Raw genomic sequence first — 57,671 nt, 5'->3', positions numbered from 1 at the left:
ATGGCGACGTCCGCGTCGTGCGAGGCAACCGTTCATGATCGCACCCATGATTGCAGACGTGCGTGCATCTCTCTTGTATCAGGAGTTTTCCATGCTGTCGTTCCGCTCGTCGTTCCGTTCGTCGTTCCGCTCGGCGCTGTGTTCTACGGCCGCCGCGATGCTACTCACCGCGACGCTCGCCGCACCCGCCATGTCGCAGGATCGCGACCGGGACCGCGACTCGCAGCGCGACGATGCGTTCACCTGGTCGGGCACGATCCCGTCGGGGAGGCGCGTGATGATCAAGAACATCAACGGCGGCATCCAAGTGGAGCGCAGCACCAACGGCCGCGTCGAAGTGAGCGCCGAGAAGCGCTGGCGTCGCGGCAATCCCGAGGATGTGCGTATCGAGCAGAAGAAGATCGGCGACGACGTACTCGTCTGCGCGCTGTTCAGTGAAGGCTCGCGCTGCGATGAGAGCGGCATTCATACCGATCGCCGTACCAAGTGGAACGACCGCAATGACGTCTCGGTGCGCTTCACCGTGCGTGTACCCGACGGCGTGCGGGTCGATCTGTCGACGGTGAACGGCGGTGTCGAAGTGACCGGCGTGAACAACGAAGTGGACGCGCATACGGTCAACGGCAGCATCACCGCGCGCAGCGCCGGCGGCCCGGTGCGCGCCAAGACGGTGAACGGCAGTATCAACGTGTCGATGGGTTCACTCGGCCGAGCCGACGATCTCGACTACGAAACGGTGAACGGCGCGATCACGATCGAGTTGCCATCCAACTTCGGCGCGCAGCTCGAGCTGTCTACGGTGAACGGTCGCGTGTCGACGGATTTTCCGATCACGATTTCCGGTACGCTCTCACCGCGACGCTTGCGCGGTACGGTGGGCAACGGGTCTACGCGGCTGCGAGCCAGCACGGTGAACGGCAGCGTGACGCTGCGGAAGATCAATTAGGGCGGCAGATCAACGAGAGGCGACGGCCTTACGCCGCCGCCAGCTCCTCGATCGCGCGGGCGAGATCGAAATCCTTCGGGGTGATCCCGCCCGCGTCGTGCGTGCTGAGCGAGAAGTGCACCTTGGTGTAGCGGATATCGATGTCGGGGTGATGCTGCATCGCTTCGGCGATGTCGGCCACCTGCGCAATGAAGGCCACGCCTGCGGGAAACGTCGCGAAGTGATAGCTCTTCACGAGCGTGTCGCCTTTGCGCGACCAGCCGGGCAGCGCGCCGAGGCTGCGCTGAATTTCGATGTCGGACAGAGCGGGCATGTGTCTCTAGAGTAGGGTGCGCCGGGACGGCGGACAATGCCTGAGCGTGGAATCCCGTGGTCACAGGTCACACATTCTGCCCCGTCTTGCGCTTTCGGTTTTTCTTCGGTAGGGTCCAGTATGCGCCCCGCCGACCCTCCCGTTGCACCGGCGTTTGCGCCCGACCCGCTGCGGCCCGATCCACTCCGGCTGCTCTCGGCCCAGGCCGACCTGCAATATCACGCGGCTCCGTCGCGCGGGATCTTCAATCCGCCGGCCGCCACCGGCATGGGCTTCTGGTCGATCAATCCGTACGTGGGGTGCGCCTTCGGCTGCGCCTACTGCTACGCCCGTGACACCCATCGCTGGACGCTCGAGCGAGCCGGCGAGGTGGGCCGGGAGGTCGCCAACGCCATGCCGCCCTGGCTGGCTTTCGAGCGACGGGTGCTGGTGAAGGAGCACGCTGGCGCACGTATCCGCGAGGCGTTGCGGTCGTCGCGTTCGCCCCGTCCGGGCGATTCGGTGGTGATCGGCTCGGCCACCGATCCGTACCAACCGGCCGAGCGGCGCTTCCGCGTCACGCGGGAGATTCTGGAGTCGTTGCTGAGCGCGCGAGACTTCACCATCGTGATCATCACCAAGAGTCCGCTGGTCACCCGCGACGTCGATGTGCTGCAGCGGCTGGCCGAACGACACACGGTGCAGGTGCACGTCTCGCTCATTACCGTCGATCGCGAACTGGCGCGCCGCTTGGAGCCCCGGGCGCCCACGCCCGACGCACGGCTGCGGGGAGTACGACGGCTGGCCGACGCCGGGCTGGCGGTGAGTGTGAACTGCATGCCGGTGCTGCCGGGGATCACCGATGCGCCAGCCATGCTGGAGGCGCTGGTGCAGCAGGTGGCAGCGGCTGGTGCTAGGAGCCTGGGGGCCTGTGCCCTGCGGCTTCGGTCGGCCTCGCGAAAACGGTATCTGCCCGTGATCCGCGAGAACTTTCCGGAACTCTCGGCCAAGTACGAGGCCACATACCGCCACAGCGTGTACGCCGCCGAGAACTACCGGGCTGGGCTGCAGCAGGTCATTGAACGGCTGTGCCGGAAGTACGGCCTGACCACACGGGAGTATCGACGGGACGACGAGGGCAGCGCCGACGAGGAAGTTGCCCTGCCCGCCCCGCTGGCCCCCGAGCTCCAGCTGGTGCTGCTGTAGCGTTTTCGGACTCCCGTTTCTGAGCCTTTTCTCATCGTGTTTTCCAGAATCCGCTCTTTCCGTCGCCTTTTGCTTTCGGTATTTATTCGGTATGACTGCCTTGCCTGCACCCGCCCTCGACACCACGCTCGCCGAACCGGAAATCACCCCGGCCGGGCCCGACCTCACCCTCCTGCGCGATCAGCTGCGGGCGGTGGTTGCGACTGGCCGGCAGGCCAGCGGTCCGTGGAGCACCGGGTTGGCGCGGTTGGACCGGGCGCTGGGTGGCGGCATCCCGCGGGGGCGTGTCACCGAAATCAGCGGCCCGTTGGCGATCGGCAAAACGGCGCTGCTACGACGGCTCGTGACTCAGGTGCTGCACACCGGCGCGTGGGTGGCCTGGATCGACGCCACCCGCACGCTTGCCCCGGCCCCGTGGACCGCGATGGGGGCGCGCTTCGTGGTGATCCGTCCGCCCGACCGCAAACGCTGTGCATGGACGGCCGATCTGCTGTTGCGCAGCGGCGTGTTCGCGCTGGTGGTCATCGACGGCGCCCCGCCGTTGTCGCGCGTGCATGGCGTGCGCCTGGCGCAGCTGGCGCGGGAACGCGATGCCGCGTGCGTGGTGCTCGAGCATCACGACGGTGGGCGTGACGTGCGCCCCAGTCGACTGGCCGGCACCGTGCGCCTGCGGATCGCCGCGATGCCGGTGTGCGCGCCGAGTATGCCACCGTCCATGCGCGTGACCTCGATGCGCCCCCTGTCGAGCCGACGACGACCAACGCCATCACCAGAACCGGTTGCCGCACCGCCGGTCAGCGTCGCCGATGCCTCGCGACGGTTTGTGGTGACGGTGGAGAAAGGGGGGAATAGTCAGGGTCGCAGTCCGTCCATCGAGGTGAGCAGTGCAGTCGTCGTGGCGCGTCGCGTGTGTACGGATTCCGAGATTCCCGATCGGCGCGGGGTGGCGCGAAGCACGCGTCGTCCCTGGACCGCCCGCGGCAACAGCAGCGACGCCGAGCAGCAGCATGCCGAACACCCCGTCACCTGGGGCGGGCTCGGCGTGTCCGCCAGCGACCTGTACGGAGTTGACCTTCCCGGACACCCAGCTCGCCTTGCCGCTGGGTTTACCGACGGTGCCATCACCATCAGCAGCGACCGCCCGTTCCCGCCGCGGGAGCGCAGCGACCGCGAAACCGACCAGCATACCCGCGACTGGACGCGCTATCGCGGCCGCCGCCGCGCCGCCGACCCCGGCTACGGCCGCCGCCCCCGGCGCGACCTCTCCCGTCACTAGCCCACCGCCCACGGCCCACGGCCCACGGCCCCCAGCCCCAAGCCCACAGCACTGGGACAACGCCCCCCGCGCCCTCGTCATCGACACCAAGCTCCGCGCCGTCTCCCTCGCCGCCGGCCGCGCCGGCGTCCGCGCCGGCATGCTCCTCCCCGAAGCGCGCGCCTGCTGTGCCGATCTCGATGTGCGCGCCTGGGACGATCACGCCATTCGCGACGCCGTGTTGGCGGCGAGCACCGCCCTGCTGGCCGCCAGTCCGCAGGTCACGCCGGTCGCCGGTGCCCCCGGCATGTGGTGGGTCGGTGCCAACGGCTTCGATGCCGTTGGTGGCGAAGCGCAGCTCGCGCGCACGCTGCTCACCATCGCGCAGCAGTGGCACCCCGATGCCCGCGTGGCCATCGCCGATTCCTGCGTCGCCGCACGCGCGGCCACGTGGGCTCCGCGGGCGCGCAGTCGTGCCGTACGCGAACGGGACCCGCAAGGTGTGCGTGAACGCGATCCGCTCACGCTGCCCGACGGCATCACGATCATTCCCGCGGGACAATGCGCCGAGTATCTCGCGCCGGCGCCGTTGGGGCTGGTGCCGATGGAGGATGATCTGCGCGACGCGTTGCAGTCACTCGGCCTGCGGACAGTCGGTGCGCTGGCGTCACTCGACGCCGGCGATATTGAAAAGCGATGGGGCCCCGCCGGTCTCGGCGCGTGGCGACTCGCCCACGGCGACGACCCCCGTCGACCGGGACTCGTGCGCGTGGAAGCGGCGCGCAGTGCGAGTGTGGAGTTGCCCGCTGCCGTGGAAAGCACCGAGCCCGTGTTGTTCGTGTTGCGCGCGCAGTTGCAACGCCTATTGCGCGAGTGTGTGGAAGACGGCCGCGCCGCCGCCTCCGTCGCGATCACGCTCGTGCTCGACGCCGGCCGTCAGTATCCCATCGACGACATCGGCAGCGAGATGCGCGGGCATATCCACGTGCCGGAGACGTCGGACGATACGCCCGCGGAGAAATCAGGACGAAGGGCATCAGCACAGCGCGCGCCGTTCCCCCCTGCCCCCTCCCCCCTGACACCCTCCTCCCTGCCTCCTAAGCCGTTGGCAGTTTCAGAGCATTCGGCCGCCTCCCTCCTTGGCATCCCCCAACGCTCCATCACGCGCGAAGTGCGTCCGGCGCGTCCGCTCGCCCGACTCGAGCCGCTGTTCGATCAATGCCGCAGCTTGCTGGAGCGGTGGAGCATCCCCGCGCCGATCATCGGCGTCACCGTCAGCATTCCCGCCACCGCGCCTCTCGCCGCCGACCAAGGCGACTTGTTGATCCCGTCGTGGCGCGACGCCGCGATGAATGCCGAAGCGGTGTTCGCGCGACTGCGCGCCGTGCTCGATCCCGACAACACCGGCACCGTGGTCGTGCACCCCGAAGCCGGCGACAGTCATCGCCCCGAAGACACCGGTCGCTGGATCAGCGCCGACGCCATGGCCCTCGGCGCGGCACCGATCCCCACACCAACATCACCAGCTGCGTCGCCGACCTCGAATACCGACGCCGTGCTCCGGTTACTCGACGCACCGGAACCGGTGGACGTAGAAGCACCACACGGCCTACCCGACGCCGTGTGGTGGCGCGGACGACGTCTGTCGATCGCGAGCGCCGACGGCCCCGAGCGCTTGAGTGGCGATTGGTGGCGTGCCGATACGTACGCCCGCGATTACTGGCGGTGCGTGGTCGATGATGAAGGCGAATTACTGCTGTACCACGACGGCGGCGTGCACTGGTACCTGCAGGGGTGGTACGACTAACGGCAAACGACGAACGGCCAAAAGCTTAGGAGGCAGGGAGGAGAATGTCAGGGTGGAGGAAGCAGCAACGGCGCTGGCCCCTGCTTCCTCCACCCTGACACCCTCCTCCCTGCTGCCTAAGCAGTTGGCAGTTGAGCGCTGGCGACGCCACTCCGTCGACCGTACCTTCGCCCATTCGCCCTTCCCACAGGAAAGCCCATGATTGCCTCTCGTGTGTTCGTGATGGCCGCACTCCTCGCGAGCGCGACCACCATGATGACCTCCCGCGCCGTGGCGCAGGATGCACGTGCCGCGCCGAACCCCGCCGCGGTTGCCCGCGTGCGGGAGCAGTACGTGAAACGCGAAGTCGTGATCCCGATGCGCGATGGCGCCAAGCTGCACACGGCGATCTACACGCCGCGCGACACGACCACGCGTGTCCCCATACTGCTCATGCGCACCCCCTACGGCGTCGCGCCGTATGGCGAGACCGCCTACCCCGCGCAGCTGGGGCCATTCCCCGGTCTCGATGCCGAAGGCTGGATCTTCGTGAATCAGGATGTGCGCGGCCGCTACATGAGCGAAGGCTATCACGCGTTCATGACGCCGAACAAAGGCCCGAATCGCAAGCCCGGTGATGTCGACGAATCCACCGACACGTACGACACCATCGAGTGGATCCTGAAGAACGTGGCGCACCACAACGGACGCGTCGGCACGTGGGGCAACTCCGCCCCCGGCTTCTTTGTGGCCGCGGGTATGATCGACGCGCACCCCGCGCACAAACTCGCCTATCCGTCGGCGCCGATGATCGACTGGTGGCTCGGCGACGATCGCCACATGAACGGCCTCTTCAAGTTGTCGCAGACGTACAACTTCATGAAGAACTTCGATCAACCGCGCACGGGGCTCATCACCAGCTATCCGGCCGGCCCCAACGCCGGCACCACCGACGGTTACGGGTGGCATCTCAACGTGGGCGCGTTTTCCAACTACGGCCCCGGCCCGATGCAGAATCGCATCGCCTTCTGGGATTCCATCACCGTGCACCCCGACTACGACGCCTTCTGGCAGGCGCGCGCGATCTGGAAGCACGCCAAGAACATCACGCCGGCGGTGCTGCTCGTGGGCGGATGGTACGACGTCGAAGATCCGTACGGCATGCTGCGGCTCAATCGCAGTCTGCAGGAGAACAGCAAGAGTACGAAGCAGATGTTCGTGGTGGGACCGTGGTCGCACGGCGGCTGGAATCGCGCCGACTTCCCGACCTTCGGCGCTTTCACCAACGGCAGCCCAACCGGCAAGTTCTTTCGCGACTCCGTCGGCGCGCCAGCATTTCGCTGCCTGCTCAAGGATGACTGCAAAGGCCAGTCGTTCGGCGGCGCGCTCGTGTTCGAAGCCGGCACCAATCAGTGGCGACGCTTCGACGCGTGGCCGCCCAAAGCCGCCACCTCGCGGGCGCTCTATCTGCGCGAGAACGGACGCGTGGCCTTCGAGGCCCCGGGAAATACTCAAGCGCGCAGTGCAACGCCCGCCACGTTCGCCGATCGCTACGTCAGCGATCCCGCGAAGCCGGTGCCGTACACGATGGGCGTCACCTTCGGCTTCAACGCGCAGTATCCCACCGAAGATCAGCGCTTCGCGTCGCGTCGCCCCGATGTGCTCACCTATCGCTCCGACGTGCTCACGAGTGATGTCACCGTCGCGGGCCCGGTGTCGGCGCTGCTGCATGTGGCCAGCACCGGCACCGACGCCGACTTCATCGTGAAGCTCATCGACCAATACCCGAACGATGCGGCCCCCGAATACGAGGGCGGCCCGCGCCTCGATGCGTACGAACGCTTGGTGCGCCCCGGCGTGGCGCGCGCGCGTTGGCGCAAAGGCTTCGACAAAAACGTACCGCTTGCGATGAACGTGGCGGACAGCGTGCGCGTCCCCCTCGACGACGTGTTCCACACGTTCAAGAAGGGCCATCGCATCGTCGTGCACGTGCAGAGCACGTGGTATCCCGCCGTCGATCGCAATCCGCAGCGCTTCGTGCCCAACATCTACAAGGCGAAAGACAGTGACTTCCAGTCCGCCACGATGACCGTCTTCCGTTCGGCCGCCCGTCCGTCACAACTCACGCTCAACATCCTGCCGCAATGATCGTCACCCCCCGATGGAGGAAGTCCTGATGACCGGAGTATTCGCGCGCGGAGGCCTGCTCGCCGCAGCCCTCGCGCTCTTCGCCGCCCCGCTCGCTGCGCAGACGCGCACGATCAGCGGCAAGGTGCTCGAAGAAGGATCGCGAGCGCCGATCACCGCGGCGCAGCTGCAGGTCACCGGCACCGCGATCGGTGCGCTCTCGCGTGACGACGGATCGTTCACCCTCGTGAACGTCCCCGCCCGCGAGGTCATTCTCATGGTGCGGCGCCTCGGCTACCCGATGACCCGCATCACCGTCGGCGCATCGCAGAGCACCCTCGAGATCGTACTCAAGAAGGACGTGCTCAATCTCGATCAGGTCGTCGTGACGGGTCAGGCCACCGGTATCTCGCGCCGCAACCTCGCCAACGACGTGGCCACTGTGAGTGGTGCCGACGTGAACAAGGTGTCGTCACAGTCCATCGAGAATGCGTTCCAAGGCAAGATCGCCGGTGCGCAGATTTCGCAGTCCACCGGTGCGCCCGGCGGCGGTAATCGCATTCGCATCCGCGGTATCTCCTCCATTCTCGGTTCCGCCCAGCCGCTGTACGTCATCGACGGTGTCATCGTCTCCGACGTGTCCATCGGCTCAGGCACCAACAAGGTCACGCGCGCCGCGGGCACCGGCATCTCCGTGGGCAACCAGGAGAATCCGGTCAACCGCATCGCCGACCTCAATCCGAATGACATCGAGAACGTCGACATCCTCAAGGGGTCGGCGGCCGCCGCCATCTACGGATCGAAGGCGTCGGGCGGTGTCATCATCATCACCACCAAGCGTGGGCGGGCCGGCAAGCCGAAGTTCTCGCTGCGTTTGGGCGGCGGCACGTCGGATCTCGCGTATCGCAACGGCTCGCGCAAGTTCAACACGCTGGCCGACGCCGTGACCGTGTTCGGCGCCGGCATCACGCCGTTCTACGACGCCAACCGCGTGCTCGACTACGAGTCGCTGGCGTACGGCAACCGCCCCATGAACTCGGACGTGTCGCTCAACGTCAGTGGCGGTAGCGAGGACACCAAGTACTTCCTGTCGATCAGCCGTCGCAACGAAGACGGCATCGTCGAGAACACCTTCGCCCGCAAGACGAGCGCGCGCATCAATCTGGATCAGCGTATCTCCAAGCGGCTCAATCTGCAGGTCGGCAACGAGATCCTGAACAACGCGAACGACCGCGGCCTGTTCGGCAACGACAACGCCGGTAACTCGATCGCCTACTCGCTCACCAAGATCCCGAGCTTCCTCGACCTGCGGCGCAACGCCGACGGCACCTGGCCGGTGAACCAGTTCTACCCGTCCAATCCGCTGCAGACGATCGACCAGTTCAAGAACGGTGAGAACGTGTGGCGCAACATCACGACGTCGCGCCTCACCGCCGACCTGCTCGCCAGCGACAAGAATACCCTGCAGTTCATCGCGTACGGTGGTGTCGACCTGCTGAATCAGTCGAATCTGATCTTCTCGCCGCCCACGCTGCAGTACGAGCCGGTCGACGGATTGCCCGGCACCTCGGCCAACTCGAAAACCACGAACATCCAGCGCAACATCAACCTGAATCTCGTGCACGGATGGACGCCGCAGTCGTCGCTCAAGATCACGTCGCAGCTGGGCACGCAGTTCGAAGAGCGTGACTTGAACCAGACGCGTGCGTCGGCACAGAACCTGTTGGGCGGTCTCGAAGTCGTCACGTCGGGTACGGTGCGCGACGTCGACGAATCGCGCCTGCGCGTGGAAGACTTCGGTGTCTTCGCGCAGACGGAAATGCTGTGGCGTGAGAAGCTGCTCTTCACGGCCGGTGCCCGCGCCGACCGCAGCAGCAACAACGGCGATGTGAAGAAGTTCTTCCTCTTCCCGAAGGCCGCCACGTCGTACCGCTTCACCGACCTCGCTCCGGGATTGGTCGACGAGGCCAAGATCCGCCTGGCGTACGGCGAAACGGGTAACCAGCCGCTGTATGGCCAGAAGTTCACGAACCTCGACCTGTCGAGCGTGGGCGGACTCGGTGCCTTCCGCGTCGGCAGTGTGCGCGCGTCTTCGGACCTGCGCCCCGAGCGTCAGCGTGAAATCGAAGCAGGTCTCGACCTGAACGTGTTCCGTAACCGCGGCACGTTCGCCGTGACCGGATTCCGTCGCAACATCTCCGATCTGCTCATCACGCGCACGTTGGCCCCCACCACGGGCTTCAGCAGCGAAACGTCGAACGGCGCCGAGATGCAGGTGACGGGTGCAGAAGTCTCGATCAATGCATTCCCGGTGCAGACGCCCACGTGGGGCTGGAATGCGCGCCTGAACTGGGGCACGAGCCGCTCCAAGGTCACGAGCCTTCCCGTGCCGGCGTTCCTGCTTGGCACGCTGCAGACCGGTGCCGTGCGCATCGAGCAGGGCAAGTCGGCCACGCAGCTGTTCGGCAACGACACGCTGCCGCAGGCCGGCGGACGTGTGGTGGTGCCGGTGCTGATGGGCGATGGCAATCCGCTGTGGAGCGCGGGCCTCAGCAACGAAGTACGCTTCAAGAGTCTGTCGCTGTACGCGCTGCTCGATCAGCAGAAGGGCGGCATGCTCGCCAACGGCACGTGGCGTCACTACGACCTCGGACAGAACTCGCGCGACTACGAAGAGCTCGACGCCGCCGGCCGCAAGATCGGTGAAGTGCGCCGCACCACGTACCTGCAGGTCACGCGCATTTTCTATCAGGACGCGTCGTACGTGAAGCTGCGCGAAGTCACGCTTACCTGGGACATCCCGCAGAAGTGGGTCGCCAAGACGTGGGCCGGTGCCAGCGGGGCGAAACTCTCGCTGAGCGGACGCAATCTGTACTGGTGGACGAAGTTCCGCGGTGGCGATCCGGAAGCGCAGAACTTCGGCGCCGGCGGTGTGCCCGATGCCATTCAGCGGAACCGCGAACTCGCGGCGTATCCTGCCAGCCGTAGCTACTGGCTCAACTTCAGCCTGGACTTCTGACCATGACCACATTCCGTCATCGCCAGGCGCGCACCCTGTTGTTCGCTGCCGCCTGTGCCAGTGTCGTCGCGTGCAATTCGGCTGACATCGCGAATTACAACAGCCCGAACACGTCGCAGCTGGAAGGTTCGCCGAACGCCGCAACGGTGAACACCACCGTGGCCGGTGTGCTGTCCGGCTCGCGTGCCGGCGCCGGCACCTGGGCCAGCACGCTCGGCATCTTCGGCCGCGAGATCATGAATCTCGATGGCGCCGAGCCACGCAACGTGCTCGCCCTGCTGATCGGACCGCTGGAGCCGGGTGGTTTCGGCACCGACGCCGGTTGGTCGAACTCGTATCGCAATCTCCGCACCGCCTACACGATTCTCGATGTCGTCGATGCGGTGCCCGACTACACCGCCGCGCAGAAGAGCGGGGTGAAGGGATTCGTGAAGACGTTCATGGCGCTCGAGTACATGAACCAGCTGCGCGTGCGCGACACCTTCGGCCTCGTGTTCGATGTGCCCAAGGATCCTACCGTGCAGGGTGTCTTCATCACCCGTGACGAAGCGTATACGAAGACTGCCGCGCTGTTCGACGACGCGAAAACCGATCTCGCCGCAGCGGGCACCGCGTTTCCGTTCACACTGACCACCGGCTTCACCGGCTTCAGCACGCCAGCGAATTTCCTGCGCGTGAACCGTGGCCTCAAAGCGCGCCTCGAGGTGTATCGTGGTCGTTGGGCAGACGCGCTCACGGCGCTGAATGAATCGTTCATCAGCACCGCAGCCGGCACGACTGCTGGTTTCGCGACCGGCGTATACCACGTGTACAGCACGGCGTCGGGCGACGCGACGAACCCGCTGTTCGATCCGGCGCCGAGGGCCATCGTGGCGGTTCCGGAGTTCCTCACCGACGCGCGCTTGCGCACGGATGGTTCGCGAGATCTGCGGGCCACATCCAAGGCCGTGGTCGGCACGGTCAATCTGGCCACGCAGGGCATCAGCTCGAACGTACGCCCGATCGTGTATCCCACCAACGTCACGTCGATCCCGATCATCCGGAACGAAGAGCTCATCCTGCTTCGCGCCGAGGCCAACATCGGACTCGGCAACCGCGCCGCCGCGATCGCCGACCTGAATTTCGTGCGCACCAATGCCGGTGGATTGCCGGCGCTGGCGTCCGACTTCGCCGGCGATCTGGTCACCGAGCTGCTGTACGATCGCCGCTACTCGTTGTTCTTCGAGTACGGTCATCGTTGGGTCGACGCACGCCGCTACGGCCGCCTCGGCGAGCTCAAGAAGCAGCTGACCACGCACCGCGTATTCCCGCTGGTCCCGATCCCGGTAGACGAATGCAACCAGCGCTTGGCCGCTCCGCCCAAGGGGTGCGTGAACGTGCTCGGGGGATAAGCGCGGGGTGATGGGTTGAAACGGCCAACGGCTTAGGAGGCAGGGAGGAGGGTATCGGGGGGGAGGAAGCAGCACGGCGTAGTTCACTGCTTCCTCCTTCCTGACACCCTCCCTCCTGCCTCCTAAGCATTTGGCCGTTCACATGGCACGGAACGCGCACTACGCGACAGCGAAAGTCGCCCGCTATCCCGTGCCCCCTTCGCATTGACCCGCTCCACCGATTCCTCAATTACCGATTCGCCCGCGGCGACCACGCTGTGGCATGCTTCGTCGGCCGAGCAGACACTGGCCACGCTGGAGAGCTCGGCTGAGCGAGGGTTGAGCGCCGAGGTCGTGCAGGCGCGCACGATCGAGTACGGCGAGAACGTGCTGCAGCATGCACGCAGTCGTGGCCTGCTGCGCATGCTCCTGGCCCAGTTCGCCGACACCATGGTGGTGGTGTTGCTGGTGGCCGCGCTCATTGCCGGCATTGTCGGCGAGCCGGAGGACATGATTGCCATCATCGCGATCGTGATCCTGAACGCGGTGCTCGGATTCGCGCAGGAGTATCGCGCCGACCGCGCCATGGCCGCACTCGGCGCGCTCGCCCAGCCGCTCACGCAGGTGCGGCGCGACGGCACGGAAGTGTCGGTGCCATCGACCGCGCTCGTGCCGGGCGACATCGTACTGCTTGCAGCGGGCAACATCGTGCCGGCCGATATGCGTCTGCTCGACGCAGTGCATCTCAGCATCGAGGAGGCAGCGCTCACCGGCGAGTCCGTGCCCAGCCGCAAGGATCCCGCCGCGTGTCCGGCAAACGCCAGTGCCGTGGGCGATCAGACGTGCATGAGCTTCAAGGGCACGACGGTCGTCGCCGGACGCGGCAGCGGCATCGTGGTCGCCACCGGCATGTGCACCGAGCTCGGGCGCATTGCCGCCCTGCTGCGCGACGAGCCCGAATCGCCGTCGCCCCTGCAGCAGCGCCTGTCCGTGCTCGGGCGCAAGCTCGCCATCGCCGTGGTGGCGCTCTGCACCATCATCTTCGCGGCCGGTCTCCTGCGCGGCGAGCCGGTGCTGCTGATGTTCATGACGGCGCTCAGCCTTGCCGTGGCGGCTATTCCCGAAGCGCTTCCCGCCGTCGTCGCGATCTCGCTCGCCCTCGGCGCACGGCGCATGGTGAAGCAGCAGGCCTTGATTCGTCGCCTGCCCGCCGTGGAGACGCTTGGCTCGGTGACGTACATCTGCACCGACAAGACCGGCACGCTCACCGAGAACCGCATGCACGTGGATAGCGTCGTGCTCGGCGACGGCACGGCGTGGACGTTGTCACAGCCGCCGGCGCACGATCTCACTCCGCTGTCCGAAGTCATGACGTTGTGCACCGACGTCACCGTCGGTGCAGAGGGCGCGCTGGTGGGCGATCCCACCGAAACGGCCCTCGTGCGCGCCGGCGCCGACGTTGGCGTGAACAAGAGCGCGCTCGACGCGCACTGGCCGCGCGTGGGCGAAGTGCCGTTCTCGTCGGAACGGGCGCGCATGACGACGATACATCGACATGAGAGCCGCGTCATCGTGTGCACGAAAGGCGCGCCCGAACGCGTGATCGCCGGCTGTACCTCCATGCGGAGCGCCGATGCGATCGTGCCGATCGACGCGGCGCGTGTGCTGGAGCAGGCCGAATCGATGGCGGTGTCCGGGCTGCGCGTGCTGGCGATCGCCACGCGCACGCTATCCGAGCAGCCGGATTCGGCCGAACACGCCGAGCAGGAGCTCACGCTGCTGGCGCTGATCGGGCTCATCGACCCGCCGCGTGCCGAAGCGAAAGCGGCCGTGGAAACCTGTCAGGCGGCCGGCATTCACGTGGTCATGATTACCGGTGATCACCCCGCTACTGCCCTCGCGATCGCCACGCGATTGGGCATCGCTCGTGCTGACGATGTGGTCCTCACGGGGCAAGACATCCCCGGGCTCTCCGACGAAGACCTCGCGCAACGCGTGACCGACGTGCGCGTGTTCGCCCGCGTGGCGCCCGAAGACAAACTGCGCATCGTGAAAGCGCTGCAGTCGCGTGGTCAGTATGTCGCGATGACCGGCGACGGGGTGAACGACGCACCGGCGCTCAAGCGCGCCAACATCGGTATCGCGATGGGGCGCGGCGGCACCGACGTGGCGCGCGAGGCCGCGCACATGGTGCTGCTCGACGACAACTTCGCCACCATCGTGAAGGCGGTGCACGAAGGGCGTCGCATCTACGACAACATCCGGCGCTTCGTGCGCTTTGTGTTGTCCACGAACGCGGGCGAGATATGGACGCTCTTTCTCGCGCCGTTCCTGGGCCTGCCGCTGCCGTTGCTGCCGATTCACATCCTCTGGATGAATCTCGTCACCGATGGCCTACCCGGCATCACGCTGGCCGCCGAGCCCGCGGAGCCGGACAGCATGCAACGTCCACCGCGCTCCCCTCAGGAGAGCTTACTGGCGGGTGGCCTGTGGCAACATGCGCTGCGCGTGGGGCTGCTCATGGCCGCGCTGGCGTTGGGCACGCAGGCGCTCACCATTCGCGACGGCAACAGTCATTGGCAGACGATGACGTTCACCGTGCTCACGCTCTCGCAGCTGTTCCACCTGATGGCGATTCGCTCCGAGCGGATCTCGATCTGGACGCTGGGCGTACGCGGCAATCCGGCGCTGTTCTATGCCGTCGTGGCGGCATTCGGGCTGCAGATGGCCACGCTCTACGTGCCGGCCATGAATCGCATCTTCCACACGGTGCCGCTGTCGTGGCGGGAGCTCGCGGTGTGTGTGGCGGTGTCGTCGGTCGTGCTGTTCGCCGTGGAGGGCGAGAAGTGGTGGCTGCGCCGCCATCACCCCTCCAGCGGCTTCCCCTCATGATCCGAGATCAGCACCCACACCGTGCGCGTCCGTCGCGAGTACAGCAACCGCACGGTCACGTCACGTGGGTTCTGCTTGAACGCAAAGTGAAAACGGAAGCTCGTATCGAGTGATTCACGGATCACGCCTTCCTTGAAGCGCCCGTAGAACTCCTGCACCTTCGTGCACGGCGCGATCTCGGTGAAAAACTGCTTGCCGATCGCGTCTTCCTTGCGCAGCGACGCCAGTTTCGACTCCACGGCGTTGTAGTTCAGGATCCGCCCGGTCGCGTCCAGCTGAATCATGCCGTACGGCAGCTTGTCCAACTCCTCGTTGGACATCGTATCGGCATTCTCGAGCACGTTGTTCACCGTATGCTCGGGACGCTGGGAGGGGCGATTGGACTGAGGCATGTCGTGATCTAACGGCAGGACGGCGGCGGAAGTGCCCGCTTTCCGGTCCTCGCCGGAATCCCCTGTTTCGGTGTATATTCGGTATCCCATGCCGAACCAGTACGTCGAACTCCATTGCCACTCGGCACTTTCCCTGCTCGACGGGGCCTCGCTCCCCGAGTCACTGGCCGAGCGTGCCGCCGAACTGGGGTACCCCGCCCTCGCCATCACCGACCACGATGAGATGGGGGGGGTAGTCCGCTTCGGCACCGCCTGCGAAACGCTCGGCATCGGCGGCATCCTGGGCGTCGAGCTCACCGTGCGCATGCCCGACATCGGCAACCCGGGCGCCGAACGACGCACCCACATGGTGCTGCTCGCCGAAACGCGCGACGGCTACCGCAACATCGCGTCGCTGGTCACGCGGGCCCGCATGGACAGCGATCGCGGCACCCCCAGTGTGCCGTGGGCGCTCGTGACGCGCCATGTAGAGGGCGTCATGGCCCTCACCGGCTGCCCGCGCGGCTGGGTACCGCAATTGCTGGCCGAGGGCCGTACCGACGACGCCTATACCGCGGCCGGTGAGTTGCGCGACGTGTTCGGCGAGCATCTCGCGGTGGAATGTTGGGATCATCGTCTGCCGGAAGAGCGCGCGCTTGTGCAGCAGTTGCGTCCACTCGCCGCCAAGCTCGGTGTGCCGTGGGTGGTCACCAACGATGTGCACTACGCCACCCCGGAACAGCGCATCGTGCACGATGTGCTGAACACGCTGCGACACGAACGCACGCTCGACACCATGGGCACGCGCCTGCGTCCCAACGCCGAGTGGGCGCTCAAGAAGCCGTCACTCATTTATCAGCGATGGCGTGGCGCGGAGGAAGGCGTCAAGGCCACGCTGGCCATCGCCGAACGGTGCGCGTTCCGGCTGGAACAGCTCAAGCCATCCATGCCGGCGTTTCCCCTGCCACCCGGTATCAGCGCGCAGGAGTATCTCACGCGCTTGGTGGAACAGGGCGCTTACGAACGCTGGAACACGTCGCGCACGCCTAAGCACGACACCCAACTCGCGCACGAACTGGCGATGATCGGCAAGCTCGATCTCGCCGGATTCTTTCTCACCGTGTGGGACATCGTCCGCTTCGCGCGACGTGAAGGGATTCTCTGCCAGGGCCGTGGCTCCGCCGCCAATTCGGCCGTGTGCTACTGCCTAGGCATCACGGCGGTCGATCCCATTCGCATGGAGCTGTTGTTCGAGCGGTTCTTGAGCGAAGGACGCAAGGAGCCGCCCGATATCGACATCGACTTCGCGCACCGCGATCGCGAGCGCGTGCTGCAGTATGTGTACAATCGCTACGGCCGCGAACACGCGGCTATGGTGTGCGAGCAGATCACCTGGCGGGGACGCAGCGCCGTGCGCGACGCGGCGCGCGTGCTGGGCTTCTCGGTGCAGCAGGGCGACATGCTGGCGTCGCTCAGTGATCGGTTCAGTGCGCGGAGCACGGCTGATGCATTGCGGGTCGATACACCGTCACCCGAAGGCGAGGCTGCCGTACCACCTGCCGCACCAGGCACCACCGACGCCGACCGCCTGGGTCAACAGATGATCGGCGGCACCGAAGCCACCACCAAGGCCCGCGTGGTGCGTGAGGCGTCACGCAAAGTGGCGTCGACGCAAACGAAGTCACAAACGAAAAGTTCCGCCCAGCGCGCCCCCAAGGGCCCCACCGACCGCGACGGCACGTGGGCACAGGTCATCGATATGCAGGCCGAGCGGAAGATCGCGGCCGACGCCCGCGCGCAACTCGGTCCGCTGGCCAAGGGCAGTGACAACAGCCGCCCGAGTGAAACGGAGAGTCACGAAGAACGCCGTAACCGTACCACCGCCACGCGCGACACCGCCAGTGGCCGCGAGGTACTCGAGCGCGCCGGTCTCGACCCCAACGACGAACGGGTGCGTCGCTTGGCTGACGTCGTGGCCGGCCTGCACCAGCTGCCACGTCACCGCTCCATTCACGTGGGCGGGTTCATTCTCACCGAAGAGCCACTGGGCTCCATCGTGCCCATCGAGCCCGCCTCCATGCCAGGGCGTACGGTGATTCAGTGGGAGAAGGACGATCTCGATCCCGTCGGCTTGGTCAAGATCGACTTGCTGGGGCTCGGCATGCTCACCGTGGTGCAGGATTGTCTGTTGTACATCCGGCACACGCGCGGCACCACGATCGATCTCGGGCAGCTCGACATGAGCGATCAGGCGGTGTACGACGTGATGTGTCGCGCCGATACCGTGGGGCTCTTCCAGATCGAGAGTCGCGCGCAGATGAACACGCTGCCGCGGTTGAAACCGCGCTGCTTCTACGATCTCGTGGTCGAGGTCGCGCTCATCCGGCCGGGGCCCATTCAGGGCGAGATGGTACATCCGTATCTGCGACGGCGCGCCGGACTCGAGCCGGTCACCTATCCGCATCCCATGCTCGAGAAGGTGCTCAAGCGCACGCTGGGCGTGCCACTGTTTCAGGAGCAGGGCATGCAGGTGGCGATCGTTGCCGCAGGATTCACGCCCACGCAAGCCGATCAACTGCGGCGCGCCATGGGGCACAAGCGCTCGCGTGAACGCATGGCGCAGATCTGCGAAGAACTGATCGCCGGCATGGCGAAGAACGGCATCCCGGAAGAAACCGGCCGTCGCATTTACAACCAGATCAACGCCTTCGCCGACTACGGTTTCCCCGAAAGTCATGCGGCCAGTTTTGCGCTCATCGTGTACGCCACCGCCTGGCTCCGGCACTACTACGCGCCGGAGTACACCGCGGCCATTCTGAACGCGCAACCGATGGGTTTCTACGCGCCGGGCACCCTCATCGAAGACGCCAAGCGACACGGTGTGGAAGTGCGACCGGTCGATCTCACGCGCAGTACGTGGGATCACGCCCTCGAAATGGCCGACGGACGCGTGCTCGTGCCCAACGATGGCGTGGTGCGCTGGGGTCGTCAGATCGACCCGCAACCCATGCGCGATGTGGTAGCCGTGCGCCTGGGGGTGCGACTCGTACGTGGACTCGGCGCCAAGGCCCGTCGCGCGCTCGAAGCGGCGTTGGTGCACGGTCCGTTCACCAGTGTCGAAGACGCTGTGCGTCGGGTGTCGCTCGACAAGACCTCGTGGCGACGACTGGCCGAAGCCGGTGCCTTCGACAGCATGTTCGCGCACGAACCGGCCGAACGGCGACGGCGCGTAGCGCTCTGGGAAGTGATGGCCTCCACCCGTGGTCCCGAGTTGCCGCTGGCGCCTTTTGAGGCGCAGCCCGTGCCCACGCAATTGCCGGCCTATACACCCATCGAACTCACAGAAGCCGACTACCGCATGACCGGGCTGTCGTTGGCCGGGCATCCCATGAAGCATGTGCGCCCCATTCTGGCACCCAACGGCGTGCTGTCGGCCCGTGAAGCGCACGAACAGGGCAAGGATGGACAGCGCGTGGCCGTGGCCGGCCTGGTGATCTGTCGTCAGCGCCCGGGCACCGCCAAGGGATTCGTCTTTCTCACGCTCGAAGACGAAACGGGGATGATCAATATCGTGATCACCCCCGATCGCTTCGAAGAACATGCGCTGCTCATTTCCCGCTCACCGATGCTGCTCATTCGCGGCACGCTGCAGGTAGAACAGCATGTGGTGAATGTGCGCGCCAAACAGTTCAAGGCGCTGGAGCTCGGTGGCGGCGAGCAGCATGTAAAGGGGCACAACTACCGGTAGGCGTCCCACGCGGCCACCGCGTGCCCGCCGAAGAGCATGCGGTTGATGGCCCGCGACGCTACCGTCGCGGGATGCAACCTGCACCCGATCGAGGTAGTGCAATACTCACCGAATGGAGGATGCGCCGGCGTCGCGGCACTCACAGCTTTCACGAAATAGTCAGCAGGCGTCGCCAAAAGTGTCGTCGTACGTCCGTCCCCTCACTACATCAGGTGAATCCATGTCTCAGAAAACCGTGTCAGCGGCTGGCGTTCGTGGTGTCGTTGAGACCTCGATGGTATCGAGCGACGGTCAGTCGGAGCGTGACCTACTCCCGTTCAGCACGAAGCTCGACATCCCAGCGTCTACGCGATCCGAGGTGGTAAGCCTTCTTGGTCAGCGCCTAGCCGCATGCATCGATCTTCAAAGTCATTGCAAGCACGCACACTGGAACGTGAAGGGGCACAAGTTTCTCAGCTTGCACGAACTGTTCGACCGCATTCACGCGTCGGTCCTCGATTATGGCGACCTGATCGCAGAACGCATTGTCCAGTTGGGCGGGGTCGCCGATGGCACGGTCAAACAGGTCGCTCAACGCTCCGAGCTCATCGACTATCCTGGCGCGTTGTCCGCCGGCCATCAACACGTGGCAGCGCTCTCGGATTCACTGTCGCAGTTCGGCCGGACTGCTCGCATCGGCATCGAAGAAATGAACGCGCTGGAAGACGCCGTAAGCGCGGACGTGCTTACGGAAGTGGCCCGCGGGGTGGACCGCTGGCTGTGGTTCGTGGAGGCACACGAGCAGCACGAAGGGGGACACGCGGCGCGCTGATGTCGTCGAAGCTCGCCGCTCAATTATCATGACTGGCGCGGCGAGAACCTGGACAATTGCTTGACGTCGGCAGTAGCTGCGCCGCGAATCGTCGTTTGAGCGATCAATGCTTGATGTGTCGCCGGAGCTCTCTTGCATGCTCGAGCACTCGCCGCGTGTATGCTTCCGCAGACTCGTGTACCTCTCGCGCCGGCAACACGAACGCTGGATTGTCCGGGGCAATGGGAGGGCGACCGTCGATGGACTCGTCAACCATAAGGTCGCCGCCCCTCGCCTCAACGACTGTCTCGAACTGCTCTACGGCTTCGAGCAGGTCGGCGAGGGCCGCGGCTGACTCGCCGCCGACCAGACGCACACCTCTGCTACGCAATCGATCTGCGATCTCGACTTCGACTCGATGACGAAGAGACGCTTCTTCGTCGTCGCCGGCTGTGTCGCTGAAACGATGGGTCGACATACCGCACTCCCAGTTGAAGTTGATCTACGCGAAGCGCTTGCTCATCGTACGTGAACGTGCGGGTCATCGATCGCGAACGGCAAGGACCTCCCTATGCCATCGCCACTATCGTGCCGTAGAGCTACTCACTCGACTGGCGCCAGCCTTCCCTTTGAGATACTTCGGCAGGAATGCGCGGATGCGCGCCGCAATTTCGTCGCCCTTCTCCTCAAGTGCGAAGTGTCCCGTGTTGAGAAGATGGAGCTCAAGGTTCTCTACATCCCTTTGATACGGCATCGCACCCTGCCACGGGAAGATCGGATCGTCTTTTCCCCACACGATCAACATTGGCGGCTGATAGTGTCGAAAGTACGACTGGAACTGCGGATACAGCGGAACGTTCGAGCCGTAGTCGTAGAAGAGGTCGAGCTGGATCTCGTCATTGCCCGGCCGATCCAAGAGGCGTTGATCGATGGTCCAGTTGTCAGGACTGATCCGAGCTGTATCGCGGACACCAGTGAGATACTGCCATTTCGTAGCGTCACTGGCCAGGAGACTCCGGAGAGCACTGCGGTGCTCGGCTGTTGAGTCTCTCCAGTATGCTTTGAAAGGAATCCAAAAGTCACGAAGCCCCTCCTCGTAGGCATTCCCGTTCTGAACGACAAACGCGTCGACGCGATCGGGATGAGCCAACGCCAGGCGAAAGCCTACAGGACCACCGTAGTCCATGACGTACAGCACGTAGTGCGATAGGCCGAGCCGCTGCGTAAACTTGTCCGTGATGTCGGTGAGGTTAGCGAACGTGTACCGAAATTTCTCATGGCTGGGCATACTTGACTGCCCGTAGCCCGGGTAGTCGGGCGCGATCACGCGATACTTGTCGGCCAGGGCCGGTATGAGATTGCGAAACATCTGAGACGACGTCGGAAAACCGTGGAGAAGCAGAATCACCGGGGCCGTCGGCGGGCCAGCCTCACGGTAGAAGATTTCGAGCCCGTCGATGCTGACCGTCTTATACCTGACGACTGCGGCCGCAGACGTTCGGCTATTCGCAACGGAAGCGGCCTGCGCCCGAAGCGACTGCACGAGGGGGAACGAGGGCTCGGTGGCGATAAGCATGAGAACTGACTGCACAGCCAATCGGAGCGACCGTGGGGACGCGTGAATGAGTGGCACTGTGAGATCCTCTTGTATGGGTTGCTGCGAGCGCACGCGGATGGTGCGATCGTACTACACGCCCTTGTATACGAGACGCGTGAAGAAGTTCGGCCCTATGATCTCTTTGCCGTACGCCCCGTCGAACATCATCGTCGGCTTTGCCGCGATAGTCTCGCGTAAGGGCCTGCACTTGGATTGGATCAGTCGCCGCGGCATTGCGGATGATTTGACCAGGTCCGTCTGACAGCGCCAACGCCTCGCCGAGCATTCGCTCCGCCGCGAGCAGGCTCCGCAGGGCCAGCCATGCGGCGCCACCAACCGCGCCCACCCTCACGAGAAAGTCTCGTCGAGAAACCGCGCATGATGCCATATCATTCACTGGGCGTTCCTCCGTGTGCTGAACGTGGTGCACGAGTGTGATGCGCCCTGCACGTCGGCGCCGGCTGAACGGTCCCTCGTGCGATCGCTCTGTCGGCAAGCGGGATTCGCCACGCCGACGCTCCGACAGCGCGTCCACAGTTGCGGTCACGACTATTCTGTGCCGGCATAGGTTCCTCCTGGGTGAATGACGCATACTTCCGCGCGACGCTGCTGCGAGGCTATGCGGCCGTGCATGTACGATCGGCAGTCGCACTTTGCCGCGCGTCCATCATTCAGGTACTTCTTCGCTCACCCGTGTGGGGTAGTAGGATTGTCGGCCAGTGAGGTATCGCGGCGGGAGATAATCGCGCGAACTGAAGTGCCAGTTCGCATTGAGCGTCGCTGCGGCGGCAGAAGGCGTGGTTTGCACGACGTCGTATAGCTCCATCTGCTGACGACGCGCCCGTCTGACCGAGCCATGGTCACGCCACTCCCGCACTCCCCGAGGAATGGTGCGCGGCTATGCGCGATTTCCACTGATCAATTCCGCTGGCGACCTCCAGCATCAAATCGACGCAGACGGTATCACCCAGCATATTCAGGGTCACGATACTCCTCCGCGTCGACCGATCGAACTCCCAGAGCACGTCAGACATCAGTCTCGAGAACGCCGAGGCGCCCCGATCGGCGGCAGACGAGCGAAAGGGAGTGATGCGCGCCTCGACACCACAGATCGTGCCGTCAACAACACCCCCGAGCTCCTCGACTCGTTCTGCGATCAAGTCCGCATAGGCGAGCACGGCGCCGTGCACCTCCTCCGACAATTCGCGCAAACCATTGGAAGCCTGGGATATGATGACAGAGCGCGCCTGACTGCAGTTCCACTGCAATGCGATACAGTCGCGTAGGCGTTCGCTGAGCAGGCCGATGACCTGAGGGCTCCCTACAGAGCCACCCACCGGCGGAACTCCGCTCTGTCGGAATCCACCAAAATCATCCCGCATTTGGCCAACTGGCGCCGACTCCCAAGTGCTCAGGATACCAAGGCTCGCCATACGTTCCTCTGTGTGGTCGGAATGCGCGGACCGCTCGAAGAGTGCCTCGTATGTTGGCGATTCCGCTCGGCGTGCGCGTCCGTCTTTCTACGAGTCCTCGAATACCACGAATGGGGGAGCGTCAAGCACTTTCGTTAGCGTCTGCCGCGCCACAGCGGCCGCCGATAGAGTTCTCTGCCGCCTTTACGGGGGTTACACCCCACTGGGCGTCACTTGGCCCACAAGCCACTCGCCCGCGGCCTTTATCTCCGTCTGCGTAATCGCATGACCACCACTCCCCCAGTGCAACATGACTTCCGCGCCGTAGTCCCTGAGCATGCTCGCCAGTGCGGTCGTTTGGTCCGGTGGCACGATATGATCGGCCCGGCTGGCACCGATGAACACTGGCGTTCGACTGAGGTCCACGTCCTTGTCCGGCCGAAATGGAATCATTGGACTCAACAACACCGCCGCGCGGAGTAGTCCTGGATGCTTTAGCAGCAGACTTGCCGCGATGTTTGCTCCGTTGGAAAATCCAACCGCGATCACGCCATCTTTCTCGAGTCGGTAGTTCACAATCGCTTGACGGATGAACACCGCGAGATCGTCGGTCCTTTTAGCAAGATCTTCCTGATCGAAAACGCCCTCCGCGAGTCGTCGGAAAAAGCGTGGAGCACCGTTCTCGAGCACTTGACCTCTGGGGCTGAGCAGCCCGGCGCCCGGCAGAAGTTCGCGCCCGAGAGGGATGAGGTCCTCCTCATCCCCTCCCGTACCGTGCAGCAGCAACAGCGTAGTTGCTCCAACCGACTCGGCGCCGGCGGTGGGCGGCAGATATCGGTGTGCGAAGCCGAGCGCATCGGCACTGACGTCCTCGGGTCCGCCGGCAGCGGCGGCATCGAGTGCCGCAGTCCCTTGAGGGGGGGCGAGATGGAGCGGCGGCAATACCGACTCGATCGCCTCGCGTGCGCTTTCATACCGCGGCGGAAGCATCAACTGCTCTCCCAACGTGTCCATCGGTTCGTCCACGAGAAATCCTGGCTGGTTGGTCGCCAGCTCGAAGAGGATGCCCGACTGCTCGCGAAAGTACACCGAGCGAAAGTAGGTGCGATCGATGACCGAAGTGGGCGATAGTCCGGCCCGTTCCACTCGCTCCCTCACTTCCAGCTCCACGGAGTCACTCTCTACCGCCCACGCGACGTGGTGAACGGTGCCGGCGCCTGACATTCCGGCTCGACCTCCGCTTCGCGCGTGCACGGTTACAAATTGCCCCGCTTCGCCGGCGGTGAGGTAACGCCGCGTCTCGCCATCGTCGCGGATCATCGTGAGCCCGAGCGTTTCAACGAGCGTCGCACCAGTCCCTTCGTGCGCGCTCACCCACAACGTCACGCCATGGAAACCCCGAAGTGCTTCCTCGGGAGGAATCCCCGGGGCCCCGAGGCGTCCCCGTCGATTGGCGGCGCCAAAGTGCCCGACAATCTCGAGCATCGTTCCATCATGATCTTCGAAGGAGATCACGAGTTCCGCCTCACCGCCGTCGAACCGTGCCCACGCCCCCGAGTGTTCGATACCATGACGGGTGAGTCGATCCAACCAAAAGTCGATCGCCGATGGCAGCACCGAGAACGCAACCATGGCAACCTGCCCGGAACCCACCCGACCCCGCCGCGCGCCGGGCCACGGAAAGAAGGTCATGATGCTACCTGGCGAGCCGACGTCGTCTCCGTAGTACAGATGATACGTTTCCGGATCGTCGAAGTTGACGGTGCGCTTCACCAGCCTAAGACCCAGGAGGCCTGCGTAAAAATCCACGTTACGCTGCGGATCGCTTGCGATGGCAGTCACGTGATGGATTCCCAGAACTTTGTTCATCGTATTCCCCGTCCGTGCAGTCGTTGACTAACGCGCTTCCCCCCGTGCACTTCTTTCTGCGGTGAAAGGGTGTTTGGACGGCGTCGGGGGCGCATCCCTCGGACGGGTGATCTTTTGCCATCCATTTTGGTGGAGCCTTCGCGATTTTCAGCGGACAGAGCGACGCGGCGCCCGCCGCGACCTCGCCAGCCCCACGGTGGCGACACACACGGTGACGACACACACGGCGTTCCTTATCCCGGCGCCCGAATTGAAACGACGACATCGGTGCCGCGCCCTACATGGCTGTCGATCGTGAGGGTTGCACCGACCGCCGCCGCCCGCTCGCGCATTCCTTGCAGCCCCCAATGCCCGTTGAGCGAAGCGTCTCGCTGGTCGAACCCAGAGCCGTCATCCGTCACGCTGACACGCAGGCCGCGACGGTCATCCACCCACCGCACCTTCACGCTGCGGCACGCCGAGTGCTTGCGCGCGTTGACCAGCGCCTCGGTCGCGATTCGTACGACCTCCGCCTCGACGTCGCGCGGATAGGCGCGCGTCGTGCCTTCGCGCTCAAGGCGCACGTCGACCTCGGTGTCGGCAAACGTGCGCCGCGCGGCGTCGGCGAGTTGGTCCCAGAGTGGCACCAGATCGTCTGCAGAGTTCCGCATCGCCGTCACGGCATCGCGGGCTTCGACCAGCGTGTTCCGCGCCAAAGTCCGCATCTCCCCGAGCACGGAGGCGTCCAGGCCGAGCGGACCGCTGGCTCGGATGGCCGCGGCGTCGAGACGCATCGAGATGCCCGTCATGCCACTGAGCAGCGTATCGTGCAGCTCGCGCGCCAGGCGAACGCGCTCGGCGAGCCTGCCGCGCAACTCCGCCTCCGCGCGGCGCCGCCGCGTTCGGGCTACAGCACCCATGCCCGCCGCGCCGACAGCACCCGCGGCGAGTACGGCGAGTGCAAGCGCCCAGCGCGTCTGGTACCAGGCGGGCAGCACGGTGAAAGCGAGCACAGCCTCTCCTGTGCTCGGCACGCCATCCTCATTCCACGCACGCACGCGGAAACGGTACGCGCCGGGCCGAAGCTGTGTATACGTCGCCGTGCGTGGCACGCTACCATCTACCCAGTCTCGGTCCACGCCGTCTAGGCGGTACTGCACGCGCACTCGTTCGGGCATGCGCGGGCTTGCTGCCGTGTAGTGGATCTCGATGCGGTCGGGGTTGGGTGCGATGCGCCACAACTCGCTCGCCGCCAGTTCATGTGCGCCGACGACGACCTCCTCCACATGCACGGGCGGTGGCGTGTCGTTGACCGGCACGGCCGCTGGGTCGACCACGGAAAGCCCGCCAGGTGTGGCAAGCCAGAGCCGCCCGTCCGTCGCGCGGAACATACGCGCGACACCGTACAGCGTGAGATGTGGTGACACGAGGCCATCCGGCGGCCCGAACGTCTGCGGTGCTGGCGCGACGAGCCCGCGGTTGGCTGCCGCGTGCAGCGCCGGGAGCGGAAAGCGCCCGACGCCGCCACCACTGGCAAACCACAGTGCGTCGTGCGCTACCGAGAGTATCACGTTGAAGCCGGTGAGACCGGGCACCGGACCAGGGAGCGGGACCTCCACCGCCCTGCCGCCTGCCAGCCGGACCAGCGTCGGTGGCGCATCCGGTCCGCCTCCCTTCGGCAACACGACGCCCCAGAGCGTGTCACTTGCCTCGATAGCCACCGCTTCGAGTGGCTTTCTGAGCGGCGTAAGCGAATCGAGACGCATCGGTGCGCGCGACGACGAGACAGCATAGGCGACGGGCATCTGCTCATCGGCGGCAATCACGCGGCGTTGGGAATCTGCCGCGACGAAGATCGCCTTCGCATTGTCGCCGAGACCGGGCAGCAGAACGGGAGCGTACCGTCCGTTGCGCAGCACGCCCAAGCCGCGCGGGGCGGTACTCAACCAGAGCGCTCCGTCGGCATCCTCGACGCCGGCCCAGATGCGCTTTGGGGGAAGATCGGTACCACGAAAAACACGGGTGGTTCCGCTCCCGTCCACCCTCGCGAGGCCTCCTCCCGTCAGCCCAAGCCAGACGCTACCTCGCGACGCTGCGAGTAGCTGGAATCGCAAAGCAGGCGGCAACGGCATCCGCTGACCCGTCAGTGAATCCGGCGCCGCGCGCGCTCCAGACTCATGGAGACGGTAGACGTTGTCGGAACGATCGCGGACCCAGATGCTGCCAGTCGCGTCGCCGGCCATTTCGTACGGCGCATCGAAAGGCACACCGTCGCGCCGACCGAGCGTCATGAACGCGGCACGACGGAATCGTTCGAGCCCGAGGTCCGTTGTGGCCCAGATCGTTCCATCGGCGTCGGCGACGATATCCTGCACTACCATGCCGGCTGCACCATCCCCCGGCGGCCGGCGCTCGAGGTGGCCATCACGCCAGACGAGGACGCCGGCCGAGCGACTCGCGATGTACACGGTGCCGTCGGGGGACTGCGTCACCATGCCGATGGACAGCGCGCGCGGATCGTCGTCGAGATGCACTGGCGTCCACACGCCCGCCCGCAGGTGCTGCAGCCCACCACGGCCTGCGGCCGCGGAAACCCACAGCGTGCCATCGGCGGCCTGAAGCTCCGGGTAGACCGAGCGTTCTGGTTTTGCAAGTCCCGACGATGCCGGCGGCGGGTCGAAGTGCCGGATCCCGCGCGGCGTGATGTGCCAGATCCCCTGTGTGCGTGTGCCGACCCACAGGCCGTCAGCGGTATCCGGCCGCGTGACGGTCACGCCGGAGTCGGGCACGCCTGCGGGCCAACTTCCAGGCACAAGGTGCTCACCTTGCAGGCGCCGGATCCACTGACGGCCGGCCGAATCCGCTTCGACCCAAATTCCACCGGCGCCGTCCTCGTAGACGTCGGTGTAACGGGCGTGGCCGACAACCGGATCGAAAGCAACACGAAACACACCGTTGCGATAGGTGACGAGTCCGCCGTCGGGCCGCACGATCCACAGGCGATGTTCGCGATCGACGTGCCGGGGCGTGAATGAGCGACCAGCGCGCCCCGTGAGGCGTAGCGCCGGCTCGCGCGTCCCGTCGATCACCATGAAACGCACACCATCGAATCGCACCAGCCCATTGTGTGCGCTCCCCCAGAGGTAGCCATCGGGCGAACGCCTGATCGACGGTGTCGCGCTGAGCGGCGCTTCACCAAAAGGCCAGACCGTATGATGGTAGCGGCGTAGCGGAGGCGCCTGCGCATCTGCGGTCCGTGGTAGCGAGAGCGCGCCGGCGGCGCACGTTGCCACCACCAACACCCGCCGGAGCGCACGAGCGCACAGACAACCGACACGATTGCGCATCGCTAAAGAGTGCGACGTTTGGGTGATATCGTGCAAGACTCCGCTTCCCGACCGCGCCGCCAGTAGCGGAGTGAACCATTCGCCGCGTTGATGCACTTCGTACCGTCAACACAACGAGAGCCGAACATTCGTTACAGGGCTACCGCGGCAACCGGAGACTGCTTGCCTTGGCCATCTGCCGCATGCGAATGTCGTCTGGCATCGAGATCGGCTTCGCCTGCGCAATCATCCGAACGACATACGCAATGACTGCCCCTTCAGCGGACGCGATATCGATGCGCCCGAACGCATGATTCCGTCCCAGGGCACGGGGCACGACGGCGCTATCGCGATCGCATAACGGTCTACGCAATGCAGCGGGGAGGCACATGCAGGAGACGGCGGCGGCCGCAAGCGGAACCAGTACACCCGCATTCAGCATCGCTGCACACGATGCTGTTGTTGCAATCTACGGAACGCAAGGCAGCGCTGAGCGTGCGGTGCGGACGCTTGCACGAGACGGGTTTGACATGCGACGTCTCTCGATGGTCGGCCGTGGCGACCACACCGACGAGCAGGTGCTCGGCTACTACAACACCGGAGATCACGTCACGTTTGGAGGAAAGCAGGGGGCGTCTTGGGGGACGCTCAACGGCATCCTCTTCGACTCCGCACTGCTGTTCGTGCCTCTCCTATGCCACATCATCGTCCTCGGGCCGCTCGTCGGCGCGCTCGCGAACGGCGCGGCGGGACCGGCGTTCACTGGCGGTCTCACTGCACTTGGCGTTGCGCTCCATGGAATCGGCATCCCGAAGCATTCGGCGATGCGGTATGAGACGGCGGTACACGCCGATCGACACCTGCTCGTCGCCCACGGACCCGGTGCGGATGTGCGTCGCGCGCGCACAAGCCTGGCGGAAACCGGCGCTGAACGGCTGGATATGCACGCCGCCGCGCGGCTGAATGATCCGGGAAGCTGAGTCATGCCGCGGTGCATCGCGCCGTTTAGGCCGCATCTTCCAACTCCTTCCTGACAATTCGAGGACTTCAGTGATCGTGACATTGCCGAGCCCGTACGCGGTTCCCGATTTGCTGGACCGGCTTTCCGCACTCGTGGTGGCCCGCGAGCTGGTTGTGTTCGCGCGCATCGAGTTCTCGCACGACGCTACCGCAGCCGGCCTCACGCTCTCCCCTATGGCGCAACTGGTATTCGGTCACCCGCGCGGTGGCACGCCGGTACTCGCGGCGGCCCCGCTGGCCGGACTCGAGCTGCCCTTGCGTGCGCTCGCGTGGACCGATGCTGACGCCAACGTGTGGCTGAGCTACGTCGATCCAGCCGAGCTTCAGGACCGATACGCGCTACCCGATTCGCAAGCTGCGGGCTTGCAGATCATTCACGAGCTGTGCCTTCACGCGGTGGCATAGCGCAACGCGAGCAACGCACCGCTTTCGTTTCCTCGCCCCTGCCGTCTTGAGCTTTGCACACGCGGCACCGTTGCCGCACGAATGGTGTGCTACCGTCGTTCAGCGCCCACGAGGCACGCGTGAAGTCAACGCGGTAGGTCCATTGGGTGCGACCCCTTCGACGAGCACCAGTCGTCGCCCCGACGTCTCGGAGATTTCCGGCAGCGGCGCCGCGGTGACCGCCTCCACGAGCGCAGCGCCACCGTTGGCATCGGTCACGACGGTCGCGAGTGGAAGGCTCGAAGAGACGTAGGCACTGTCCTCATCCATGAGATACAACGTGTAGGTCGTTGCCGGAGACAATCCGCGAACGCTCACGTCGATGCCATCGATCGGACCCAGCGAGCGCATATAGACACGGCCCCATGACGATGCACGTCCGTCGGGCGCCGAGAGTGAAATCTCGACCGGCCGTCGTGCGACTGCTGGTTGAGTGAGGTTTTGCGTACCGTCCCCAGTCGGCACGGCGTCAGGGACGTACACGAGCGCCTGAGGCGACTGCCCCATCGGTATCTGCGCAACGACCGAATTCGTCCGCGTATCGATCACGACGACACCGTCACCCTGCTGAAGCCCGACATAAACGCGCGACCCGTCGCCGGAGGCCCAGATGCCGTGCGGACACGCGCCGACCGGAATCGACGTGACCAGCGTACGGTCGCGACGGTACACCTTGACCACGTTCTCCGTACACACGGTGACGTAGGCATAGTCACCAGCGCTCGCGCCACCGACGCGCGTACCACCGCCTGGCCCCGCCATCGTGACATGATTCGTGATCGGACCCGTCTCGATCACGCCCTCGACGACGTACGTGCGCGCATTCACCACGGTCACCTTGCCGACGTCCTTGTGCGTCATCCAGACTTGCGCACCATCCTGCGTAATCACAAGGTCCGGGGAAAACGGACTGACCACGGGCACTCGCGCGAGCACGCGCCCGGACGGGACGTCTATAACGTCCAGCTCCGGCGTGAAAGAGTGGTTCACGAACGCAACTCGGCCGTCGGGTCGGAATACGATCATGCTCGGCCCCTTCGCCGTTACGACGCGGCGTACCTCACGCATCCGGACCGGGTCGATGACCGACACGTAGTTCGCTCCTCGTACGCTCACCCACAATTCGCGCCCGTCGGGGCTGAAGAATCCCTCGTGCGGATTCCGACCGACATAGACGGTGCCCTTCACGCGGTTCGTCGTTGTCTCGACAATGGTCACGGCATTGGTAGCCGTCGACACCACCGAGAGCCATCGGTGATCCGGCGAGAATCCAAGGCCGTGCACATTGATTTCACCGCCGTACAGCGCACTCAGCATGAAGCCGGCGGCGGGCAGTGGCGATAGGCGTTCGCTTCCCAAGCGCAGCTGCCCGAGCAGTCGGTTCGTCGACGGGTCGATCACTGATACGGTGTTCGAGACCTGATCAGCGGTGTACACACGGTCGCGTTGATAATCTGCGCGATGCGCGGCGCTGGACGATGCGCGAATCGGCAGCTCGGTGGTGACTCGCCTGTCGAGCGCTGCCGAAGAGCGCGCCGCCCGAGCACCCGCCGCCGACCAGTGTTCGAGCTGCGTGACCTCGACCTGCTGCTCGGCCACGATGCCCAGCGCGAACACGCGGAGGGCGGAATCCCGACTGTACACGAGGAGCTGCCGCGCCATGTCGATCGCGCCCCGATGGTGTGCGATCATCGCTTCGACGAACGTACTGTCCTCGCTATTCGAGACGCGCATCAGTGCGGTGTGCATTCCGCTGTGCATGCTGGCCATGCACGGCTGCAGCGACGTTACAAACGCTTTCCGAGTGATCGCTCTAGCCGCATGCGAGTCAGACACGCGCGGCCCGGCCGCTATGCAGCGGCGTTCTTTGGTCGGGGAGTCTATTGGTACGGTGCGTAGCCCAGCGTCGAGGGATTGCCCACCGACATTCGCGTTAGGGACGAGCGCGTACAGTGCGATGGCGCAGCAGCACGCGCGCCCGGCGGTGAATATCTGCATTGTGTCGCCTCCCTCGGCGAGCATGGGGGTAGTTGATACGCTTCGACGTGTAGCCAGTCAGCAAGGGGCATTCATCGCGTCCCGACCGGCTTGTGCCCGCGTCGTGCGCGAATAGGCTGCCCGGCGCTCGCCTCGCTCGAAAACGTCTTTTGACCGTAAGCGTTTTCCGCTGGCCTGGCGTCACCAAAACGGTATATCATCGCGTACCACTGTCGGGTACACGCGCACATGCCGTGGCGTCCAACCCGCTCCCCCACAATCGGTGGTGAAGCCTATCGGGCGAACATCGTCGCGTCGCACTCCCTCGGAATCGCGGGGGCAGCCATCGTCGGTCGGGGTAGTATTCAACTGCAGCCGCACAAATTCGTGCGCGAGGAGGTCGCCGTCGTGCGGCCGAGCACTCCCGACTCCTCACCGGGAATGCCGAGGATTTCCCGCGATCGCGCTCCTTCGACACGCGGGGCACGTAGCATCGGCCTCAACCCGACGGTGACACCAGTTGCCCCCGAAGTCAGGCGAACGGCGAGCGGCGACTGCCGCGGCTCAAGAGCCCATCGCGCCTGCCCGGTTGGATGCTCTCTCAGAATTCGACCGGTCAATCTCTCGCAATTCGGCCAAAGTCGTTCGCAATATCTCATGAGCTGTTGAATCTGTGCTCTTTTTGAAGAGCAAAGCGAACCGAACTCGTCTGGAGCAAGCGACGGTGACAGCTCCGTTCCCTCGGCGTTCTTTCGTTTCCGGCCTATCTAGGCGCCTTCCGTCTGGCGGGTCGGAGCGAATCACTCGACCAGCTCGCGGGCTCGGGACTGCTGTCGATTCGGACTCATGATCTGGCGTCCGACCACACACGTAAGAATGGCGCGCTTGCGCTCTTGATCATAGCGCGGCAATATCCGCAAGTGAATTCGGATCGGTGGCACAATGCGGCTATCTTGATCGGCAATGTCGGAGGTGCGAGGCGTGGACTACGCTCGCTCCTCGCGATGTCGCTGACCCTTTCCTCGAGTCCAGTTGCGGGTCAGGGACTGACGCCGGTACTCGGAAAGTACCAGTTAGACGTCTGGCGGGCGCAAGACGGCGTTCGCCTCGCGTTTACATCGAATCTGGTGCAGACGAGCGACGGCTATCTCTGGCTCTCGTCGCAGGCGGGGCTCACGCGATTCGACGGGGCCAGATTCACCGTGATCGATGGTGCGAACACGCCAGCGCTTCGTGGTCGTCCTCGGCTTCAGACCTATCCGCTCCTTGAGGACGCAGAGCACGTTCTCTGGGTCGGAACCGACATCGGATTGATGGCGTACCGGGGCGGCATGCTCCCGTCACGTGCGACGGATCCGTCGTTCGCGACCGACTTGGTGAACGCGGCTGTGATGGATTCATCGGGTCGTGTCTGGGCCATCACGCGACTTGGGCGTCTGTTCCACGTGGATCTGGACAACGGACTCCGCGCTGTGCCCGGTGTGGCAGCCCGATCGCTCGGCAGCAGCATGACCGTCGATGCGGTCGGTGACATATGGATTGCCGCGGGTCGGCAGGGTGTGCACCGGCTACGCGGTGACTCCATGTCTGCTGTAACCTTTCTGAGCGACCTGGGCATTGACGAAGTCACGCGCATAGTGGCGACACGTGACAGCTCTGTGTGGTTCGGTACCGCAACCGAGGTCGTGCAGTGGCGCCAAGGACACATTCGGCGCTTTCCCTTACCGCGACAACCAGCGATGGGAGCGGTATCGTGCTTCGCTGTCGGTGCGGACGGCTCGCTGTGGGTCGGCACGGAAGGCGCGGGACTGTATCGGTTCGACGGTCGCTCCTTCGAACACGTGTCACGCGAGGAGGGCCTATCCGACGATCGAGTGATCGACATTATGATCGATCACGACCACAATGTTTGGGTCGCCACGCGTGATGGTCTCAATCGCCTTCGGCCAATCCCATTCAGCATCATTACAGCACGATCCGGTCTCCCGACCGAGCTCCCAGGCGGCATCCTACTCGACGGTACCGGCCGCACGTGGCTTGCACCGCCGACCGGGGGCCTTTTTCGTGGCACCGTTGACGCCAACGCGGCACGCTTCGCACAAGCGGAATCCGTACGTAGATCCGATCGGGTCACTGCACTCGCTCGGGCACGCGACGGCAGCGTGTGGGCAGGCCATCTCGGTGGCTCCGTCACGCGCTTCGAGAGAGACCGCACGAATGTAGGTCCTCCGATCATGGCGGGCCTCCCCCCCGTCACCGATATACTCGAGGACCCGGACGGCACGTTGTGGATCGGCACTTGGCATGGCCTGTACAGGTGGCGCAACGGGCAAGTGCGTCCGGTCACCGTTAGCGACGGGCTCTTGGACGACGCTATCCATCGAATCGTGCGTGACGTCGCCGGAACGCTGTGGGTGGCAACGCAGAGCGGGATCGTGCGAGGCAAGGTCGACGAGGTCGGGTTCAGCGAAGTGGCGATCCCCGCGAACGGCGCTCGGCGGACGGTCGTGCTGTTCGAGGCTCCTGTTGGCACCCTCTGGGCAGGCTCCGCAGACGGACTCACGCGAGTGAGTGGTGGGCGGCCCGCGCTGCTCACTACCGCTCACGGACTGCCTGAGAACTGGATCGGAGCCGCGGAGCTGGATTCGGTCGGGAACGTTTGGCTCGGGCAGCTGGGTGGCTTGACGCGTATCCGCCTGAGCGAACTCGTTGCCGCCGCCGACGGCCGGACGACCACACTGGGTAGCGCCATTAGCTATCCTCTGCGCGAGGGCCTCGCCGGCGGAGATCCGACGGCATGGCCTCACCCGGCGTCCTTCAAGGACGCTGCCGGCACGATCTGGTTCGCGACCGGGCACGGTATCGTCCGCGTCGACCCCATGCGTGTGGCGGGAGATGGCCAAACGCGCGGGCTGCCACTCATGCACATCGAACAGATTCTCGTGGACGGCTCTACAGTGCCGTCAGGAGCGTTCACGCTCGATCCGGCCGCGCGCCGACTTGAGCTGCGATATACTGGGGTAGACCTCTCGAATGGACCGGGCGTGCTTTTTCGCTTCCGCCTCGATGGATACGATACGACGTGGGTTGATGCAGGCGCGCAGCGCGTTGCGTCATATACCCGTCTTGCGGCGGGGAACTATCGATTTCGTGTGACTGGACGCGCGAGCAACGGCGGATGGAGCACCGCGGAAGCAGTTGCGGACTTCGAGGTGCTCGCGCCGCTTTATCGGCGACCATGGTTCCTCGTCGCGGCAGGCGTTGCGCTCGCCATCGCGTTATTCGGGGCTCACCGCTCGGTGCTCTATACGCGCTCCGTCGCAATCCGCGAGGAGCGCTCACGCATGGCACGTGAGATTCACGACTCGCTGCTTCAGGGGTTCAGTGGCATTGCATTGCAGTTGCAAGCTGCGTCGACACGATTGGCACTGTCCGGCGCTCAGCAGCCGCTGCTCGATCGCATCCTGTCTTTAATCGACCAGACCCTCGCGCAGGCCCGCGACAGCGTCTTTGACATTCGCCATCCTTCAGTTGTACAGGAAGACTTTGTCAAGGCATGCAATGGTGCTGCGGAACGAATCCTGGCGAATAGCGGGACGGAGTTCCGTGTGGTCCTACGCGGCCGAACGCGTCGACTCTCTCCGGTTACGCATGCGGAATCGCTCCGTATCGTTGAAGAGGCACTCACAAATGTCCGGAAGCACGCAGCGGCCTCCGAGGTGGTCATGGAATTCGACTACCAATGGCGGGGTTTGCACGTGACCATACGTGATAATGGAATCGGCGGAGACCTGGGCGCGTTGCAACAACCATCGGGGCACTGGGGCGTGCTCGGTATGCGTGAGCGCGCGAGCAGGATGGGTGGGCAACTCTCGCTGCGCAGTCGACCGGAAGCCGGCACGGCCGTCTCGCTTCAGGTGCGCTATGCCAGAGGTCCGCTCACCGGATCCGAGGCGCGACGCATTTAACGCTCGCCAAGCGGAGTATTACAGCTACTCGGCGCCTAGTGCCGAGCATGCGGCGCTCGAGCACGCCGAACCCTACTCACCTAGGTGAATAATGCCCCGTTTCAGCGCGAGCGTAACCGCCGCGGTGCGATCATCGGCGCCAAGCTTGTCAAGAATGTGAATGACGTGCGCCTTCACGGTGGCCTCGGTGCGACCGATTATAGTCGCAATCTCCTTGTTTCGCATGCCCTTGGCCATCAACGCCAGTACCTCACGCTCACGCTCTGTCAGTTCAATGCGCGGCGTGAACTCGGCAAGTCGTTGCGCAACGATGCTTGGAACAACGCGAACCCCGCGATGCACAAGACGAATTGCGTCAGCCACCTCTGACCGGAGCGCACCCTTCAGCAGATAGCCGCTGGCGCCAGCTTCGAGCGCCCGATGGATATCGCTGTCGCCCTCGTAAGTACTCAGTGCGATGATGCGTGCGTCCACAAACTCCGAACGGATCGCGCGAATCGCCTCGACACCCTGCATGATAGGCATGCTCATGTCCATGAGCGTCACGTCGGGCTTATGCTGCCTATAAAGTTCGACCCCTTTCGCGCCGTCCTCTGCTTCGGCGACCAGGTGCAGGTCAGGGTACACGGAAAGAAGCGCGGCTAATCCATCGCGGTAAATCGGATGGTCGTCGACCGTCATCACACGGATAACGCTGTCGACGCCGTCATGTCTGCGGGCGCCCGAGGCGGGGAGTGTCATGCTAGTTATGCTCTCGCGCGGGCAGGCGTTTGGCAATCCTCCTTTGGGCTACTCATCGGACCTGATCGTCGGAGACGCCAGGAGTATCCTCGACCGATGGCCCTATACACGGTCGAGCGCGACTGCACGAGAGACCCCTCCTAGCGATCGCCCGCAGTTCGGGCCATGGCCGTTCTTCGAACATTCAGGCACTCGAGCAATTGGACGCGCTTCGATTTCATACCGGCTGAGATGGTGGAGCTCACTGATCGCGCGGATGCTCTGGCCGAGCCGGTCGTCGGGAGCAGAGTCGCACAACGGCGCATAGTGTGCCTACCGTCCGTACCGCACGGCAGCAAAGAATGGGCAATCTGGCAGTTAGCCGTTCGGGGTAGCGGAAGTCGAACCGCACGACCGATTCGCCGCGCCAATGACTTCTGTACTGTAGCGCCATGACAATACGCCATCTCACCACCGCGCTGACCTTCGGGTCGCTCCTGGCGCTCGCGAGCACTCCATCCGCCGCGCAGCCACCAGCGTTTCCACCGGCATTCCGCGTCGAACGGATCGCCACAAATAGCACCATGCTGCATGTACGCGTCGGCGGCTCGGGGCCGGCCGTCCTGCTGTTGCACGGCTACGGGGAAACAGGAGACATGTGGTCTCCGCTCGCCGCGGAACTCGTCACAAACCACACCGTCATCGTGCCCGACCTGCGCGGCATGGGACATTCGGCGCGCCCGGCAAGCGGGTACGACAAGAAGACGCAAGGCACGGACATCGCTGGGATGCTCGACGCACTGCACATCACGCAGGTCGACCTCGTCACGCACGACATCGGTAACATGGTGGGCTACGCCTTTGCCGCGCAGCAACCGGCGCGCGTCCGCCGCTTCGCCCTGATCGACGCCCCGCTTCCTGGTGTGGGGCCGTGGGATGACCTTATTCGCAGTCACCAGCTCTGGCACTTCTCCTTCTGGGGTCCCGACGCGGAGCGCTTGGTTGCGGGCCGCGAACGCATCTACCTCGATCGCTTCTGGAACGAGTTCTCGGCCGTGCCCGCGCGCTTCACCGAGACGTCTCGTGCACACTATGCGGCGCTCTATGCACAGCCGGGCGCAATGCATGCCGGTTTCGAGCAGTTCAGGGCATTCGATCAGGATGCGATCGACAACAAGGCATTCCTCCAGCGCGGAAAGCTCACGATGCCGGTGCTGGCAGTCGGTGGCGAGAAGTCGTTCGGAGCCGTCATGGCTACAGTGATGCGCTTCGTTGCAACCGACGTCACCGAAGCAATTGTTCCGGGCTCCGGACACTGGATCATGGAGGAAAATCCGACTGCGACAATCGCAATCGTGCGAAAGTTCATCGGTGACGCCGCACCGCGCGTAGGAGCGTCTTCCGACGCGACGTCGAAGGACAGCGGCCCAGAATCGGCGCCGGCGGAGTCGACCGATTCGATCAAGCCGTCGATCGTCCTGGTGCACGGCGCATTCGCCGACGCATCCAGCTGGCGCAAGGTTATTCCAATGCTCGAGCAGGCGGGATACTCCGTGATTGCGGTACAGAATTCACTCGCCTCACTGGAAGCGGACATTGCCACGACGAAACGCGTGGTCGATGGACAGAAGGGTCCCGTGGTGGTGGTCGGACACTCGTATGGCGGCGCCGTGATCACCGGAGCAGCCGCAGGCAATGGCGCCGTCAAGTCACTCGTGTACATCGCGGCGTTCGCTCCGGATGCCGGCGAGCCAATTGCCGCGTTGAATGACAAATATCCATCCGCGCTGGGTGGCGCGCTTAGACCGGATGCCGCCGGATACCTCTATCTCGATCGCGCCCAGTTTCGATCGGTGTTCGCTGCCGACGTCCCCCTCGCCGATACGCGCGTGATGGCCGCGACGCAGAAGCCCATCAACGGTGCAGCGTTCGGCGCCCCTGTGGCCGTAGCAGCGTGGAAGTCCATCCCGAGCTGGTATCTGGTCACCGAAAACGATCAAGCCATTTCCGCCGCGCATCAGCGGTTTTACGCGAAGCGCATCGGGGCGCAGACCACCGAGATCAAGTCGAGCCACGTGCCGTTCCTCTCGCATCCTGAAGCGGTCGCGCGGATCATCCTTCAGGCAGCAGGCGCCGAGCGCAGTTCATCGCGCGCGGGGAAGTAGCGAGATGTCCGTGCGGATTGTGGCGCTGCTCGTCACGGTGCCGGTCGCGATGTCCGCACAAGCATCCGCGGGCATCCACCCGACGACAGCGTCCAGGCCTGCGTATCGTGCATCGCGCGCGGACGAAGACTGGGGAACGCTGCGTGATTCGTCGAATCGTACCGGGCGACTCGATGGCGCGAAGGTGCACGCGTTGGGTGGGCATGCGTACCTGTCGCTGGGTGCAGATGTACGACTGATCGAAGAGCGGTACCGCAGCGAAGACTTCGGGCGGACGAGCCTCGGACTCGATCACTCGCTGATTCAGCGGTACATGGTGCATGCGGACCTGCGCACCGTCGCGGACTCTGCGAGGTTCACGGCACGGCTATTTGCGCAGCTCAAGAGCGGACTGGTTGGCGGTCGGTCCGTGGGAGCCCGGGTACCGGACACGGACACCTTGGACATTCAGCAAGCATTCGCCGAGCTGTCCAGGGCTTCGCCGTCCGACCGATCGGTTTCCCTGCGCGTCGGTCGACAGGAACTCGTGTACGGAAGCCAGCGACTCATCGGGTTGCGCGACTTCCCGAATGTGCGGCAGACGTTCGACCTTGCCCGCGTCATGCTGCATGCGGGTGGTACGAAGCCGTGGCAGGTCGACGTGTTTGGCGGCCGCCCCGTCACGACGCGAACCGGAGTGTTCGACGACGCCACCGATCGCTCTAAGTCGCTCTGGGGCGCATACGCAACGCGCAGCTTGCGCTCGACTCTGGGCGGCGCGATGGATCTGTACTACGTCGGCCATCATCGCGACCGCGCCGCAACGCATCTCGTGGCGGGACGCGAGACGCGTCACACGCTCGGCGCGCGTGTCTTCGTTCGGCGCTCAGCCGGCGCGGGTGTCATGGACGTTGAGCTCGAGCCAATGCTGCAATTCGGCCATTTGGCAGACGATGCAATCCGCGCGTGGTCCGCGTCAGGCGTCACTGGCTGGCGCTGGTCGTCCATGCCGGCCAAGCCGCGACTGTCGCTCGGCTTCGACGCGTCGAGCGGTGATCGCGGACCGAGCGCCGCGACACGCGGCACGTACCACCCGCTGTATGCAACGGGCGGGCACATGGCACTCGGAAGCCCGCTGGGTGCAGTGAACTTCATGTCGTTGCATCCGAAGCTCGAAGCCACGCTCACGAGCAAAGCACTGCTGTTTGGAGACTGGTTCATCTCGTGGCGTGAGAGTACCCGCGACGGCGTGTACAACATTGCCGGGATACCGATCGGCGTTCCAGGCAATCGCAGTGAGCGTTTCATCGGCCACCGGCCCGGCATTCACCTCGACTATGTCCTCAGCACGCAGACCAGCCTCGGCGCGTGCGTTACGCGCTTCATGCCTGGACCCTACCTGCGCGCAAGTGGCTGGAAGAAGGACACCGAATACGCCACGGTGACCGCAACATACCGTTTTTAACCCTTGCAAGCTCGCGCACTCACGACGGTGACGATGCCGTCCCAATCAGGAGAATGATGAACATGCAACGATCTTCGCGATCACACTTGCCACACACCGCAGCAGTCTTAAGCGCCGCACTCGCTTCGCTGGTTGTCGCCCAAGCCTCGCTCGCTCAACAGGCCGCGCGCGCACCACATGACCTTGCGGGCACTGGCGCGAGCTTCAGCAACATGCCAGAAGTTCCGCCTATCGGTGCACGCATCGCCAAGTACCTCGACGTGCCTGACGCTGCGAAGGGTCCGGCAATCCCCGCGGGTAAAGGGTATCGCACGGAACGACTTGGCGCGGGGCTCTACATGGTCACTGACAACGCATATCAGTCCATGTTTCTTGTATACGAGTCGGGAGTGGTGGTAGTCGATGCGCCACCGTCGTATGCGGCGCACATCAAGACCGCCATCGCGGAGGTGACGGGCAAGCCCATCACCCACCTCGTCTACAGCCACGCGCACGCCGATCACATCGGAGGTGCCGCGATGCTGGGCGGCCGTCCGATCATCGTGGCGCACGCGGAGACGAAGCGTCTGCTCGCGCGTTCAAACGATCGTAATCGGCCGTTGCCGACGGTCACGTTCACCGACGGCTACCAGCTCAAGGTCGGGAGCCAGGTGCTCGAGCTTCAAAGCCGGCGCGCCGCACACCAACCGGGCAACCTGTTCATTTACGCGCCAGCCCAGAAGGCGCTCATGCACGTCGACGTCGTGTATCCAGGATGGATGATGTGGCGACGATTCGGCCTCGCCGAAGACGTGCCGGCGTATTTCGACGCGGTCGAAGCCGTCAAGTCCTACGACTTTGCGAAATTCGTCGGAGGGCACGTCGCACGGGTGGGCAGCAGAGAAGATGTCGTGGTGCAGGCGGAGTTCATGGCGGATCTCAAGGCGGCCGCACTCAAAGCATTGCAGACGGTGAAAGTCGGTGCCGAAGTCAATCCGCTCGATCTTGGCAATCCCTGGGCCGTGTATGACACCTACATCGATCGGGTCGCAGCGAGCTGCGTGAACGCGTTGACGCCCAAATGGAAGCGTCGGCTCGCGGCGTTTGATGTGTACATCTGGGATCAGTGCTATGCCATGGAGCAGAGTCTCAGGATCGATTGACGCAGCAGAGCGCACGATGTCCACACCCACCTTCCATTCAACCCGAGCATACCGACCATGACCGCCTTGAGCAGCCCATCATCCACGAGCGAGAATGCTCCACACGAAACGATCACCATGCACGAATCCGAGCAGGTCGCGCGCGCGAATGCGAGCGGGCTGCAGCCAGTGGTCTTCGTGCACGGCCTGTGGCTCTTGCCGAGCAGTTGGGAGCGGTGGGCGAGATTCTTCGAAAACGCGGGGTACATCGCCGTTACGCCGGGATGGCCGGATGATCCAGAGACCGTGGCAGAGGCAAATGCGCACCCGGAGGTGTTCGCCGACAAGACGGTCGGTCAGGTGAGTGAACACCTCGACACGCTCGTGCGCGGCCTGACGCGAAAGCCTGTCATCGTCGGACATTCGTTCGGCGGACTGCTGGCGCAGATGCTTGCCGGCCGCGGTCTGGCCTCAGCCACCGTCGCCATCGATCCTGCGCCATTTCGTGGCGTGCTGCCGCTCCCGATCTCCGCACTCAAAGCTGCATGGCCCGTGCTTGGGAACCTTGCCAATCGACATCGGGCCGTGCCGCTCAGCTTCGAGCAATTTCGCTTCAGTTTCGCCAACGCGTTGAACGAAGATGAAGCGCAGGAATTGTACGCGCGATTCGCCGTGCCCGCGCCGGGCGCACCCTTGTTTCAAGCGGCGGCGGCAAACCTCAATCCGTGGACCGAGGTGAAGGTGGACACGGAGCATCCCGACCGTGGGCCGCTCCTCGTGATCTCGGGCGAGAACGACAACACGGTGCCGTGGTCGATCGCGAACGCCTCGTTTCACCTTCAGGAACGCAACACCGGTATCACCGAGATCACGGAGATGCCGGGCCGTGGGCATTCGTTAACGATTGACCATGGCTGGCGTGAGGTCGCGGAGACCGCGCTACAGTTTGTCCGACGATTCGTCTGATGCGATGCGGACTGGCGTTCGACACGTAATGAGGAGCATTGCAAACCGCCGGCCCCGAATATTCGCGGCCGGCGGTTTGTTTCGCGATCGACGACAGGCCGCTGCCCGCTAGCGTGAAGATGTTGCAGCGCGACCTGCAGGAGCATGGACACCAGTGTAGAGCCATCTTGCGAGCAGGCGAGTGAGACGCGGCATGACGACCCACGTCAGCATTGATACCGAGATTGCCGTAAGCAACGCGCTCCATGTCACGATTGCCATCTTCCACTTGGGCGCGACGTGCGCTGAGATTGACCCGGCGGAATGAACCGTGTATCCAATCCATTCCGCACTATTGGCGCGTCGGTGGTCGATGATACAGTATCGCCGCGCTCGATCAACTCCGCGACCGATGGAGCGTCACGCCACGCGTCGATCGTGGCCGAGCCGCCCACCGAGCTTCGTGGCGTTCTGCTTCTGCACCGCGGCTGCCACATCATCGACGGTAATGCCCAGCCGCGCAGTGCGCTCCGGGGATGGGCTGAGCAGCATCGAGAAATCGAGCGACCCGAAAAACGACGCATTGCCCACGCCGGGCAGCCGCCTCAGCTCACTCTCGCGGAGCCGCGCGGCGTTGACGGTGGGTTCTGCACCCGCGAATCTGCCTCGGCCACGCGGGCACGGGCACCGCGCAGGTCGGCGTCGTGCTTCGTCGCGTCAATGCGGTAGAGCACGTCACCGGCGCGCACTGAGTACCTTCACGAAACGGCCGTGCGGTGGTGACGCCCGAGGCCTGGGCGCGCACGTGGACGGTGCGCGATGCCTCCACCTGTCCGACGAAGTCCAAAAGCTCTTCGGTGGTCTGCGGGGTCACGGTCGTCACGACAACGGTGGCCGGTGGCGGCTCCGGCATGGGATCGCCATCGGAACGACACGCCGCGAGCAACAAGAGCGGCACTTGTGCGATGGTTGGAAAGATGTGTTGCATCGAACGCTCAGCATGAGGAGGAGAGCTACGCGCTAAAGCCGTCGAATGGACGAGTGTCTCCATTGACCGGATCAGCGCAGTCGAACGAGGGATTGGCCCGCGAGCAGAGTCGCAGCGATGGGTACATGGCGCGTGCTCGCGGGGCTCACCGACGAGATCGACTATCCGCTCAAAAGCGCATCGCCAGTCCCGCAGTGACGGTGATATCATTCCGCGTACCAGAGCCGACGAGTGCGCGCGTCGGGCCCGCCTCCGACAAGTAGTCGCGCGCCTCGATCCGCACGCCCACACGCCGTATGCTGGCCTCGGCGCCAATCGCACCATACCCGGCGAACTTGCTCTCATTGCCCTCGCTTCCGGACCGGACCCGGTACGTCCGCGCACCGAGACCGACCCCGGCAAAGGGCGCGACGCTCCATCCGCTGCTCGTCGACACGCCGCCTGTGCGTCCTTCCAGACCGGCGTCGTAGTGAAAGAGATCGATCTTCGGTGCGCTCGTCAGGCCTTCCGCCTCGCTCGCCGACCAGGCGAACGTCCCAACGACCGTCAACTTCGGGACAATGTCGTACGACCCCTGAATCCCGAGGTGGAATGCGTCGCTGACAACGTCACGCTGATCACCGGTCGGGAGATATGCGCCGATGATCGGGCGGACCGCGAAATCGCCATGTGACGCCGCGGATGACGACTGCTGCGCGTGTGCGGCCGAGGCGTAGGTGGCCGCAAGGAGCAGCGAGATCCATCGTACGCGCTGCACGCGGGCAAACACGGGCATCTGGACGAGGAGTGTTGAATGAGTCGACATTGTGGAGTTCTCCGGTTGAAGTGATGCGGTGTTCGTCGTCATTGAGTGTCCGATGCGACCCGCACCGGTATCCTGCCTTCGGCGAAGGAATGAGGCGTCTGCCGCGAGGCTACTCTTTCGGTCGCCCGAATGTGGTAGCCCGGAGTCGCGACACCGTGCGTCGATGCGCGATAGCACTTAGGAGGTACGCCGTCGCGCGCGCGCCGCACTACACGCGGCGTGCGTACCTCCATCGGCCTACGGCACGGCACCACCCGGAGTGTAGGCAAGGACTGCCTCAATGGGGGAAGGCGAGGCTGGCGCGCACGGACGATCGTTGCCTGGTCGCCGCGCACGAGGTGTGGCGACGTATCGCGGCGGGCAATGGCCCGCCTTCCGCTTCAGGAGGAGCCCGATGAATGAGCTCGACGCACCGCGCGCCCCGACCAAAGGCAGCATCGCCGCACCGCGCAAGTCCGACATCCCCGAAGCACCGAGTCGTCTCGAGCCTGCGACGCAGCGATTCATCGATGGCCTCGTAGGAGTGCCGCCGCTTTACACGCTGAGTCCGCAAGCCGCGCATCAGGCGCTCACCGATCTGCAATCACAGCCCATTCCACTGCGTCCAGCGGATATCACCGACATGGAATGGCCGGTCGGTCCCACCGGATCGACGCGCGTACGCATCGTGCGCCCCGCGGGCGTAACGACGACGCTGCCCGTTCTCATGTACTTCCACGGTGGAGGCTGGGTGCTGGGCGACACGGTTTCGCATGACCGCCTCGTGCGCGAGCTGGCCGAAGGGGTACAGGCGGCGGTCGTGTTCGTGGACTACATCAATTCTCCGGCAGCGAAGTATCCGACGCAGAATGAGCAGGCATACGCGGCGATGGTGTACGCCGTGGAGCACGCGCAGGAGTTGAAGCTTGACGCGTCGCGGCTGGCGGTGGCCGGTGATAGCGTGGGCGGCAACATGTCCGCCGTGATCACGCTACTCGCCAAGGAGCGGGGCGGTCCGACGATCTCGCAGCAGGTGCTGCTGTATCCGCTGCTGGACTACCTGTCGTATGACAGCTCGTACCAGAAGTTCGGCGAGGGTCCCTGGCTCATTGCGAAGACCATGCGGTGGATGTTCGACCTGATGGACATGGACGGGACCGAGGATCACCACGCCTATCCGCTGCGTGCGACGGTGGACCAGCTGCGCGGTTTGCCGGAGGCGCTGATCGTCACCGACGACGACATCCTCCAGGATGAGGGTGAGGCATATGCGTCGAAGCTCGGCGCGGCCGGCGTGCGGGTGACCTCGGTGCGCTACAACCAGACGGTGCACGACTTCGCCATGCTCAATCCGCTCGCAGACACGCCGGCGACGCGCAGCGTCGTCCGCCTGGTCGTCGCGACGCTGCGCGACGCGCTCTATCCACATACCTGACTTCCCGCGAGGAACTGACCATGCGTACCCGACTACTCCACCCGCTCGTCGCCCAGTTCGCCTGCGCTTGTCTTGCTCTGGCAGGCGCGCAGGCGCAGGTGCCTCAGGCCACACGCGCGAAAACTGGAACCTCCGCCATCCGGAACATCATCCTCGTTCACGGCGCCTACGCCGATGGCTCGAGCTACGCCAAGGTGATTCCGTTGCTGCGTGCACGCGGGCTTCGGGTCACGGCCGTGCAGAACCCTTTGACGTCTCTCGCCAACGACGTGGCCGCGACGCGGCGTGCCATCGCGCGGCAGGATGGGCCCGTGATTCTCGTCGGGCACTCGTCTGCTGGCGTCGTCATCACGCAGGCTGGTGCCGACCCCAAGGTGGTGGGTCTGGTATACATCTCCGCGATCATCCCCGACGCCGGACAGTCTGCCCTCGATGCGATCAGCGGATACCCGCCCACGCCGGGCGGGGCGCAGCAACCCAAGGATGCTTCAGGATATCTTACAATCACGCATCAGGGTGTCATCGAGGACTTCGTTCCGGACATCCCGATGGCGGAGCGCGAACTCGTGTACGAAACGCAGGGCGACTGGTACTCGGGATTTCTCAACGAGAAGGTGACCGCCGCCGCGTGGAGGACGAAGCCGTCGTGGGTCATCATCCCGGATGATCGCATGGTCCCGCCGCAGCACCAGCGCGACGCGGCGCGGCGCATGCAGGCCAAGACGACGAAGCTCAAGTCCGGCCACGTGCCGATGTTGTCGCAGCCACAGCGAGTGGCCGATGTGATTCTGGACGCGGCTGCTAACGCGAGTCGACGCACGGTCGCGGCGAACCTGAGCCGTTGATACCGGGGAGAAGTCGTGTCACCAGAAATTGCATGCGACCGTCGTCAGTTCATCGTGACAGCTGTCGCGGGAGTCGTCGCGGCGGAATCTGCACACTCGTCGGAGTCATTCGCCTCCGTCGAGCGCAGTACACGCGACGCCGCACCGACTCTGCAACGCGTCAGGACTACCGTGCTCGATGTCGCCTTTGAGGAGTCCGGCCCGCCCGACGGCATTCCTGTCATTTTGCTGCACGGGTTTCCCTACTCCACCGCGAGCTTTCAGGTGGTCGCGGCGCGGTTGGCGGAGCGCGGCTGTCGAGTGATCGTACCGGAGCTGCGGGGCCACGGTGAGACGCGGTTCCTCGCAGCGAGCATACCACGCTCCGGGCAGCAGGCGGCCATCGGGGCTGATGTGACAGAGCTGCTGGACGCGTTGCGCATCGATCGCGCTGTCCTCGCCGGTTTTGATTGGGGTGGTCGCGCGGCGTGTGTCGCGGCAGCGCTATTCCCGCGTCGAGTGACGGGGCTTGTTTCCGTGAATGGCTATCTCATTCAGGATATCGCCGGAGCAGCGGCTCCACTGTCGCCGACGGTCGAATCGAGTCTGTGGTACCAGTTCTACTTCACGACTCCGCGCGGACGGGCCGGACTTCAGGCGAATCGCCGAGCACTCGCGGAAACACTGTGGCGCCGCAATTCACCCACCTGGGTGTTCAGCGACAAGACACTCGACAGGCATGCCGCGGCGTTCGAAAATCCGGACTACGTGGATGTTGTGATCCACTCATACCGTCACCGTCTTGGACTGGCTGACGGCTATTCGGCGTACGCAAGTCTCGAGAAGCAGCTCACGTCGCTTCCGCAGATTTCCGTACCGACGATCACCATGGATGGCGACGCTGACGGGGTCGTGCCGGCGACCGACGGCTCCGCGCAGGCGAAGCACTTCACCGGTCGGCGATGGCACCGCGTCGTGCGCGGCGTCGGCCACAACCTGCCGGAAGAAGCCCCGGACGACTTCGCCGCAGCCGTGTGGGACATCGCGTCCGTGTATCGCTGATGGCCATTGGGACGCCAACCACCCTCACTTTTTCTGGACGCATCATGCACCGACCTCTTCGCCTTCTCACCGCCATGGCCATGACTGTTTCAATAGGCGCCACCCCGAGTCTGTCTTCGGCGCAGGCGGCAAGCGCCCGTGACATCAAGGGCCCGTCCCCGCTCGTCGCGATCACCAACGAACCGGCGCCGAAGCTGATCGTTGATCCGCCGCTCTCCGCGCAACTCAAGCGTGGGCTGGTATTCATCCAGTACCGTGCGGAACACGCGCGCATCGTGCCGGTGTTCGGCGCCGGTGCGCTCGACGTTTCGCCGCGCGTCGCGCACGTGCACATCACCGTCGATGACCTGCCGTGGCATTTCGTAGATGCGAGCGGTGAGACGGTCATCCTCGTCGGCCTGCTACCCGGCCCGCACCGGGTGCTGTTCGAACTCGCCGATCCGACGCATCGCGTCATCACCAGCAAAACGGTGTCGTTCACCGTTCCCGTTTCCGCGCCGCCGACGGTGTTCCTGCCGACTGCCGAGAAGCACGACAGCACTGCGCATCCAGAACTTCGATAACGCACTCTCCGGCCACCTCGACATCTCCCTGTAGGCAATCTTGTCACCGGCGCTCAGCGTCACGGGCTGACCGAACTTAGTCGAAAAAGGCGTGAGACACCGCCCAAGTGTCTTCGTAAAGATGCATGAGCACCAGGCGACCGGCACTTGCCCGCAGGTGAATCGCCACCGGCGTCTCGAACCGACGTCCGGTATTATCGGCGGTGTGGACAAAAGACGCGAAGATCACAGCGTCGTCGCCGTTGATGATCGACTGCTCGAGCGTCGCCGTACTTGCACCAGCCCTGAAGTGAGGCCACATGGTGTTCAGAAACGCGGTGACATCCGAGCCGCGTGAGCGCCTGCCGGTCCAGGCAAGCGCGGGATTGCCGCCAACATACCAGTCGACACGATCGGCGAAGAGCGCGCCCGCGCCTTCGGCGTCACGATTTCCTACACACTGCAGGAACTGTTCGGCGAGTGCACCGATGCTGCTGGTCGTGTCAGTCACGTTGAATCTCCTATCTGTGATTGGATGCCGGTCTGAATGAGACGCTGCGTTGGTGTTCAAACCTCAAACGTCGTAGCGTCACGGCGCGGTTCACAATTCCAGGGTCACGCGATCACCAACGCGTATGTTGCCGGGCCGCAAGACTCGCGCATTGAGGGCAATACGCCCCCCGAATCGCCGCCCGATATCCCGCAGTACCTCGGGATCGCGCGTGATCGTATCGGGGTCGACCGTGGTGATCGGGCAGCGCGCGCGGAGGGAGTCGAGCTCGATGATCACGTCGCCGATCTGCAGTTCGGCGCCTTCCCAGGTCCGCTCCGCCAACCCCGTGACGCCACCGATCAGGATGTTGGGGCGCAGTCGACGCACGTCACGCCCGAATGCGGCGACGGCTCCGTCAGTAGCGACGAGGAGTGGCAAGATGTCGAAGCGGTCGATGCCGTGATACTCTACCAGTTCCGCATCACTTCCTGCGACCTCTTGCACCGCCGCAAGCGCCGCCGCGCTGTTCCACGGGTTGCCGTCAATGCGTGGCCGACCGTCGGCATCGAGTGACCCGTGCAGACCGAGGAGCTTGTACTGACGTCGCGCGGTCCTCACGCCCTCCGGCCCATAGACCTGGATCACACGGTCGCCGGGAATACCGTCAGAGCTCACGTGGGTGGTGTGCAGCGACTCGCCAGCCAACGTCTTCACCGGATAACGCCAGATACCGGCGACATGCAACACCATGTGGGCCACTCCTTCCAGGGATTCCTTGCATCACGCATGTAGTCTGACAAAGCGCCGTGCGCAGATAGTTGCCGATTCCAATTCGCACAGGCAATACCTCTTCGGCCATAGCTTCGTGCGCTCTCCGCGGCTCGGCCGCTCAGCGCGGGGCGTTACGCACGGACATGAAGCCGAATCGTCGTCCCCGCACCCGGTGAGCTTGCGATGCTGAGCGTGGCGCCAATCGCTAATGCGCGCTCGCGCATACCCACCAAGCCCCAGTGTCGTCTTCTATCTCCGTCATCGCGGTCATCGCGCGCGTCGAACCCAGCTCCGTTGTCGTGTACAGTAACGACGAGGCCATTGCGCGAATACGCGCAGCTCAACGTCAGGTTACGACATCCGGAATGGTTCCGCGCGTTGTTCAACGCTTCGGATGCGATACGAATGATCTCGGTCTCCACCTCGGGCGCGTATCGTACTGGTGTACCGGTGTGTCGCGCCTCGACGCGCACCGCTACGTCGGCAAATAGGCGCTGGGCTACGTTCGCCAGATACGACCACAACGGGACTACGTCGCCGGCCGTCACGCGCATCGCCGTCACCGCTTCCCGTGTTTCGTCGAGTGTGCGGTGCGCCTGATCGCGAAGCTCCGGGAGGACGGCAGTGGCGAGCTGCGGTGACGTGACGGCCTGCGCCGTGACCGCGTCGAGGCGCATGGCAATACCAGCCATGTCGCTCAGCAACGTGTCGTGCAGTTCGCGCGCCACGCGCACGCGCTCGGCGATGACCGCCTGTGACGTCATCTCGGCGCGCCGGCGCCGTACGCGCCCAACCGATACCGCTGCCCACGCACCTGCGCCCGCAATGCCGGTCGCCCACAACGCCGCCGCCCACCACGTCTGATACCACGCGGGCAACACCCGCATCTCGAGTGTCGCCTCCTTCGCGCTGGGCACGCCATCCTCGTTCCATGCACGGACGCGAAACCGGTAGTGATTGGGGCGCAGTTGCGTGTAAGTCGCCTCACGCGGCAGACTGCCCTCTACCCATCCGCTGTCCGCGCCGTCGAGACGATATTGCACGCGAACACGCTCGGGCATGCGCAGGGTCGCCGCCGTGAAATGGATCGTGAGTCGGTGCGGATTCGCCGCGAGTCTGAGCAAATCGCCGCGGGGGACGACGCGACCGTCGATCTCGACTTCCTCGACGTGAACAGGCGGTGGCGCGCTGTTCGTGGGCACGTGCCGTGGATCGACCACGGCGAGTCCCGCCGGTGTGCTCACCCAAATACGTCCGTCGGGCGCACGCGCCATGAGCATTCGCCCGTACGGCGGCAGCTGCGGGGCCACGAGACCGTCTGGCACCCCGAACATTTGCGGGCGTGGCGCCGAGCCATGGTGATCGGCGGCGGCATGCAGTGCCGCCAAGGGAAAACGACCCACGCCCGTTCCGCTGCCGAACCACAACGCACCACCGGAGACCAGCATCTCGGCGTCGTGCCCACTCAAACCGGCCGGCAATGTACCCAGCGGTACTTCCGTCGCGTGGCCGGCCGCGACCCTGATCAGAGCCGGGGGGGCTGTGCGGACGACACCCCACAGCGAATCGACCCCCTCAACCGCGAATGTGTCCAGGGGCCGCTGAAGCGGCGTGAGTGCGTCCAGCGGTTGCAGGCTTCCATCGGCACGCGCGGAGAACGCGGTCGGTCGTTCAGGGTCGGCCATCGCCACGAAGCGACCTCCTTCGCCGGCCAGAAATCGGGCAGACACCAGCGGCTTCCCATCCGGTGCCGAAACGGCGTGATAACCCGTCCCGTCGAGACGCCCTCCGCCCTTGCCGTTGACGCCTACCCAGACGGCGCCAGTGGCATCCTCGGCGGCGCTCCAAAGGCGAATCGCCGGCATGCCATCGGATACACCGTATGTGCGTACGCGCTGCGGGTTGCCGCGTATAAGTCCGCCGTCGGCCGGTGCGACGTAGGCCGCATCACGGCCGATGCGCAGCAGCTGCAGCTGCATGCCGCGCGGCAGCGAAATACGTTGGGCCTTCATCGGCCCGGGTAGATTGGACACCGCGCCGCCCGAGAGTCGGAAAAGATCGTCGTCCCTACTACTCACCCAGATCGCGCCTGACGCGTCCGCACCGATCTCGTACGGCACATCCAACGGCAGCCCGTCGCGCGGCCCAAGCGTCACGAAGGCCGAACGTCGGAACCGCTCGATACCGAGGTCGGTCGAGGCCCACAGCGTGCCATCTGGATCCACGTGAAGGTCGTGCGCCACCGATCCAGCGGGGTCTCCTCCCGTCCCCGCCCTGGTTTCCCATCGACCTCCACGCCATCGCAGCACGCCGCGGCCGCGCGTGCCGACGTACACGTCGCCCTGGGTCAGGCGCTCATCCGCAGGCAGCGCGACGACATCCGATATTCCGACGGGCGGCCCTCCGTTCTTGACGCCCCCCGGAGACCATAGACCGTCTCGCAGCAAATACAGGCCGGATTGTCCTGCGGACGCTTGCACCCACACGGTGCCATCGCGGGTCTGCAAGTACGGAAAGAGATTGCTCGACGGCGGACTTTGCGGTGTGAGCGTAGGCGGGGGATATTCGCGGATGCCGGCAGGCGTGACGTGCCACAGTCCTTGGCGACGCGTACCCACCCACATGCCGCTGCCGGTATCTGCGATGACGTTGAAGATCCCGGTGTCCGGGACCCCGACAGGCCAACGACCAGCGACTAATCGGCGGCCATCCCACTGCATCATCTCCTGGCGACGGGCGGAGTCCCGACGAACCCATATCGTCCCGGCACCATCCTGGAACAGCAGGCGATATCGGATGGGTGGGGGCGACGTCAGCACTTCGCGAAAGACGCCGTCGGCGTAGGTGACGACACCGCCGTCCGGGCGCATGATCCAGAGACGACCGGCACGATCCACGAACTTCGGAACGAACGCCCCGTCCCCACGCTCACTGTTCCGCAATGCAGGCACGTGCTGCCCGTTGAGCATGGCGAAGCGTACCCCGTCGAAGCGGACGAGAGCGGTGTCTGCTGAAATCCAGAGATACCCATCCGACGTTCGGGCAAAGCGCGCCAGATCGCTGACGGGGACGTCAGGACCGAGCCGCCAGACGGTATGATGGGCATGCCAGAAACCCGGCGTCGACAGTGGCATGCGACGCTCGCTGTCGACTTGCGCATGCGCCCGTGCTGGCACGAGGCTCAGGCACAGCAGCAATGCCGCGCGCCTCGCGGGTGGACCGCTCATTTCGCCTCCTGCAAGGGCCTGTGACCCGCACGAACGCGCGCCACTTGGTAATGCACGTTCACGCCGGCGTACGCCTGATTCTACGCCGTCGGTTCATTCAGCGCATGCCGGTCATCGATCGCCCACGCTCTTTGGCTGCACGTCCGAGCACGGATGCGAAGTGCTCTGCATCGGTCCAGTCGCCGTCGTAACGCTCTCCGTTCACGAAGAACGACGGTGTTCCGTTCACGCCGCTCCGCACTCCGCCCCTGAAGTCCTCACGTACACGATCCAGGTGTGCTTGGTTCGCGAGGTCTCGGACAACAAGTGCACCATCGACCCCAACCGCCTCGGCATACGCCGCGAGACGCTCGTCGGCGAGGGAGGTTGGGGAATCCTGCTGGTGCTCGAACAGTGCGTCGTGCATTCGCCAAAATGCATCCTCGCCACCGTGGACCGCCACACACTCCGCCGCTTCCGCCGCGTGCAGTGCGAAGGGGTGGACCTGCGCCAACGGGAAGTTCCGGAACACGACCCGCAAGTGCTCTCCGAAACGACGCTGCATCTCCTTGACGACAGGGTGTGCCCGCGCGCAGTGCGGACATTCGTAGTCGCCATACTCGACGAGCGTGACGAGCGCGTCGGCCACTCCGAGCTGATGGTCACGTGAAGTGACGAGCGGTGTGAGGCTCATACGATCGCCTCCCGCACGTGCCGATCGGTCTCGGCTGGCATCAGCGGGATCCGCGCCACGATCTGCTCGAGCGCGGTGAGAATTCCGTCGGCGCCAGGATTTTCGTTGACCGGGGCGACATGACGCCAGCGAACCTCACCCGCAGCGTCGATCACGAACAGCGCGCGCTCACTGGTGCCGTCCTCTGCGCGAAACACTCCGTATGCTCGCGCGACTTCACCCTTCGGCTCAAAGTCAGCCAGCAGTGGAAATCGGATGCGACGCTCACCCGCATACGCTCCGTGGCACCATGCACCATCGACGGAGACGCCGAGCAGTACGGTCCCGAGTTGCTCGAATTCCGGAAGTACTTCGTTCAGCAGAGTGAGCTGGTCTCCGCACACCGGGCTCCAGTCCGCTGGGTAGAACACCAACACCACTGGACGACCGCGGAGACTCGATAGTCGTAGACTACGCTGCGGTGTCATCCGCAGCTCGAAGTCCGGGGCGGACGCTCCCACGTTGGGAACAGGCGATGAGAGCAGTAGCATGGCAGTCTTGCGCTCGGGTTCACGTGGACGCGTGGTGTGACGGACGGTGAATCATCGCGCAGGACGGCGCCAATCGCATGACCCGTCCTGATGATCAACGGCTACCTCCAAGGATGTAGATCGCAGTCGCCCAGCCAGATACCCGAGACACCAGCACGCGCCTCAGCGACCTAGCTCGCCGGCGGGAGCAAGCGACCGCGCGACACTTGCAGCAATGTTCGAAGTGCAAGCGCTGCGATGACAATATTCGCGACTGTGAAGAGTGCGATGGACAACACTTCGAGTTCCACCGCGCCGCGTGCCACGACGCGGATAGCCCCCTGTGCCAACGCCGTCACACCGAAACTGAACGCCCAGAATCCAAGCGTGAAGGGTTGCGTACGAAGCCGCGCGGCGATCCTCAACAGCACACCAGCTTGCAGCAGGCCGTAGCCAAGGAGCGCCAGTGCAAACAGATCTGGTGGTCCACGAGTGATGCCGAGATACGCGACGCATCCCACCGTGGGTGGCGCGAGCTGAATCCCCAGCGTAGGCAGCAGCGCAGGCGAAAGCGGCTCGTGAACGAGTAGCCGATGCAGGATGATCGACTCGAGCGCGAGCCAGGAAAAAAAGCCAGCGCCGAGCGCCAGCGCGGCAAGTGTCGTGTGCCCGAGCGTGCCGGCGACTGTGCCCAGCACGAGGCTCCCGGCCACCGTCGGAAGATAGAGGACCGGTGTGGTGGCCAGCGGATCACGCCCTCCGTCCCATAACCCGCCGGTACGCCAAACCGCAAAGCCAACCTGACTCACGGCGCCCACCGCGAACAGCACGCGCGCGACAACGTCGTTGTACGGGCGAACGGCGAGTGCGACGAGCATCGTCGCGACCGGTCCAAGCGCGATGAAACAGCATTGCACGGGATGTCGCCACTCGGTGAGTGCGGCATCTCGCGCGACGATCCACTTGCCCGCGTAGAGCGCTGCGATCATCAGCCAGACGAGCACGGCGGCGGCCATGATCGCCTCACCGACGAATGACGGCAGCCCCCAGAGTTCGGACGCCGCGCGCCAATCACCGCCCAGGCCTGCCACGCCGAGAGCAACGGCAAAGAAACTCGCTGGGGTCCGGGCAGCGATCTGCTCAATCGCGCCAAGCCGCGCCACGTGGGCCGACGCTGCGGTCATGCACGAACACCCACGGCGAAGGCAGGTGGCGCATCAGGCGCCGGAGGAGTGAAGGAAGACCGCCCGATGCCCGGCGCGCTCACCGCGCCGCCGCTTTCACCGGGCGCGCGAACCGCCATCACGTCCGAGCGCGCGGATCGACAAGCCGTATCCCAGCGTTGCTTTACCCACACCGATGAAGTGACTGCGCCGGCGTACGGGATACTTCATTCCTCTGCGATGCGCGCGGCGAAGTGCACGAGCCGCCGCGTCTGATGCCGAATGGCCTCCTGCACGGCATCGGGGATTGCTTGTCCGTTCGCCGTGACCGTGACGCCGTATGGGTTGCCGCCGGCCGCATAGGTGGAGGGGTCGGTGTAGCCAGGCGGCACAATCACGCAGCCCCAGTGTGCGAAGGTGGCGTTCAACGATTGCACGGTCATTTCCTGGCCGCCGTGCACGTTCTGCGCGCTCGCCATCGCGGAGGCTGCCTTGTTCGCCAGCTTTCCCGCTGCCCACAGCGGGCCGGTCTGGTCGAGGAATGCGCGCAGTTGACTGGCGACCGCACCGTAGCGCGTCGGTCCACTGATCATGTACGCGTTCGCCCACTCGAGGTCATCGAGCGTTGCGGGCTGCACATGTGCCGTGCGCTCGGCGTGAGCGCGCCACGCATCCTGCCCATTCACGATCGCATCCGGCGCTGTCTCCGGCGCCTTCCGAAGTCGCACGTCTGCACCGGCATCACGGGCGGCGTTTGACGCCACTTCCGCCATGCGATGATTGGTGCCGTAGGTGCTGTAGTAGACAATGGCGAGTCGAACGTTTGGCATCGCTGCGAACTCCAGGCATGAGTGGTAGAGGTGTACTGCATCGTACGCCTCGCATGCCACCGCGCGCCTCCCCAAGATGGATGAACTCCGCGTACCTCCATTGGACGATTTCCTCGCACCACGCGCCGGTCGCACAGGAGCGAAGTGGAACGAACAGCCTCACATTGTCAGTCGTCGAGATGGATGATGCCGCGCTGCAGCGCGAGCGTCACGGCTTCCGTGCGGTCGTCGACCGTTAGTTTCGCGAAGATGTTCTTGACGTGGACCTTCACTGTGCCAGTGGTCCGCCCGATAACGCGGGCAATGTCGTCGTTGCGAAGGCCCTTGGCGACGAGTCGAAGTACCTCCACCTCACGCGCACTCAGGTCCCTGCGCGGCGTGAATTCAGCGAGCGCGCGAGCGACGTCACCCGAGAGCACGCGTCGGCCGGCAGCGGCGGTTCGAATTGCTCCGACCAATTCGGTGGCGGGAGCGCCCTTCAGCAGATAGCCACACGCTCCTGCGCTGAGCGCCCGATGGATGTCCATGTCACCCTCGTACATCGTCAGCGCAATGATCCGCGCCGTCGGGTCCTCGGAACGAATGGCGCGGATCGCCGCAACACCGTCCAGGTTCGGCATGCGGAGATCCATGAGGACTACGTCGGGCCGGAGCTCGAGGTAGCGAGCGAGTGCTTCATTTCCGTCGCGGGCACCACCCACGACCTCGAGATCGGCTTCGGTCGCGAGTATGGCATCGACGCCGGCTCTCACCACGGCGTGGTCGTCCACGGTCAACACTCGAATCGTCATGCTACAAAGAGGTATCACCCAAGGATCGGCGGCAATACCTCCTTTGGCGTACTCGTCGGCTGAGTTCGCCGTGACCACGGTTGCCAGCTTCGGCGCTGTGCGCGACGTGCGGCTGCACGACGCGTTCGGCCAGCACGTCGACATTCGCTCAGACCGAGTCCAACACGGGAACCAACAACTCATACCACTCGCTGAAGGCAGACCCGCGTGCCGTCCAATGCGACGACTTTGCCTTCATGGCCGGACCAATGGGTGTGCCTCTCGGGCATCGAGGAGCTCGCACACCGTGCGGCGTGCGGGGGCGGTAGGGGTTTCAGCGTGACGTGTACTTCCTTCTCCGTTCCGTAGCGCGATATCGAAGTGATGAAGTCGACCGAGCGCGGGTGGACTCGAACGAATAGTGGCCGTTTCGAAGCATGGCTTCAGCCGTGCGGGGCGCCAAGGAAAGACCGCTTGGCACGGATTCCACTTTCCAAACCGAAGCCAGTCGCTGGGTGCGCAAGCCGTGTTGGATGGTCGGACAACGGCACGCGGATTCGTACGGAACGCCGCGGTTGTATTGGGCTTCGTCTGCGAAGTCGTGTGATTGCGTGCGTTTCGTCGCCTGGTCGGACATATGCAATCGTGCAGTGCATTCTCGGCCTAACCGAATATGCATCCGGCGCGTCCCAATGATGCGAGGCGTCCAATAAGCGCTTCGGCGTCACTGAATTCTTGTTGCGCCCGCCAAGAGGTTCTCATGGGTGAGGCGTCGCTTGACCTGGAACCGGAATTGCTCGATCTTCGCAATATTGCCTCTGGCACGTGCGAGCTCGATCTGGATAGTCCGCAAAAGCCGTCTGCATACTTCGCGCGCAGCGATCGATTATCGCGAGATCATCTCCCGATGCGACCATGCCAATGATCCGCGCTCAGAGCGGCTTGGAATTCTTTATGCACTGTCCGTTCAAGATACGTTGGCGCGTGGCGCTTTTGCTGCTCGGTACCAGCAGCGCGCTCCCAGGCATCGCGACGCACGCACAGGCACTTCAACCCAATCTTTCGCAGCTCTCTCACCGCACGTGGACCGCGCGAGACGGTGCGCCGACGGGCACAACCGCACTTGTGCAGACGCGCGATGGATTTCTCTGGCTCGGAGGTGGGGGCGGGCTCTTTCGCTTCGATGGCATCCGCTTCGAAAGGTATGCGCCGCCGACCGGTCAGACGATGCCGTCTAATGCGGTGAACATACTATACGCTTCGCCCGACGGCGCGCTCTGGATTGGATATACCTACGGTGGTATCAGCGTCATCCGAGACGGGCGCATCGCGTCGTACAGCATTCGCGACGGACTTCCCGGAGGCACAGTCACCGCCTTCGCATACGATTCGACACGCACAATGTGGGCGTCGACAAGTCGGGGGCTTGCGCGACTCATTGGTGCAACGTGGCAAGTTGCTGGTGAACAAATTGGCTACGCGGGTGGCTTCACCAATGACCTGACTGTCGATCGTCGTGGTGATTTGTGGGTAGACGGGTCGGCGGGCGTTTTTGTGCTTCCGCGTGGAACGACGCGGTTCGCGTGGCGCGCGCCACCACTCGCCGCAAGCGAGAGCGAAGTCGGGACTGGTGGAGTGCGCGCTGCGCCGAACGGCGAAGTATGGGTGGTGTCGCAAATGCGGGGCATCTCGCGGATAGCCGACACAGCCGGGAGGGCGGTGAATGACGCGCCGTACTTTTCTCGCGACCGCGGAGCCGCGCGCGGTTGGTCTTCAATGCTCATCGACAGGCAGGCGCGTGCGTGGGGGTT

At 64.6% G+C, this 57,671-nt stretch carries 42 protein-coding genes and 1 pseudogene (2 of these 43 cut by a window edge); 24 read left to right on the top strand and 19 right to left on the bottom strand.

Translation table 11 applies throughout. The features are described from left to right. Window positions 1-38 carry the final stretch of a DUF4097 family beta strand repeat-containing protein gene (locus HKW67_RS00475; protein WP_171223519.1) on the top strand. The gene continues 925 nt to the left of window position 1, outside the view, so 38 of the gene's 963 nt are visible here — the last part of the coding sequence; the start codon falls outside the window, past its left edge; its stop codon occupies window positions 36-38. A 20-nt stretch (window positions 39-58) separates the two neighbouring features. Then, a complete protein-coding gene (locus tag HKW67_RS00470; protein WP_171223518.1) occupies window positions 59-946 on the top strand; it encodes a DUF4097 family beta strand repeat-containing protein in 888 nt (295 codons plus the stop codon). Window positions 947-974: 28 nt separating this feature from the next. Here the strand turns inward: HKW67_RS00470 and HKW67_RS00465 are convergent, their stop codons facing one another. Next, on the bottom strand, window positions 975-1,259 hold the full coding sequence (locus HKW67_RS00465; RefSeq protein ID WP_171223517.1) for a 4a-hydroxytetrahydrobiopterin dehydratase: 285 nt from the start codon (window positions 1,257-1,259) through the stop codon (window positions 975-977). A gap of 120 nt (window positions 1,260-1,379) precedes the next feature. Here HKW67_RS00465 and HKW67_RS00460 point away from each other — a divergent pair, with 120 nt between their 5' ends. The 7 genes from HKW67_RS00460 to HKW67_RS00430 all read left to right on the top strand — a co-directional run bounded on the left by HKW67_RS00460 (window position 1,380) and on the right by HKW67_RS00430 (window position 14,893). Beyond that, the gene (locus tag HKW67_RS00460) at window positions 1,380-2,444 is read left to right on the top strand and encodes an SPL family radical SAM protein (RefSeq protein WP_171223516.1); all 1,065 of its coding nucleotides are present in this window, start codon (window positions 1,380-1,382) and stop codon (window positions 2,442-2,444) included. Between the two features lie 91 nt (window positions 2,445-2,535). Beyond that, complete coding sequence (locus HKW67_RS00455; RefSeq protein WP_171223515.1) at window positions 2,536-3,720, top strand: P-loop NTPase family protein; 1,185 nt, start codon at window positions 2,536-2,538, stop codon at window positions 3,718-3,720. 139 nt (window positions 3,721-3,859) lie between these two features. Then, window positions 3,860-5,506: a hypothetical protein gene (locus tag HKW67_RS00450; protein ID WP_171223514.1), complete on the top strand. Its 1,647-nt coding sequence runs from the start codon at window positions 3,860-3,862 to the stop codon at window positions 5,504-5,506. 198 nt (window positions 5,507-5,704) lie between these two features. Beyond that, window positions 5,705-7,633, top strand: a complete 1,929-nt coding sequence (locus HKW67_RS00445) for a CocE/NonD family hydrolase (RefSeq protein ID WP_171223513.1) — start codon at window positions 5,705-5,707, stop codon at window positions 7,631-7,633. Window positions 7,634-7,661: 28 nt separating this feature from the next. Next, complete coding sequence (locus tag HKW67_RS00440; RefSeq protein ID WP_171223512.1) at window positions 7,662-10,631, top strand: SusC/RagA family TonB-linked outer membrane protein; 2,970 nt, start codon at window positions 7,662-7,664, stop codon at window positions 10,629-10,631. Between the two features lie 2 nt (window positions 10,632-10,633). Beyond that, window positions 10,634-12,022 carry a RagB/SusD family nutrient uptake outer membrane protein gene (locus HKW67_RS00435; RefSeq protein WP_171223511.1) on the top strand — a complete coding sequence of 463 codons (1,389 nt, stop codon included), beginning with the start codon at window positions 10,634-10,636 and terminating at the stop codon, window positions 12,020-12,022. A gap of 204 nt (window positions 12,023-12,226) precedes the next feature. Next, window positions 12,227-14,893: a cation-translocating P-type ATPase gene (locus HKW67_RS00430; protein ID WP_206044557.1), complete on the top strand. Its 2,667-nt coding sequence runs from the start codon at window positions 12,227-12,229 to the stop codon at window positions 14,891-14,893. Here HKW67_RS00430 and HKW67_RS00425 read toward each other — a convergent pair. Continuing rightward, window positions 14,866-15,285 (bottom strand): PAS domain-containing protein, encoded by a 420-nt coding sequence (locus tag HKW67_RS00425; RefSeq protein WP_171223510.1) that lies wholly within the window; start codon window positions 15,283-15,285, stop codon window positions 14,866-14,868. The two genes, HKW67_RS00430 and HKW67_RS00425, sit on opposite strands and share 28 nt — an antisense overlap. Window positions 15,286-15,373: 88 nt before the next feature. Here HKW67_RS00425 and HKW67_RS00420 point away from each other — a divergent pair, with 88 nt between their 5' ends. The 3 genes from HKW67_RS00420 to HKW67_RS00410 all read left to right on the top strand — a co-directional run bounded on the left by HKW67_RS00420 (window position 15,374) and on the right by HKW67_RS00410 (window position 20,157). Next, window positions 15,374-19,012, top strand: coding sequence for a DNA polymerase III subunit alpha (locus HKW67_RS00420; RefSeq protein WP_171223509.1), 3,639 nt, complete (start codon window positions 15,374-15,376; stop codon window positions 19,010-19,012). 220 nt (window positions 19,013-19,232) lie between these two features. Then, window positions 19,233-19,823, top strand: coding sequence for a DNA starvation/stationary phase protection protein Dps (gene dps / locus HKW67_RS00415; RefSeq protein WP_206044556.1), 591 nt, complete (start codon window positions 19,233-19,235; stop codon window positions 19,821-19,823). Window positions 19,824-19,959: 136 nt separating this feature from the next. Next, complete coding sequence (locus HKW67_RS00410; protein WP_171223508.1) at window positions 19,960-20,157, top strand: hypothetical protein; 198 nt, start codon at window positions 19,960-19,962, stop codon at window positions 20,155-20,157. Window positions 20,158-20,385: 228 nt separating this feature from the next. Here the strand turns inward: HKW67_RS00410 and HKW67_RS00405 are convergent, their stop codons facing one another. The 5 genes from HKW67_RS00405 to HKW67_RS00385 form a co-directional block, all read right to left on the bottom strand. After that, window positions 20,386-21,378, bottom strand: coding sequence for an alpha/beta fold hydrolase (locus HKW67_RS00405; protein WP_171223507.1), 993 nt, complete (start codon window positions 21,376-21,378; stop codon window positions 20,386-20,388). 881 nt (window positions 21,379-22,259) lie between these two features. After that, window positions 22,260-22,736: a ferritin family protein gene (locus HKW67_RS00400; RefSeq protein WP_171223506.1), complete on the bottom strand. Its 477-nt coding sequence runs from the start codon at window positions 22,734-22,736 to the stop codon at window positions 22,260-22,262. Window positions 22,737-23,024: 288 nt separating this feature from the next. Further along, window positions 23,025-24,653 (bottom strand): VOC family protein, encoded by a 1,629-nt coding sequence (locus HKW67_RS00395; protein WP_206044555.1) that lies wholly within the window; start codon window positions 24,651-24,653, stop codon window positions 23,025-23,027. A gap of 260 nt (window positions 24,654-24,913) precedes the next feature. Next, entirely contained in the window at window positions 24,914-27,775 is a 2,862-nt protein-coding gene (locus HKW67_RS00390; protein WP_206044554.1) for a sensor histidine kinase, read from the bottom strand. Window positions 27,776-28,145: 370 nt separating this feature from the next. Continuing rightward, window positions 28,146-28,322, bottom strand: coding sequence for a hypothetical protein (locus tag HKW67_RS00385; protein WP_171223503.1), 177 nt, complete (start codon window positions 28,320-28,322; stop codon window positions 28,146-28,148). Window positions 28,323-28,374: 52 nt separating this feature from the next. On the opposite strand from HKW67_RS00385, the gene HKW67_RS00380 reads away from it, so the two are divergent. Both HKW67_RS00380 and HKW67_RS00375 read left to right on the top strand, forming a co-directional pair. Continuing rightward, entirely contained in the window at window positions 28,375-28,965 is a 591-nt protein-coding gene (locus HKW67_RS00380) for a general stress protein (protein WP_425486228.1), read from the top strand. A 76-nt stretch (window positions 28,966-29,041) separates the two neighbouring features. Continuing rightward, window positions 29,042-29,410, top strand: a complete 369-nt coding sequence (locus HKW67_RS00375; RefSeq protein WP_171223501.1) for a DUF302 domain-containing protein — start codon at window positions 29,042-29,044, stop codon at window positions 29,408-29,410. 99 nt (window positions 29,411-29,509) lie between these two features. Here HKW67_RS00375 and HKW67_RS00370 read toward each other — a convergent pair whose 3' ends face one another. After that, the gene (locus HKW67_RS00370) at window positions 29,510-31,219 is read right to left on the bottom strand and encodes a DUF305 domain-containing protein (RefSeq protein WP_206044553.1); all 1,710 of its coding nucleotides are present in this window, start codon (window positions 31,217-31,219) and stop codon (window positions 29,510-29,512) included. Window positions 31,220-32,430: 1,211 nt separating this feature from the next. Here HKW67_RS00370 and HKW67_RS00365 point away from each other — a divergent pair. Further along, a complete protein-coding gene (locus HKW67_RS00365; protein WP_171223500.1) occupies window positions 32,431-35,394 on the top strand; it encodes a sensor histidine kinase in 2,964 nt (987 codons plus the stop codon). A 72-nt stretch (window positions 35,395-35,466) separates the two neighbouring features. On the opposite strand, the gene HKW67_RS00360 is transcribed toward HKW67_RS00365, so the two are convergent. After that, window positions 35,467-36,135 carry a response regulator gene (locus HKW67_RS00360; protein WP_171223499.1) on the bottom strand — a complete coding sequence of 223 codons (669 nt, stop codon included), beginning with the start codon at window positions 36,133-36,135 and terminating at the stop codon, window positions 35,467-35,469. Between the two features lie 431 nt (window positions 36,136-36,566). On the opposite strand from HKW67_RS00360, the gene HKW67_RS22725 reads away from it, so the two are divergent. The 4 genes from HKW67_RS22725 (at window position 36,567) to HKW67_RS00340 (ending at window position 41,810) form a co-directional block, all read left to right on the top strand. Next, on the top strand, window positions 36,567-38,279 hold the full coding sequence (locus HKW67_RS22725; protein WP_171223498.1) for an alpha/beta fold hydrolase: 1,713 nt from the start codon (window positions 36,567-36,569) through the stop codon (window positions 38,277-38,279). Window positions 38,280-38,283: 4 nt separating this feature from the next. Continuing rightward, the gene (locus HKW67_RS00350) at window positions 38,284-39,723 is read left to right on the top strand and encodes an alginate export family protein (RefSeq protein ID WP_171223497.1); all 1,440 of its coding nucleotides are present in this window, start codon (window positions 38,284-38,286) and stop codon (window positions 39,721-39,723) included. Beyond that, window positions 39,627-40,865, top strand: a complete 1,239-nt coding sequence (locus tag HKW67_RS00345) for an MBL fold metallo-hydrolase (RefSeq protein ID WP_230981090.1) — start codon at window positions 39,627-39,629, stop codon at window positions 40,863-40,865. The genes HKW67_RS00350 and HKW67_RS00345 overlap by 97 nt, the downstream gene beginning before the upstream one ends. 117 nt (window positions 40,866-40,982) lie before the next feature. Next, window positions 40,983-41,810 (top strand): alpha/beta hydrolase, encoded by an 828-nt coding sequence (locus tag HKW67_RS00340; RefSeq protein ID WP_425486266.1) that lies wholly within the window; start codon window positions 40,983-40,985, stop codon window positions 41,808-41,810. A gap of 399 nt (window positions 41,811-42,209) precedes the next feature. On the opposite strand, the gene HKW67_RS00335 is transcribed toward HKW67_RS00340, so the two are convergent. Together HKW67_RS00335 and HKW67_RS00330 are read right to left on the bottom strand one after the other, a co-directional pair. After that, the gene (locus HKW67_RS00335; protein ID WP_269141425.1) at window positions 42,210-42,398 is read right to left on the bottom strand and encodes an efflux RND transporter permease subunit; all 189 of its coding nucleotides are present in this window, start codon (window positions 42,396-42,398) and stop codon (window positions 42,210-42,212) included. A 548-nt stretch (window positions 42,399-42,946) separates the two neighbouring features. Next, entirely contained in the window at window positions 42,947-43,582 is a 636-nt protein-coding gene (locus tag HKW67_RS00330) for a hypothetical protein (protein ID WP_171223493.1), read from the bottom strand. A gap of 394 nt (window positions 43,583-43,976) precedes the next feature. Between HKW67_RS00330 and HKW67_RS00325 the strand changes: the two genes are divergently transcribed. From HKW67_RS00325 to HKW67_RS00310, 4 genes are all read left to right on the top strand, one after another. After that, window positions 43,977-44,996 (top strand): alpha/beta hydrolase, encoded by a 1,020-nt coding sequence (locus HKW67_RS00325; RefSeq protein ID WP_171223492.1) that lies wholly within the window; start codon window positions 43,977-43,979, stop codon window positions 44,994-44,996. Between the two features lie 20 nt (window positions 44,997-45,016). Continuing rightward, window positions 45,017-45,841: an alpha/beta fold hydrolase gene (locus tag HKW67_RS00320; RefSeq protein WP_171223491.1), complete on the top strand. Its 825-nt coding sequence runs from the start codon at window positions 45,017-45,019 to the stop codon at window positions 45,839-45,841. Window positions 45,842-46,012: 171 nt separating this feature from the next. Further along, window positions 46,013-46,882 carry an alpha/beta fold hydrolase gene (locus tag HKW67_RS00315; protein ID WP_206044552.1) on the top strand — a complete coding sequence of 290 codons (870 nt, stop codon included), beginning with the start codon at window positions 46,013-46,015 and terminating at the stop codon, window positions 46,880-46,882. Window positions 46,883-46,926: 44 nt separating this feature from the next. Beyond that, window positions 46,927-47,445, top strand: a complete 519-nt coding sequence (locus HKW67_RS00310) for a DUF6130 family protein (RefSeq protein WP_206044551.1) — start codon at window positions 46,927-46,929, stop codon at window positions 47,443-47,445. Window positions 47,446-47,521: 76 nt separating this feature from the next. On the opposite strand, the gene HKW67_RS00305 is transcribed toward HKW67_RS00310, so the two are convergent. The 8 genes from HKW67_RS00305 to HKW67_RS00270 form a co-directional block, all read right to left on the bottom strand. Then, complete coding sequence (locus HKW67_RS00305) at window positions 47,522-47,935, bottom strand: nuclear transport factor 2 family protein (RefSeq protein ID WP_171223489.1); 414 nt, start codon at window positions 47,933-47,935, stop codon at window positions 47,522-47,524. Between the two features lie 90 nt (window positions 47,936-48,025). Beyond that, entirely contained in the window at window positions 48,026-48,667 is a 642-nt protein-coding gene (locus tag HKW67_RS00300) for an MOSC domain-containing protein (protein ID WP_171223488.1), read from the bottom strand. A 152-nt stretch (window positions 48,668-48,819) separates the two neighbouring features. Then, window positions 48,820-51,915 carry a sensor histidine kinase gene (locus HKW67_RS00295; protein WP_171223487.1) on the bottom strand — a complete coding sequence of 1,032 codons (3,096 nt, stop codon included), beginning with the start codon at window positions 51,913-51,915 and terminating at the stop codon, window positions 48,820-48,822. 97 nt (window positions 51,916-52,012) lie between these two features. Next, window positions 52,013-52,588, bottom strand: coding sequence for a DsbA family protein (locus tag HKW67_RS00290; protein ID WP_171223486.1), 576 nt, complete (start codon window positions 52,586-52,588; stop codon window positions 52,013-52,015). Next, window positions 52,585-53,118, bottom strand: coding sequence for a redoxin domain-containing protein (locus tag HKW67_RS00285; RefSeq protein ID WP_171223485.1), 534 nt, complete (start codon window positions 53,116-53,118; stop codon window positions 52,585-52,587). Before HKW67_RS00285 ends, HKW67_RS00290 begins: the two co-directional genes overlap by 4 nt. A 170-nt stretch (window positions 53,119-53,288) precedes the next feature. Next, entirely contained in the window at window positions 53,289-54,281 is a 993-nt protein-coding gene (tehA, locus tag HKW67_RS00280) for a dicarboxylate transporter/tellurite-resistance protein TehA (protein ID WP_171223484.1), read from the bottom strand. Window positions 54,282-54,487: 206 nt separating this feature from the next. Continuing rightward, window positions 54,488-55,090 carry an NAD(P)H:quinone oxidoreductase gene (wrbA, locus tag HKW67_RS00275; RefSeq protein ID WP_171223483.1) on the bottom strand — a complete coding sequence of 201 codons (603 nt, stop codon included), beginning with the start codon at window positions 55,088-55,090 and terminating at the stop codon, window positions 54,488-54,490. Between the two features lie 167 nt (window positions 55,091-55,257). Further along, complete coding sequence (locus HKW67_RS00270) at window positions 55,258-55,881, bottom strand: response regulator (RefSeq protein WP_171223482.1); 624 nt, start codon at window positions 55,879-55,881, stop codon at window positions 55,258-55,260. 894 nt (window positions 55,882-56,775) lie between these two features. Between HKW67_RS00270 and HKW67_RS22720 the strand changes: the two are divergent. After that, window positions 56,776-57,671: pseudogene (locus tag HKW67_RS22720) on the top strand (two-component regulator propeller domain-containing protein) (its annotated part continues 166 nt past the right edge of the window); the annotation flags it as partial.

Origin of the sequence: Gemmatimonas groenlandica, assembly GCF_013004105.1 — a bacterium.
GTDB lineage: Bacteria > Gemmatimonadota > Gemmatimonadetes > Gemmatimonadales > Gemmatimonadaceae > Gemmatimonas > Gemmatimonas groenlandica.
Note: the sequence above shows the minus strand (reverse complement) of the source record. Positions and strands in the feature narration are given on the sequence as shown.

What these genes read in the sequence shown, in the direction of transcription:
- HKW67_RS00440 (WP_171223512.1), top strand. Translation starts at nt 7,662, where the DNA reads ATGACCGGAGTATTCGCGCGCGGAGGCCTGCTCGCCGCAGCCCTCGCG.
- wrbA (WP_171223483.1), bottom strand. Translation starts at nt 55,090, where the DNA reads ATGCCAAACGTTCGACTCGCCATTGTCTACTACAGCACCTACGGCACC.
- HKW67_RS00340 (WP_425486266.1), top strand. Translation starts at nt 40,983, where the DNA reads ATGCACGAATCCGAGCAGGTCGCGCGCGCGAATGCGAGCGGGCTGCAG.
- HKW67_RS00320 (WP_171223491.1), top strand. Translation starts at nt 45,017, where the DNA reads ATGCGTACCCGACTACTCCACCCGCTCGTCGCCCAGTTCGCCTGCGCT.
- HKW67_RS22725 (WP_171223498.1), top strand. Translation starts at nt 36,567, where the DNA reads ATGACAATACGCCATCTCACCACCGCGCTGACCTTCGGGTCGCTCCTG.
- HKW67_RS00445 (WP_171223513.1), top strand. Translation starts at nt 5,705, where the DNA reads ATGATTGCCTCTCGTGTGTTCGTGATGGCCGCACTCCTCGCGAGCGCG.
- HKW67_RS00285 (WP_171223485.1), bottom strand. Translation starts at nt 53,118, where the DNA reads ATGCTACTGCTCTCATCGCCTGTTCCCAACGTGGGAGCGTCCGCCCCG.
- dps (WP_206044556.1), top strand. Translation starts at nt 19,233, where the DNA reads ATGTCTCAGAAAACCGTGTCAGCGGCTGGCGTTCGTGGTGTCGTTGAG.
- HKW67_RS00410 (WP_171223508.1), top strand. Translation starts at nt 19,960, where the DNA reads ATGCTCGAGCACTCGCCGCGTGTATGCTTCCGCAGACTCGTGTACCTC.
- HKW67_RS00325 (WP_171223492.1), top strand. Translation starts at nt 43,977, where the DNA reads ATGAATGAGCTCGACGCACCGCGCGCCCCGACCAAAGGCAGCATCGCC.
- HKW67_RS00295 (WP_171223487.1), bottom strand. Translation starts at nt 51,915, where the DNA reads ATGAGCGGTCCACCCGCGAGGCGCGCGGCATTGCTGCTGTGCCTGAGC.
- HKW67_RS00350 (WP_171223497.1), top strand. Translation starts at nt 38,284, where the DNA reads ATGTCCGTGCGGATTGTGGCGCTGCTCGTCACGGTGCCGGTCGCGATG.
- HKW67_RS00300 (WP_171223488.1), bottom strand. Translation starts at nt 48,667, where the DNA reads ATGGTGTTGCATGTCGCCGGTATCTGGCGTTATCCGGTGAAGACGTTG.
- HKW67_RS00460 (WP_171223516.1), top strand. Translation starts at nt 1,380, where the DNA reads ATGCGCCCCGCCGACCCTCCCGTTGCACCGGCGTTTGCGCCCGACCCG.
- HKW67_RS00425 (WP_171223510.1), bottom strand. Translation starts at nt 15,285, where the DNA reads ATGCCTCAGTCCAATCGCCCCTCCCAGCGTCCCGAGCATACGGTGAAC.
- HKW67_RS00450 (WP_171223514.1), top strand. Translation starts at nt 3,860, where the DNA reads ATGCTCCTCCCCGAAGCGCGCGCCTGCTGTGCCGATCTCGATGTGCGC.
- HKW67_RS00290 (WP_171223486.1), bottom strand. Translation starts at nt 52,588, where the DNA reads ATGAGCCTCACACCGCTCGTCACTTCACGTGACCATCAGCTCGGAGTG.
- HKW67_RS00370 (WP_206044553.1), bottom strand. Translation starts at nt 31,219, where the DNA reads ATGGCCAGCATGCACAGCGGAATGCACACCGCACTGATGCGCGTCTCG.
- HKW67_RS00455 (WP_171223515.1), top strand. Translation starts at nt 2,536, where the DNA reads ATGACTGCCTTGCCTGCACCCGCCCTCGACACCACGCTCGCCGAACCG.
- HKW67_RS00465 (WP_171223517.1), bottom strand. Translation starts at nt 1,259, where the DNA reads ATGCCCGCTCTGTCCGACATCGAAATTCAGCGCAGCCTCGGCGCGCTG.
- HKW67_RS00330 (WP_171223493.1), bottom strand. Translation starts at nt 43,582, where the DNA reads ATGTCGACTCATTCAACACTCCTCGTCCAGATGCCCGTGTTTGCCCGC.
- HKW67_RS00365 (WP_171223500.1), top strand. Translation starts at nt 32,431, where the DNA reads ATGTCGCTGACCCTTTCCTCGAGTCCAGTTGCGGGTCAGGGACTGACG.
- HKW67_RS00435 (WP_171223511.1), top strand. Translation starts at nt 10,634, where the DNA reads ATGACCACATTCCGTCATCGCCAGGCGCGCACCCTGTTGTTCGCTGCC.
- HKW67_RS00405 (WP_171223507.1), bottom strand. Translation starts at nt 21,378, where the DNA reads ATGCTTATCGCCACCGAGCCCTCGTTCCCCCTCGTGCAGTCGCTTCGG.
- HKW67_RS00270 (WP_171223482.1), bottom strand. Translation starts at nt 55,881, where the DNA reads ATGACGATTCGAGTGTTGACCGTGGACGACCACGCCGTGGTGAGAGCC.
- HKW67_RS00380 (WP_425486228.1), top strand. Translation starts at nt 28,375, where the DNA reads ATGCAGGAGACGGCGGCGGCCGCAAGCGGAACCAGTACACCCGCATTC.
- HKW67_RS00360 (WP_171223499.1), bottom strand. Translation starts at nt 36,135, where the DNA reads ATGACACTCCCCGCCTCGGGCGCCCGCAGACATGACGGCGTCGACAGC.
- tehA (WP_171223484.1), bottom strand. Translation starts at nt 54,281, where the DNA reads ATGACCGCAGCGTCGGCCCACGTGGCGCGGCTTGGCGCGATTGAGCAG.
- HKW67_RS00310 (WP_206044551.1), top strand. Translation starts at nt 46,927, where the DNA reads ATGCACCGACCTCTTCGCCTTCTCACCGCCATGGCCATGACTGTTTCA.
- HKW67_RS00420 (WP_171223509.1), top strand. Translation starts at nt 15,374, where the DNA reads ATGCCGAACCAGTACGTCGAACTCCATTGCCACTCGGCACTTTCCCTG.